At 37.4% G+C, this 57671-nt stretch carries 45 protein-coding genes, 1 tRNA gene and 1 pseudogene (1 of these 47 running past the window's edge); 24 read left to right on the top strand and 23 right to left on the bottom strand.

All coding sequences use genetic code 11. The features are described from left to right. The 4 genes from ABS766_RS11905 to ABS766_RS11890 all read right to left on the bottom strand — a co-directional run. A protein-coding gene (locus ABS766_RS11905) for a helix-turn-helix domain-containing protein (protein ID WP_408085393.1) crosses the window boundary here: on the bottom strand, window positions 1-80 show its 5' portion. It extends 193 nt beyond the left edge of the window; the window shows 80 of its 273 coding nt (coding positions 1-80); the start codon lies at window positions 78-80; its stop codon lies off the left edge, out of view. Window positions 81-273: 193 nt separating this feature from the next. Then, window positions 274-975 carry a hypothetical protein gene (locus tag ABS766_RS11900; protein WP_408085392.1) on the bottom strand — a complete coding sequence of 234 codons (702 nt, stop codon included), beginning with the start codon at window positions 973-975 and terminating at the stop codon, window positions 274-276. 12 nt (window positions 976-987) lie between these two features. Next, window positions 988-2253, bottom strand: coding sequence for a phage integrase SAM-like domain-containing protein (locus ABS766_RS11895; RefSeq protein ID WP_408085391.1), 1266 nt, complete (start codon window positions 2251-2253; stop codon window positions 988-990). A gap of 62 nt (window positions 2254-2315) precedes the next feature. Further along, on the bottom strand, window positions 2316-2543 hold the full coding sequence (locus ABS766_RS11890) for a hypothetical protein (protein ID WP_408085390.1): 228 nt from the start codon (window positions 2541-2543) through the stop codon (window positions 2316-2318). Window positions 2544-3245: 702 nt separating this feature from the next. On the opposite strand from ABS766_RS11890, the gene ABS766_RS11885 reads away from it, so the two are divergent. The 9 genes from ABS766_RS11885 (at window position 3246) to ABS766_RS11845 (ending at window position 13438) form a co-directional block, all read left to right on the top strand. Then, on the top strand, window positions 3246-4598 hold the full coding sequence (locus ABS766_RS11885) for a sigma-54-dependent transcriptional regulator (RefSeq protein WP_408085389.1): 1353 nt from the start codon (window positions 3246-3248) through the stop codon (window positions 4596-4598). A gap of 159 nt (window positions 4599-4757) precedes the next feature. Then, window positions 4758-5093, top strand: a complete 336-nt coding sequence (locus tag ABS766_RS11880; protein ID WP_408085388.1) for a DUF7674 family protein — start codon at window positions 4758-4760, stop codon at window positions 5091-5093. Window positions 5094-5095: 2 nt separating this feature from the next. Next, entirely contained in the window at window positions 5096-5173 is a 78-nt protein-coding gene (locus tag ABS766_RS11875) for a potassium-transporting ATPase subunit F (protein WP_408073297.1), read from the top strand. A gap of 3 nt (window positions 5174-5176) precedes the next feature. Beyond that, on the top strand, window positions 5177-6871 hold the full coding sequence (kdpA, locus tag ABS766_RS11870) for a potassium-transporting ATPase subunit KdpA (RefSeq protein ID WP_408085387.1): 1695 nt from the start codon (window positions 5177-5179) through the stop codon (window positions 6869-6871). A gap of 18 nt (window positions 6872-6889) precedes the next feature. Next, window positions 6890-8914, top strand: coding sequence for a potassium-transporting ATPase subunit KdpB (gene kdpB / locus ABS766_RS11865; protein WP_408085386.1), 2025 nt, complete (start codon window positions 6890-6892; stop codon window positions 8912-8914). Between the two features lie 14 nt (window positions 8915-8928). Continuing rightward, complete coding sequence (locus ABS766_RS11860; RefSeq protein ID WP_408085385.1) at window positions 8929-9489, top strand: K(+)-transporting ATPase subunit C; 561 nt, start codon at window positions 8929-8931, stop codon at window positions 9487-9489. After that, complete coding sequence (locus ABS766_RS11855; protein ID WP_408085384.1) at window positions 9486-10589, top strand: porin; 1104 nt, start codon at window positions 9486-9488, stop codon at window positions 10587-10589. Before ABS766_RS11860 ends, ABS766_RS11855 begins: the two co-directional genes overlap by 4 nt. Continuing rightward, a complete protein-coding gene (locus ABS766_RS11850; protein WP_408085383.1) occupies window positions 10589-11710 on the top strand; it encodes a sensor protein KdpD in 1122 nt (373 codons plus the stop codon). Before ABS766_RS11855 ends, ABS766_RS11850 begins: the two co-directional genes overlap by 1 nt. 159 nt (window positions 11711-11869) lie before the next feature. Next, window positions 11870-13438, top strand: a complete 1569-nt coding sequence (locus ABS766_RS11845) for an ATP-binding protein (protein WP_408085382.1) — start codon at window positions 11870-11872, stop codon at window positions 13436-13438. Between the two features lie 191 nt (window positions 13439-13629). On the opposite strand, the gene ABS766_RS11840 is transcribed toward ABS766_RS11845, so the two are convergent. Continuing rightward, window positions 13630-14058 carry a DUF1573 domain-containing protein gene (locus ABS766_RS11840; RefSeq protein WP_408085381.1) on the bottom strand — a complete coding sequence of 143 codons (429 nt, stop codon included), beginning with the start codon at window positions 14056-14058 and terminating at the stop codon, window positions 13630-13632. A gap of 152 nt (window positions 14059-14210) precedes the next feature. Between ABS766_RS11840 and ABS766_RS11835 the strand changes: the two genes are divergently transcribed. Then, window positions 14211-16841 (top strand): valine--tRNA ligase, encoded by a 2631-nt coding sequence (locus tag ABS766_RS11835; RefSeq protein WP_408085380.1) that lies wholly within the window; start codon window positions 14211-14213, stop codon window positions 16839-16841. A gap of 76 nt (window positions 16842-16917) precedes the next feature. Here ABS766_RS11835 and ABS766_RS11830 read toward each other — a convergent pair whose 3' ends face one another. Both ABS766_RS11830 and lysS read right to left on the bottom strand, forming a co-directional pair. Next, a complete protein-coding gene (locus ABS766_RS11830) occupies window positions 16918-18018 on the bottom strand; it encodes an RHS repeat domain-containing protein (RefSeq protein WP_408085379.1) in 1101 nt (366 codons plus the stop codon). Window positions 18019-18087: 69 nt separating this feature from the next. After that, window positions 18088-19782: a lysine--tRNA ligase gene (lysS, locus tag ABS766_RS11825; protein ID WP_408085378.1), complete on the bottom strand. Its 1695-nt coding sequence runs from the start codon at window positions 19780-19782 to the stop codon at window positions 18088-18090. A 165-nt stretch (window positions 19783-19947) separates the two neighbouring features. Here lysS and ABS766_RS11820 point away from each other — a divergent pair. After that, window positions 19948-20747 (top strand): annotated as a pseudogene (locus ABS766_RS11820) (TIGR00266 family protein). 78 nt (window positions 20748-20825) lie between these two features. Here ABS766_RS11820 and ABS766_RS11815 read toward each other — a convergent pair. The 6 genes from ABS766_RS11815 to ABS766_RS11790 form a co-directional block, all read right to left on the bottom strand. Further along, complete coding sequence (locus ABS766_RS11815) at window positions 20826-21515, bottom strand: fibronectin type III domain-containing protein (RefSeq protein ID WP_408085376.1); 690 nt, start codon at window positions 21513-21515, stop codon at window positions 20826-20828. Further along, the gene (locus tag ABS766_RS11810; protein WP_408085375.1) at window positions 21512-24784 is read right to left on the bottom strand and encodes a carbohydrate-binding protein; all 3273 of its coding nucleotides are present in this window, start codon (window positions 24782-24784) and stop codon (window positions 21512-21514) included. The genes ABS766_RS11815 and ABS766_RS11810 overlap by 4 nt, the downstream gene beginning before the upstream one ends. A 21-nt stretch (window positions 24785-24805) precedes the next feature. Continuing rightward, window positions 24806-26248, bottom strand: a complete 1443-nt coding sequence (locus ABS766_RS11805) for a glycoside hydrolase family 30 protein (protein ID WP_408085374.1) — start codon at window positions 26246-26248, stop codon at window positions 24806-24808. Window positions 26249-26358: 110 nt separating this feature from the next. Continuing rightward, complete coding sequence (locus ABS766_RS11800; RefSeq protein WP_408085373.1) at window positions 26359-27255, bottom strand: hypothetical protein; 897 nt, start codon at window positions 27253-27255, stop codon at window positions 26359-26361. Window positions 27256-27270: 15 nt separating this feature from the next. Continuing rightward, complete coding sequence (locus tag ABS766_RS11795; protein WP_408085372.1) at window positions 27271-28782, bottom strand: RagB/SusD family nutrient uptake outer membrane protein; 1512 nt, start codon at window positions 28780-28782, stop codon at window positions 27271-27273. A gap of 12 nt (window positions 28783-28794) precedes the next feature. Then, entirely contained in the window at window positions 28795-31875 is a 3081-nt protein-coding gene (locus ABS766_RS11790) for a SusC/RagA family TonB-linked outer membrane protein (RefSeq protein WP_408085371.1), read from the bottom strand. 537 nt (window positions 31876-32412) lie between these two features. On the opposite strand from ABS766_RS11790, the gene ABS766_RS11785 reads away from it, so the two are divergent. Next, a complete protein-coding gene (locus ABS766_RS11785; RefSeq protein ID WP_408085370.1) occupies window positions 32413-35208 on the top strand; it encodes a helix-turn-helix and ligand-binding sensor domain-containing protein in 2796 nt (931 codons plus the stop codon). A gap of 95 nt (window positions 35209-35303) precedes the next feature. Continuing rightward, window positions 35304-35376: transfer RNA gene (locus ABS766_RS11780), tRNA-Met, on the top strand. 93 nt (window positions 35377-35469) lie between these two features. On the opposite strand, the gene ABS766_RS11775 is transcribed toward ABS766_RS11780, so the two are convergent. The 3 genes from ABS766_RS11775 to ABS766_RS11765 are packed head-to-tail and all read right to left on the bottom strand — an operon-like array spanning window position 35470 to window position 37736. Further along, the gene (locus ABS766_RS11775) at window positions 35470-36786 is read right to left on the bottom strand and encodes a serine hydrolase domain-containing protein (protein WP_408085369.1); all 1317 of its coding nucleotides are present in this window, start codon (window positions 36784-36786) and stop codon (window positions 35470-35472) included. A 4-nt stretch (window positions 36787-36790) separates the two neighbouring features. After that, window positions 36791-37387, bottom strand: a complete 597-nt coding sequence (locus tag ABS766_RS11770) for a hypothetical protein (RefSeq protein WP_408085368.1) — start codon at window positions 37385-37387, stop codon at window positions 36791-36793. Then, window positions 37377-37736 (bottom strand): PadR family transcriptional regulator, encoded by a 360-nt coding sequence (locus tag ABS766_RS11765; RefSeq protein WP_408085367.1) that lies wholly within the window; start codon window positions 37734-37736, stop codon window positions 37377-37379. The genes ABS766_RS11770 and ABS766_RS11765 overlap by 11 nt, the downstream gene beginning before the upstream one ends. Window positions 37737-38008: 272 nt before the next feature. On the opposite strand from ABS766_RS11765, the gene ABS766_RS11760 reads away from it, so the two are divergent. From ABS766_RS11760 to ABS766_RS11740, 5 genes are all read left to right on the top strand, one after another. Then, on the top strand, window positions 38009-38788 hold the full coding sequence (locus ABS766_RS11760; protein ID WP_408085366.1) for a M90 family metallopeptidase: 780 nt from the start codon (window positions 38009-38011) through the stop codon (window positions 38786-38788). A 120-nt stretch (window positions 38789-38908) separates the two neighbouring features. Next, complete coding sequence (locus ABS766_RS11755; RefSeq protein WP_408085365.1) at window positions 38909-39478, top strand: hypothetical protein; 570 nt, start codon at window positions 38909-38911, stop codon at window positions 39476-39478. A 59-nt stretch (window positions 39479-39537) separates the two neighbouring features. Beyond that, the gene (era, locus tag ABS766_RS11750; RefSeq protein WP_408085364.1) at window positions 39538-40422 is read left to right on the top strand and encodes a GTPase Era; all 885 of its coding nucleotides are present in this window, start codon (window positions 39538-39540) and stop codon (window positions 40420-40422) included. 109 nt (window positions 40423-40531) lie between these two features. Beyond that, window positions 40532-41842, top strand: a complete 1311-nt coding sequence (gene der / locus ABS766_RS11745; protein ID WP_408085363.1) for a ribosome biogenesis GTPase Der — start codon at window positions 40532-40534, stop codon at window positions 41840-41842. Window positions 41843-42145: 303 nt separating this feature from the next. After that, entirely contained in the window at window positions 42146-44977 is a 2832-nt protein-coding gene (locus ABS766_RS11740) for an outer membrane beta-barrel protein (protein WP_408085362.1), read from the top strand. 91 nt (window positions 44978-45068) lie between these two features. Here ABS766_RS11740 and ABS766_RS11735 read toward each other — a convergent pair whose 3' ends face one another. From ABS766_RS11735 to ABS766_RS11715, 5 genes are read right to left on the bottom strand one after another with little or no spacing between them, the layout of a single operon-like run. Further along, complete coding sequence (locus tag ABS766_RS11735; RefSeq protein ID WP_408085361.1) at window positions 45069-45845, bottom strand: TPM domain-containing protein; 777 nt, start codon at window positions 45843-45845, stop codon at window positions 45069-45071. Further along, the gene (locus ABS766_RS11730) at window positions 45845-46282 is read right to left on the bottom strand and encodes a TPM domain-containing protein (RefSeq protein ID WP_408085360.1); all 438 of its coding nucleotides are present in this window, start codon (window positions 46280-46282) and stop codon (window positions 45845-45847) included. The genes ABS766_RS11735 and ABS766_RS11730 overlap by 1 nt, the downstream gene beginning before the upstream one ends. Before the next feature lie 7 nt (window positions 46283-46289). Further along, window positions 46290-46886, bottom strand: coding sequence for a LemA family protein (locus tag ABS766_RS11725; RefSeq protein WP_408085359.1), 597 nt, complete (start codon window positions 46884-46886; stop codon window positions 46290-46292). A 21-nt stretch (window positions 46887-46907) separates the two neighbouring features. Further along, the gene (locus ABS766_RS11720) at window positions 46908-47237 is read right to left on the bottom strand and encodes a MerR family transcriptional regulator (protein ID WP_408085358.1); all 330 of its coding nucleotides are present in this window, start codon (window positions 47235-47237) and stop codon (window positions 46908-46910) included. After that, window positions 47237-48214: a M23 family metallopeptidase gene (locus ABS766_RS11715; RefSeq protein WP_408085357.1), complete on the bottom strand. Its 978-nt coding sequence runs from the start codon at window positions 48212-48214 to the stop codon at window positions 47237-47239. The genes ABS766_RS11720 and ABS766_RS11715 overlap by 1 nt, the downstream gene beginning before the upstream one ends. Window positions 48215-48367: 153 nt before the next feature. Between ABS766_RS11715 and alaS the strand changes: the two genes are divergently transcribed. The 5 genes from alaS to ABS766_RS11690 are packed head-to-tail and all read left to right on the top strand — an operon-like array spanning window position 48368 to window position 54167. After that, window positions 48368-50995 (top strand): alanine--tRNA ligase, encoded by a 2628-nt coding sequence (gene alaS, locus ABS766_RS11710; protein ID WP_408085356.1) that lies wholly within the window; start codon window positions 48368-48370, stop codon window positions 50993-50995. 35 nt (window positions 50996-51030) lie between these two features. Beyond that, complete coding sequence (locus tag ABS766_RS11705) at window positions 51031-51789, top strand: hypothetical protein (protein ID WP_408085355.1); 759 nt, start codon at window positions 51031-51033, stop codon at window positions 51787-51789. Window positions 51790-51826: 37 nt separating this feature from the next. Beyond that, window positions 51827-52543 carry a hypothetical protein gene (locus ABS766_RS11700; protein ID WP_408085354.1) on the top strand — a complete coding sequence of 239 codons (717 nt, stop codon included), beginning with the start codon at window positions 51827-51829 and terminating at the stop codon, window positions 52541-52543. A gap of 8 nt (window positions 52544-52551) precedes the next feature. Beyond that, complete coding sequence (locus ABS766_RS11695; RefSeq protein WP_408085429.1) at window positions 52552-53508, top strand: GSCFA domain-containing protein; 957 nt, start codon at window positions 52552-52554, stop codon at window positions 53506-53508. Window positions 53509-53558: 50 nt separating this feature from the next. Then, complete coding sequence (locus tag ABS766_RS11690; RefSeq protein ID WP_408085353.1) at window positions 53559-54167, top strand: DUF4230 domain-containing protein; 609 nt, start codon at window positions 53559-53561, stop codon at window positions 54165-54167. A gap of 25 nt (window positions 54168-54192) precedes the next feature. Here the strand turns inward: ABS766_RS11690 and ABS766_RS11685 are convergent, their stop codons facing one another. Continuing rightward, complete coding sequence (locus ABS766_RS11685) at window positions 54193-55950, bottom strand: aromatic amino acid hydroxylase (protein ID WP_408085352.1); 1758 nt, start codon at window positions 55948-55950, stop codon at window positions 54193-54195. Window positions 55951-56152: 202 nt separating this feature from the next. On the opposite strand from ABS766_RS11685, the gene ABS766_RS11680 reads away from it, so the two are divergent. Beyond that, window positions 56153-57346 (top strand): pyridoxal phosphate-dependent aminotransferase, encoded by a 1194-nt coding sequence (locus ABS766_RS11680; RefSeq protein ID WP_408085351.1) that lies wholly within the window; start codon window positions 56153-56155, stop codon window positions 57344-57346. Between the two features lie 79 nt (window positions 57347-57425). Here ABS766_RS11680 and ABS766_RS11675 read toward each other — a convergent pair. Next, window positions 57426-57671, bottom strand: a 246-nt coding sequence (locus ABS766_RS11675) for a T9SS type B sorting domain-containing protein (RefSeq protein ID WP_408085350.1), incomplete at its 5' end; no start/stop codon positions are given.

The raw sequence follows: 57671 nt of genomic DNA, 5'->3' as shown, positions 1-57671 counted from the left end.
AACATCTTTTTTACACCGTCAATAATACGGTTTTCTAACTCTTGCGGTGTTACTTGAATGAATTGAATTGTATTTTCCATTTGGTTCAAAATTTATTCTGAACCAAAATTAAAAGAGGGGATAAGAGAAAAATTCCACTTAATATTCCACTCTTTAACTATAATTAATAATATTTATATGTTTGTAACTAAGGCTGGGGATTGAATGAAATGAAATTATATTAAATAGCATATTTGCGTAGCTGAAATTTAAAACTACCTATGCTTACATTTATTAATTAAAAAGTTTTTTCACATCTTCTTTATATTTATATGCTGTATATTTTGAGCTAACAGTACTATTTTCGTTAAGACTATTTCTGTTGTTTCTGATTGTATCAATTGAACCACCTATCAACAACTTAATTATTTGATTTTGATCTTTAACTTGCAGTGTTCTGAACTTTGGCAATTCATAGAAACCAATTTCATTTAATAAAGCTATTTTGTATGCCAGAGGTTTTACAATTTCTTCTAATAATGTACTTTTTTCATCAACTTTATAAAGTTTGCCTTTTAAACAGTCATCTTCATCATAATACAATTCTACTTCTAATCCAAAACTGAAAAGTTTAGATTTTAGGAATCTAATTTTTATTCCAAGATCTTCAAATTCGTTTAGTAACCACCAATGTTTTTTTTCTTTTTGAAGATTAGATAATTTGTATATTTCTTTCATTTTTTCCAAATCATCAAGATTAAATAAATTAATCTCCGGGGAATAAGTCTGTTTGAAGTAATAATCTATATGCAGTTTTTTTGCAAAGAAATATATTAAATCATCTTTAATATAATCAAGTACATTACCATTATGTAGACTCATTCTAAAATCAAACGCCTCAATATAAATATCTGCATAGTTATTTATATCGTTTTTATGCATTCCCTTATTTACACGAGTTTGCGTGTCATCAAAAATCTGATCGATATATTCCATAAATGAATTGATTTAAAACCATTCCGCAAGTTCTAAAGCCCTATCACTGGCGCTTTTTCCTATATAAGTTAAAAACATTTGTTCAGTACTGTGCCCTGTAGCAGCTATAAGTAATGAAGTGGGTATTTTTCCGTAATTGTTAGTTGCAAAGCTCCTGCGGCCAATATGTGAGGTTACTAATTCACACTTAGGAAAAATACCTGTTTCTTTCCTGAATACCTTACTACCCTCAAAAGTTTCTGTTTTCTTACTGCCTTTTACTTTTTGGGTAATTTTTGCTTTCCGGCATACTGTTTTGATATAGTCGTTATACCGCTGGTCTGATATTGCTTCCGGAAAATAACCCGCCCTTTTTTTAAGTATGCGTAACACTTCGCTATGTAGTGGTAATGTCATAACCTTACCTGTTTTTTTTTGATGAAACTCAATAAGAATAATTTCTTTCCCTGCCCGGTTCTTCTGTGTTGTTACCATATTTTTTGTAAACCTCATAAAGTCCGAAATACGCTGCCCGGTATAACAGCTTATCAACAGCCAATCCCTTACATTATCCAGGCTCTCATTTAACTTTACTTTTTTTATCAACGCTAACTCATCTTCAGTAAGGTAAATATTATCAACCTTTATAAAAGAGGTTTTTAAGCCCTCCATCTGGTAATGTGTTTCTAAGCCATTATCTTTAGCATGGCGGCATATTGTTTTGATAAAACGCATTTCCTTTGCTATGGTGTTATGGGCATATTTGTTGGCTTCGCAATACTTCTGAAAAGACTCATGAAAATTCCTATCCACATTTTTAATAAGTACCTGCCCATGCTCTTTTTCGTAACGCTCTAATTTATGTTTGACTACATTCAACTTTCTAATACTGCTCTCTGTGATAATTTTTTTCTTAATGCTTATATAGTAGTCGAAATATTTTATAAGCTCTGTAGGGTAGCCGCCTGTGCTTTCTGAGGGGTTAAGAAACTCTTTTAGCCATTCACTTGTAATTGGTGTTTGACCAACTGTTTTATTGTAGTGCTTAAGAAGCTCGTTTTTTAAATCTGAAAGGTCAGAGTTTAATTTTTTGAAGTCCGCATCATTTAAATTTTTAGGAGCCTGTTTTGCCTTACTCCAATCCGCAGGATTGATATAAAATTTAGTTCGCGCTGTAACATCCAGTTTCTTAACATTATTATGCTTAGTGACCTCGCCACGCATACGCCCCCCGGTAAGCCTTATATAAATAGCTGCTGGATTTTTAACGGATTTTATTTCAAATTTGATAGAAGCCATTATATACTTTTATGTTTACTGTAAATATTTTGCAAGTACTACATATCTTTGGCGGCTTTCCCTTAACCTAAAAAGCTTTTTCCGTTAACCTTTGACCGGTTATCAAAGTGTTTTTTTAATGCAGCCTGAGATAATCGCTTTGGTTTCTCCTGCCCTTTTGAAAATCCAGGCAGGAGGGTTGCCAAAGTTTTAATCTGCTCGCTCAAACTGATTAACTTTTTACGGTCTGAAATCAAACCGTTATATTCTTCTTTTGTAATCGTAATATTTTCAGAATCTCTTGCAGCCATACAATATTATATATTTTAAACAAATATATAATATTCCCGAAATTTTACCGACAAAAGGTTAACACTATTTAATAACATTTTATACAGGTTAACACATAAAATAATATAACTAAATGTTTTTTAATAAATTAAAAACCTAAAGTAATTTATAATAGAGTATTAAAAAAAATATATATAAAGACAATATACTCCCGGCGACTCCACAAATACCTTTTGCGATCTGTAAAAGGCATTTTTTTATTACATACTTAATAAAAAGGTAATCTTACAAAATCTCAATTTCAGCCCCTTCAAAACCTTTTTAATTAATAAACATAATGCTCTATTTCTTATTTATATAGCACCTAATTTACGCATAAACTCTCATCGTTTTCTATATTTTTATAGTTCTTGTTTTATATAATTATTCAAATAAACTATCTTTAAAATTTTATGCTTGATAATTGTGAGATCGCAAGCACTTTAAAAAGCTCAGTCAAATCCAGGTAATGTCTTTTGAATATTATTTTACTTTTTTGAAAGCCAACATAGAATTCATTTCTTTTCCCTATCTTTTGACGAGCACGCTTCCTTGGTAATCTTTAAGGTTGTCAAAGTATTGAAACATGATATTAATTTGTTTATATCGATTTCCTGTTTCGTAAAATTCAAAAATAGCGCTCACGCTCATTTTAATATATTTGCATTACAAATTTTTATGCTTTGAACAAAATCCTTATTATAGACGACGAAGAAAAGCTTAGATCGCTTATGGGCCGTATCATAAGTCTTGAAGGCTTTGAGGTAGTTGAAGCTTCAGATTGTAAATCAGGGCTAAAAAAGGCAGAGCAAAACGACTTTGATGTTATTTTATGTGATGTTAAACTGCCTGATGGCAACGGAGTTGAATTGACTTCCATACTCAAAGAAAAATTCCCTGCTACAGAAATTATCCTGCTTACCGCTTATGGTAATATACCAGATGGTGTACAGGCAATTAAGAACGGGGCATTTGACTACATCGTAAAGGGAGATGATAACAATAGGATTATCCCCTTGTTACACAAAGCTATAGCTAAAGGAAGACTTACTAAGCGTATAATAAACCTGGAGAACCGTATTGAACATAAGTATTCCTTTGACAACATTATTGGTGAATCTACAAAATTAAGAGAAGCTATTCACCTGGCTCAAAAAGTGGCCAGTGTAGACACAACGGTACTGCTAAGCGGAGAAACCGGTACTGGTAAGGAAGTTTTTGCCAATGCCATACACCAGTCAGGCAATAGGAAAGATAAAAGCTTTGTTGCTGTTAACTGTGCAGCATTTAGCCATAACCTTTTAGAAAGCGAAATGTTTGGACATAAGGCCGGGGCTTTTACAGGAGCAGTAAAAGATAAGAAAGGATTGTTTGAAGAAGCAGATAAAGGCACCATATTTCTGGATGAGATAGGAGAAATGCCATTAGATCTACAGGCAAAATTACTACGTGTTATCGAAAATGGGGAATGTATTAAAGTAGGCGACAGTAAAGTAACTAAAGTAGATGTAAGGATTATTGCAGCCACTAACAGGGATTTACTCAAAGAAATTGAGGCAGGCCATTTCAGGGAAGATTTGTATTACCGATTATCTATTTTTACTATTAAACTTCCTTCACTCAGGGAGAGGGTTTCTGATATCGAATTGCTGGCCTATAATTTCCTTAAAAACTTTAATCTTAAAATAAACAAAAGGATTACAGGAATCTCAAAAGAATTTCTGCAAATGCTTAAACTTCACAACTGGCCCGGTAATATCAGGGAGCTGAAAAACATCATGGAAAGGAGTATAATATTAGAGAACGATACTATCCTGAGCGCCGATAACCTTCCTTATGAACTACAACAACTGTCACATGGACAGGCACAAGAAGGTCAGAAAACCTTATCTGCATTTTCACTGGCATCGGCAGAAAAAATACATATACAGAAAGTATTTAATTATACCAATGGTAATAAAACCGAAACAGCCCGGCTGCTAAATATTGCGCTGACTACTCTTTACCGTAAGCTTGAAGAATATAAAATAGAATAAATCCTATCGTTTTAAAAGTACCGACCCTATCATTTTGATAGGGTTTATTTTTTTTGTCTTTCTTAAAAACAAATAAAACGCTAAAAAACAGTCATTTAAAATCAAATAGTTTTCAGGTATAGGTTTTGGCAGTAATCGGATAAATAAAAACATCCGATAATGGAAACCAAAATCAGAAAAACAATTTATGAATGGCTCCCTGAGGCCACTGAAAACTTAGACAATCCTACCGTTACTGATTATGAAATAGTACGATCGGTTTCAGACTACTCTCTGCATCTGTTTCAGGAAGACAGAAAGGACAAGGTGAATGATATTTTCAAAATCATCAATATACTATATCAGGAAGAACACGCCTATACAAAGCATTGTATAGAGAACGAGTTTATCTGCAATTTTATAGAAAAGTCCCCCGCCCTGCAACTTAAGGACTATCTTAATGATATGCCTTCACCCCTAAAAGAAGCATTTATAAAAACCCTAATAGAACTATAGTTATGACAGCACTATTTATCCTTGCACTGGCTGTATTTGCTTATATCGCCTATGTACTCATTAAACCTGAAAAATTTTAAATTATGAATAATGAAATAACAGGCATAATTGTCACTTACGGGTTGGTACTATTACTTGCCATCCCTCTCGGCAGATATATCGGTAAAGTATTCAATTATGAAAATACCTGGCTCGACAAGATTTTTAATCCTTTAGACAGGCTTTTCTTCAAAATGGGAGGAATTAACCCTGATAAAGAAATGACCTGGAAACAGCATCTTGCTACCTTACTCACCATTAACTTAGTATGGTTTGTATTATCAATCCTGGTGCTAACTAATATGGCATGGCTGCCTCTAAATCCTGATCAAAATCCATCCATGAGCCTTGACCTGGCCTTTAACACATCAATTAGCTTTGTAACCAACACCAACCTGCAACACTATTCCGGTGAAACGGCCTTATCCTATTTAGGCCAGCTTACGCTAATGCTGTGGCAATTTATAAGTGCAGCAACGGGTATAGCTATTTGCGCCGTGGTATATAAAGCAATGAAAGAAAAGACCGCTGATACCTTGGGGAATTTTTACAGCTATTTTGTACGTTCAGCTATCAGGATACTGTTACCATTAGCGGTAATTGTTGCGATACTATTAGCTTTTAACGGTACACCTATGACATTTGAAGGCAAAGATACCATTACTACCCTTGAAGGTGAACAACAGGAAATAAGCCGTGGCCCTGTAGCCGCTTTTGTTGCTATTAAACAGTTAGGCACAAACGGAGGCGGATTTTACGGTCCGAACTCGGCTAACCCTATGGAAAACCCAAACTATTTAACAAATATAGTGGAAACAGTCTCAATATTCCTGATTCCTATAGCCCTTGTTTTTGCTTTAGGCTATGTACTCAAACGTAAAAAAATGGCCTGGACTATTTACGGGGTAATGACATTAGGTTTTTTATTGTTGCTTATTCCCTCTGTAATTAGTGAAATGAATGGTAACCCTGCCATTCATGATATGGGTATCCAGCAAATGGGCAGCATGGAAGGTAAAGAAGTGCGTTTCGGGTCAGCTGCATCGGCCAACTGGGCAACTTATACTACCTGTACCAGTAACGGATCGGTCAATGCCATGCACGATAGTATGACGCCTGTAACCGGTGCAACTACTTTACTGGGAATGATGGTAAACTGCTTTTACGGCGGTGTGGGTGTAGGTATTCTTAACTTTTACATTTTTATCATACTGGCTGTGTTTATTAGCGGGCTTATGGTGGGCAGGACTCCTGAGTTTTTAGGTAAAAAGATTGAAGCCCGTGAAATGAAGATTGCCATGATGGTGGCATTGCTGCACCCTTTTTTAATTTTAGCAGGTACTGCTTTGGCCAGCCATGTGTACGCGGGGAATCCTCAGGAATATGCTGCATGGCTAAATAATCCGGGATATCATGGCTTTAGCGAAATGTTATATGAATTCAGCTCTTCCTCTGCTAATAACGGTAGCGGGTTTGAAGGTTTGGGTGATAATACACCTTTCTGGAACTATGCCTGCGGTATTGTAATGCTGTTGGCAAGGTATCTGCCAATTATAGGTCCTGTTGCCATAGCAGGGATTTTAGCCTCAAAAAAATATGTCCCTGAAAGTTCGGGCACGCTAAAAACTGACACGGCCACATTTGGGTTTATGGTATTTGCGGTAATATTTATCGTTGCTGCTCTATCCTTCTTCCCCGCCCTTACCCTTGGCCCGATTGCGGAATACTTTTCTATGTAAAATTAAAATAGACTATAAATGAAATCTCAAAATACATCATTGTTTCAGGGAGATCTGGTGAAACAGGCCTTAAAACAATCTTTTATAAAGCTTAGTCCGGTCTCACTTATAAAAAATCCGGTCATGTTTACCGTAGAGGTAGGTACTGCAGTAATGCTGTGCGTTTGCTTTTGGATTTTAGTTGGTGAACAGTCACAGGGCAGTTTTGCCTATAACTTTACAGTATTTATAATACTGCTCCTCACACTTTTGTTTGCCAACTTTGCCGAGGCCATAGCCGAGGCACGTGGCAAATCTCAGGCAGATAGCCTGAGAAAGACAAGGGAAGAAACACCTGCACACAAAATTGAATCTTCTGGTGAAATTACAATAGTACCTTCTTCTACATTAAGAAAAGGCGATCTTTTTATCTGTGAGGCAGGCGATATCATCCCCACCGATGGCGAAATTATTGAAGGGCTTGCTACTATTGACGAAAGTGCTATTACAGGAGAAAGCGCCCCTGTAATCCGTGAGGCAGGCGGTGATAAAAGTTCGGTTACAGGTGGTACTAAAGTACTGTCTGATAAAATCAAAGTACAGGTAACCACACAGCCGGGTGAAAGCTTTCTGGACAAAATGATTGCTCTGGTGGAAGGCGCTTCCCGACAAAAAACACCAAACGAAATTGCGCTTACCATACTCCTGGCCGGATTTACGCTGGTATTCATAATAGTTTGTGTTACGTTAAAGCCTTTTGCAGATTATGCCAATGTACCTATTACTATTGCGGCATTTATATCGCTATTTATATGCCTCATACCCACTACTATTGGTGGATTGCTTTCTGCTATTGGCATAGCGGGTATGGACAGGGCGTTAAGAGCCAACGTAATCACCAAATCAGGTAAGGCAGTTGAGACAGCCGGTGATATTGACGTACTGCTATTGGATAAAACAGGTACTATAACCATTGGTAACAGAAAGGCAACCCATTTTCATACTGCCCAGGGAATTGACGAAAAACTTTTTATAAAAGCCGCAGTGCTAAGTTCTCTTGCTGATGAAACTCCTGAAGGTAAATCAATAATAGAGCTATCAGGAACCGACCCTCATTCAGTAAAGATTGATAGTCCCAGATTTATAAAATTTACAGCAGAAACCAGAAGCTCAGGTATTGATTTTGGAGAAACCCGTATAAGGAAAGGGGCTTATGATTCTATTAAAAACTTAGTAGAGAAAGCGGGCAATAACTTTCCTGAATATATTACTCAGGTAGTTCATAAAATATCATCAAATGGTGGTACACCCCTTGTAGTTTGCGAAAATGAAAAAGTACTGGGTGTTGTAGAACTACAGGATATTATTAAGACCGGAATAAAGGAGCGTTTTGAAAGGCTGCGTAAAATGGGGGTTAAAACCGTTATGGTAACCGGAGATAACCCGCTTACGGCAAAATATATAGCTGAAAAAGCGGGAGTAGATGATTTTATAGCAGAGGCAAAACCCGAAGATAAAATGAACTACATAAAAAATGAGCAGCAACAGGGTAAACTGGTAGCCATGATGGGCGATGGTACTAATGATGCTCCTGCCCTTGCCCAGGCAGATGTGGGCGTAGCCATGAACAGCGGAACACAGGCTGCAAAAGAGGCCGGTAATATGGTAGATTTGGATAATGATCCCACCAAACTTATTGAAATAGTGGAAATAGGAAAGCAATTGCTTATGACGCGCGGCACACTCACCACATTTAGTATTGCTAATGATGTAGCCAAGTACTTTGCTATTATTCCTGCACTGTTTATTGCTGCCATACCTGCCTTGCAGGGCTTGAATATTATGAACCTGCACAGCCCTGAAAGCGCTATACTTTCGGCTGTAATATTTAACGCTATTATTATACCCATGCTTATCCCGTTAGCCTTAAAAGGAGTGGCATATAAACCAATAGGAGCTTCTGCCTTGTTACGAAGAAATCTGCTTATATACGGATTAGGTGGTGTTATTGTACCTTTTATTGGTATCAAATTAATTGACTTAGTTGTTGCATTGTTTATCTAAAAAAATAGAAAAAGATGAAAACTCATATTATACCCGCTATAAGGCTAACCTTATTTTGTGCAGTGTTCTTCTGCGGATTTTATACCCTGTGCATCCTTGGTATTGCACAGCTCACCCCTAATCATGGAAAAGGTAAAGTTATTACCGCTAACGGAAAAACATACCATGTGAATGTTGCCCAAAATTTTACTGAAGATAACTATTTCTGGTCCCGCCCCTCGGCTGTAGATTATAATGGTGCGGGCTCGGGAGGAAGCAATAAGGGTCCTTCCAATCCTGATTATCTGGCTGAAGTGCAGGCGCGTATCGATACCTTTATACTAAAGAATCCGGGAATACAAAGAGCGGCTATTCCATCAGAGATGGTAACCGCTTCAGGTAGTGGCCTTGACCCTCACATTTCTGTAGCTGCTGCTAAAATTCAGGTAAAACGGATTGCGAAGGCGCGTAATATCCCGGAAGAAAAAATACGTAACGTTATAACAGAAAATACTGAAAAGCCCTTGTTAGGTATACTTGGTACCGAGAAAATAAACGTATTAAAACTTAACTTAGCCTTAAATAATCTGCAATGACAACCAAACAAAAAATAACGGCCTTTTTATCAGTAATAGGATTAACTGCCTTTGCTCAGGAAGATTCCCTTAAAATCATACCTGTACAGATTAACCCGAACCTTACTATAAGCGGATATGTGGAAACCTATTATGCCTACGATTTTAACGAGCCTGAAAACAATACCCGCCCTTCGTTTTTTTATTCGCACAATCGTCACAACGAAGTAACTCTTAACCTTGGTTTTATAAAAGCCGGATATAATAATGGTTCTGTAAGAGCTAATCTGGCTCTTATGGCAGGTACATATGCCAACACCAACCTTGCGGCTGAAGAAGGTGTACTTAAAAATGTTTATGAGGCTAATGCCGGAGTCAGATTGTCTAAAAAAGCAAACCTATGGGTAGATGCCGGTATATTTGCTTCTCATATTGGTTTTGAAAGTGCAGTAGGGAAAGATTGCTGGACACTCACACGAAGTATGCTTGCCGATAATTCCCCTTATTATGAAAGCGGGGCTAAAATATCTTACACCTCTCCTTCCGGTAAGTGGTTCGTTAGCGGACTTATACTTAACGGATGGCAGCGCATACAAAGGCCGGATGGCAACAAGACTATAGCTTTCGGGCATCAGCTAACCTATAGGCCAAACAATAAAGTAACTTTAAACAGCAGCTCGTTTGTAGGAAATGACAAACCTGATATTGAAAAGCGTATGCGTTACTTTCATAACCTGTACGGGCAGTTTCAGCTTACTGATAAATTTGGTCTGATTGCAGGGTTTGATATTGGTGCCGAACAAAAATATAAAGACAGCGAAAGCTATAATGCATGGTATTCGCCAGTGGTTATTGCACAATACCGTCTGACTAATAAAATGGCAATAGCCTTCCGAGGGGAATATTATTCTGATGAAAATGGTGTTATTATATCAACGGATACAGAAAACGGATTTAAAACTTTTGGATACTCGGCTAACTTTGATTATGCTATTTATGACAATGTCGTCTGGAGGCTTGAAGTCAGGAGCCTTAACAGCAAAGATGATATTTTCCTGAAAGGAAGTGAGGTGGTTACTACTAATACTTTTATTACAACGGCACTTGCAATTTCATTTTAATGACAGAGAAAGATATAAATGCAAAGCGTTTTCTTGACCTGATACAAAAGTCACGAAAAGGAAAGTTTAAGGTCTACATCGGCATGAGTGCCGGTGTAGGCAAAACGTTTCGCATGCTGCAGGAAGCGCATACCCTGCTTCGTAATGGGATAGACGTTAAAATAGGATTTATAGAAACGCATAACCGTGCAGAAACACATGAGCTTTTACAAGGGCTGCCCATTGTGCCAAAACGATCCCTCTATTACAAAGGTAAATGCCTGGAAGAGATGGATGTACAGGCAATTATAAACCTTCGCCCTGAGGTGGTTGTAGTAGATGAACTCGCACATACTAACATTGAAGGTAGTAAAAATGAAAAGCGCTGGCAGGATGTAATGGGTATACTGGATGCCGGAATTAATGTAATCAGTGCAGTCAATATTCAGCATATAGAGAGCCTTAACGATGACATTAAGGAAATAACAGGTATAGAGGTTAAAGAAAGAATTCCCGACAGTGTTCTTAAAGCCGCCGATGAGGTAGTAAATATTGACTTAACCGCCGATGAGCTGATTACCCGCCTCAAAGAAGGGAAAATATACACTGCTGATAAAATTCAGTCGGCCCTTGGCAATTTTTTTAAGCCTCAACATATTTTACAGCTAAGAGAATTAGCCCTTAAAGAAGTAGCCAGCCAGGTAGAGCGTAAAGTAGAAACAGAAGTGACAGGAAGTAATTTAAGACAGGAACGTTTCTTAGCCTGTATAAGCAGTAATCATACTACTGCAAAAACAGTTATCCGAAAAACTGCCCGCCTCGCTAATTACTATCATAGTAAATGGTACGTACTCTATATTGAAACACCAAGAGAAAGAAGTGATAAAATTGCATTGGATAAACAAAGGCACCTTATTAATAATTTCAGGCTGGCTACAGAGCTTGGGGCTGAAATCATAAGAATAAAAAATAGTAAAATTTCTACGTCCATTACAGAGCAGGCTGAGGCCCGTAAAATTACAACCATTTGTATAGGAAAGCCACATATTACCCTATTCAAAGTAATTTTGTCTACCAACATCTTTAAGTCATTATTAAATAAGTTAACTTCGAGTAACATTGATCTTATCATTCTTTCTTAATCCATGAAGATAAAAACAAAATTAACCCTTGCAGTCGGAATACTTTTTTGTTTCATTGCACTGTTATCAGCATTGTCAATAAGGCAGATATATTTACTTTCTCAGGATACCAAGAATATCCTTGAGGCAAATTATATTTCCCTTGATTATACCCGAAACATGCATAAGTTAATGGATAAGCCGGTAATTGCTGATGAGGACATAATTGAATTTGAAAAGCTTCTCGCAAAACAAAACGCAAATATTACCGAAATTGGTGAAAAGGAATTTACCCAAGATTTACAACAGCATTTTGATCAGCTAAAATCACAGCCCGGTAGCGCTATTTTTATTTCCAATATTCGGAAAGATCTAAACGATATTATGAAATTAAACATGGATGCCATACTCCGAAAGAGTGATACAGCCGGCCAAACTGCCGATAATTCCATATTATGGATTTCCATAACCAGTGCCTTTTGTTTTATTATTGGTTTTACCTTACTCATTAACTTACCGGGATATATAGCAAACCCAATTAAAAACCTTACAGATAGTATCAAGCAAATTGCTTCAAAAAATTACTCTCAACGCTTATATTTTAAAGGGCATGACGAGTTTTCATCACTGGCAAGTTCATTTAACACTATGGCAGAAAAACTACAGGAATACAGCGATAGCAACCTTGCAAAGCTAATGATGGAGAAAAAGAGAATCGAAACCCTCATCAACAACCTGTTTGACCCCGTTTTAGGGCTTGACGAAAAAAACAGGATACTTTTTATAAATGAACAGGCTTTAAAAATATCCGGACTTAAAAAAGCGGATGTGATAGGAAAACAGGCAGAGGAAATTGCTGTAACAAATGATCTCATTCGTTCACTTCTCCAAAAAACGGTTATGGATGAAAGTAAAGATAATTCTTTAAAAATTTATGCCGATAGCAAGGAAAGCTACTTTGAAAAACAATTGGTACCAATTAATATTATCCCAACAGGAGAAGAAAAACAAAAAGATATAGGCTCGTTTATCATTCTCAGGAATATCACCCCTTACAAAGAGCTTGATTTTGCAAAAACCAACTTTATAGCTACGGTTTCACATGAGTTTAAAACACCTATAGCCTCCATGAAAATGAGCCTGCAGCTTTTAGATAACAAACATACGGGAAAGCTTAATGAGGAGCAGAAAAACCTGGTGGAAAGTATTAAGGATGATACTGACAGGTTGCTGAGAACTACTGGTGAACTACTTAATATATCGCAGGTTGAAACAGGCAATACCAAGCTTAAAATAGAAGCCATAGATGTAAAGAACATCATTAACGATGCTATTAGTAATAATCAAAAACTGGCGGGACAAAAATCTATTAGTATCAACTTTGAATCTTTAGAAAATTTGCCACTGGTTTCAGCTGATAAAGAAAAGGCAACATGGATAGTTTCCAACCTTATTTCCAATGCTATACGTTACTCTTATGATAATACGACAATTGATATAAAAGCCTTCGAAAGAGATAATAAACTGATAATTTATGTAAAAGACAGTGGTATAGGGATTGATCCGAAATATCTTCCCCGAATTTTTGATAAGTATTTTAGGGTTCCCGGAACTGAGAAAGAAGGTACTGGACTCGGCCTTGCAATAAGTAAAGAATTTATAGAAGCTATGGGAGGCAGAATTGATGTACAAAGTGAATTGGGTGAAGGGAGTACCTTTACTTTAATTTTTGATTATTTACAAAAATAATCCCCGCCCTGTTATATACAATGCTGCTAAAATTATTAAAAATATCAAAATAAAGTTGCTAAATTTAAGCGGGGAAACAGGAAATAATTAATTCGATATTTCAAGTGAGCAGATTGAAAATGATATTCCTACAATAGCAAACAGGCTACCTAAAATTTAGGCAGCCTGTTTAATTATAAGCTTTAGAAAATTTACTGGTTGACCAGGGATTTTTTCTTTTCAAGTATATTTACTTTTTCCTTTTCAATAACTTCTCCCTTAATTTTTAATGCAACTACACCGTCGGGCACATTTGCTGCATTGCTCATAACGGTAATAGTTTTTCTTATCGGGCCGGTATGCATGTTATACTTAACCTCAATAGTACCGGTTTTACCGGGCTGTATAGGATCTGTAGGCTTGCTCGGAACCGTGCAACCGCAGCTTGATTTAACATCAGTAATTATAAGTGGTGCATCGCCGGTATTGGTAAATTCAAATACCCTCAACCCGTTATCGTCGTCTTTGTTAGTAGTGCCATAATCTATGGTATCGGTTTTAAATTCAATTTTTGCGCCTGATTGCGCATTAGCGCCAAGGCTTATGAACATAACCGCTGCTAATAGTAAAAATCTTTTCATGGTATAAATGTTTGTAGTAAAAATAAAGAGTTTAATTTAAAGAACAAATTATAGCTGTCTTTTTTTTAATTGTACTTATATAGTTACTTTTGCATACATTTTTACAAAAATCAGACCAATTTTTTTGGAAATATTTTACAGCAAGATATCTTATGAGCATTCCGGCACAATTTAACGCTAAAGAAGCAGAAAGTAAATGGTACAGCTATTGGACAGAAAATAATTATTTTCATTCAGAGCCAGATAACCGCACGCCTTATACCATAGTAATACCACCACCAAACGTAACCGGGGTGTTGCATATGGGGCACATGCTTAATAATACCCTTCAGGATGTACTTATACGCCGGGCGCGCCTTAAGGGTTTTAATGCCTGCTGGGTACCCGGTACAGACCATGCCAGTATAGCTACTGAGGCCAAGGTTGTGGCTAAGCTTAAGCAGGAAGGCATTAATAAGGCCGATTTAACCCGTGAGGAGTTTTTAAAGCATGCATGGGAGTGGACAGATAAATATGGTGGTACCATACTGGAACAGTTGAAAAAACTGGGGGCTTCCTGCGATTGGGAGCGTACTAAGTTTACAATGGATGAAGATATGAGTGCTTCTGTTATAAAAACTTTTGTAGATCTTTATAATAAAGGCCTTATATATCGTGGTTACCGCATGGTAAACTGGGATCCAGAAGCAAAAACTACTTTAAGCGATGAAGAGGTAATTTATGAAGAACACCAGGGCAAACTATATTATATTAACTACCAGATAAAAGGTAGTGAGGAGAATCTTACCATTGCTACTACACGCCCCGAAACTATATTGGGTGACACCGCAATATGCATTAATCCTAATGATGAACGTTATACACATCTAAAAGGTAAAAAAGCTATTGTGCCTATAGCTAACCGTGTTATACCGATAATTTTTGATGAGTATGTAGATATGGAGTTTGGCACAGGCGCACTTAAAGTAACCCCCGCGCACGATGTTAATGATAAAGAGTTAGGTAATAAGCACAGCCTTGAGATTATTGATATTTTTAATGAAGATGCTACACTAAACAGCTTTGGCCTGCACTATGAAGGTAAAGACCGTTTTGCCGTTCGTGATGAGATAGCCAAAGAGCTTGAAACAAACGGAAGTCTTGTAAAAGTGGAGAACCATGTAAATAAGGTTGGTACTTCTGAAAGGACTAAAGCGGTTATTGAACCAAGGCTGAGCGACCAGTGGTTTCTTAAAATGGAAGAACTGGCAAAGCCTGCTATTAAAGCTGTTTTAGAAAGTGAAGAAGTAAAACTATACCCTAGCCGCTTTAATAATACGTATCGCCACTGGATGGAAAACATACGCGACTGGAATATTTCGCGCCAGTTGTGGTGGGGGCAACAAATACCTGCGTACTATTATGGTGAAGGCAAAGAAGATTTTGTAGTAGCTGAAACTGCTGAAGAAGCCCTGGCTTTAGCTAAAGAAAAAACAGGCAATAACAATCTGACACTTGCCAACCTGAAACAGGATTCGGATGCACTGGATACCTGGTTTAGCTCGTGGTTATGGCCTATGAGTGTTTTTGGTGGTATACTTAACCCCGAAAACGATGAATTTAAATATTATTATCCTACTAATGATCTGGTAACCGGCCCGGATATTCTTTTCTTCTGGGTGGCCCGTATGATTATTGCAGGGTATGAATATACAGGAGAAAAACCATTTACCAACGTATACCTTACCGGACTTGTGCGTGATAAGCAACGCAGAAAAATGAGTAAGTCTTTAGGCAACTCTCCTGACCCGCTAGACCTTATTGAAAAATTTGGCGCTGATGGTGTTAGGGTAGGCCTGTTACTTAGCGGTTCGGCCGGTAATGATATTTTATTTGATGAAGAGCTGTGTAATCAGGGTAGGTCATTCAGCAACAAGATATGGAATGCATTCCGCCTTATAAAAGGCTGGGAGGTAGCCGATGCACCTCAGCCGGATTATGCCCAAAAGGCTATTGCATGGTATGAAGCTAAATTGAACAAAACCCTGGCAGAGATAGAAGATCATTTTGAAAAATACCGTATAAGTGATGCGCTTATGGCTATTTATAAACTGGTTTGGGATGATTTCTGCTCGTGGTTCCTGGAGATGATAAAACCGGGTTACCAACAGCCTATAGACCGTGCTACATTTGAAAAGACTATAGAATTGCTGGAAAGCAACCTAAAGTTGCTGCACCCATTTATGCCATTTCTTACCGAAGAAATATGGCAACACATAAAGCAGCGTACTAATGATGAAGCGCTGATTATTGCCAAATGGCCGGAACAAAAACAATATGATGAAAACCTGTTGGCTGATTTTGAACTTGCAGCAGATGTTATTGCCGGAATACGTACCATACGGAAAGAAAAAAATATTCCGTTTAAAGACACTATTGACTTAAAAGTTGTAAATAGTGAAATTGTGTCTGCTTATTTTGACAGTATCATTATCAAACTCGGCAACGTTGTATCAGTTGAATATGTAACTGAAAATGTAAGCGGGGCATTAACCTTCCGTGTAAAAAGCAATGAGTATTTTATACCTGTAAGCGGCAGTGTTAATGTTGAAGAGGAAATAGCAAAATTAGAAGAAGAACTTACTTATAACCGTGGTTTCCTTAAATCGGTACAGGCCAAGCTAAGCAATGAGAAGTTTGTTAGCGGTGCCCCTGAGAAAGTAGTGGCTATTGAACGCCAGAAAGAAGCAGATGCTTTGGCCAAAATTGCCACACTAGAGCAGAGCCTTGCGGCTTTAAAATAATTTAAGACTTCTATATTCTATTTACAATAAAAGGCTGCAATTATGCAGCCTTTTATTATTCATTTTACTGGTTGAGTTAGTAATATACTATGTCCCTTTTAATAACAAATTTTGGAGTTTCACCAATAAAAATAGTCTTTTTTACCCAATTGCCCTTATCATCATACTCAAAAGTATATTTACGGTTTTCAATACTTGCGCCTTCACCGTTTAATGCTTTTGCAGAAGTCATGTTTTTTTCTTTATCATACTCATAAAACACATCGGCCTCTTTTTTACCGTTCTTTTCTACGCTCCATTTTGCTTTATTTCCGGCATCATCGTAAACATACGTATCGGTTAGCGTAGAATTATCAAATGAATCATAAATGGTTTGTGTTAGTACATTCCCCTTATTGTCATAGGTAAACTCCTGGCTGTACTGAATTGTACCATCTGGCGCAGTAGCTTTCTTTTCAATAACATTATCACCATCATACTTATAGCTCATATTATATACCAGGCTATCTTTGCTGTATTGAGATTCTACTATTTTTTTATTAGCCTCATCATATTTATACACCGTCTTAACCTGAACATATTCGCTGTTAAGGTATTGCTCTTCCTTAACAAGGTTGCCCTGGTTATCATAAGTATACTTTATTTTATCAGTAGGGTTATTTTGGCGGTTAAATGTGTTTTTCTCAGTCATCCTTCCGCTTTCATATTTCATTTCAATACGGCTGATAAGTTTTTGATCTATACTGCTGCGTTTGATAATCTCAATATTATTGCCTCCCTGCAAATCCCAGATATATTCAGTTTCCATCGCAGGTTTACCGTTCATAAACTGCACTTCAATTTTCTTTTTCAGCCTTCCTTCTTTATATTCTGTTTTACCAAAAGGCTGGCCCATTTTTGTCCATGACTCATCATTAACCAACATACCATTTTGGTCAAACATAAGCTTAATATCGTGCGAAGAAGGATTTTCGTGCCCTGGGCCGGTTTCATTTCCGTTAGCATCTAAAGCAAAAGATTTTTCGCTTACACTTTTCACATTACCCTTTAATCCATAAAAAACAAGATCAGCATCCCCCTTAACTTCAGCAGGCATTTCTTGTTTTGGTTCATTTTCCTCTTTTTTGCAGGATGTTAGCAGGAGCATTGCAATAAAAGCAGTACAGAAAAATTTCATAGTTACATTTTTATATTCCAAAAGTCATGTTTTTTTTCAAAACAGGCAATAGCTGTAAATCTTATTAATTTAATCAATAACCTCTGCAAATAATCCCTGTTCTGTTTTTTCTATCTTAACTACTTTGTTTTGCGTTAACCCCTTAATTCCTTTATCCCATTTTTTACCGCTTAACCCCGATGCTGATTTTAAATCATTTAAATCCATACGGTGTTCTTTTTTCAGAATCTCTAAAATTAGTTTTTCATCTTCTGTAAGCTCAGGGCCTTTTTTTTCAGGCCTCATTTGTGGAAAAAACAATACCTCCTGTATGCTTTGGTTGTTGGTTAAAAACATAATAAGCCTGTCCATACCAATACCAAGGCCCGATGTTGGCGGCATACCATATTCTAAAGAGCGCAGAAAATCAAAATCTATAAACTGGGCAGCTTCCACATCGCCTCGTTCACTAAGTTTCAACTGTGCTTCAAAGCGTTCGCGCTGGTCAATAGGATCATTAAGTTCGCTATAGGCATTAGCGATTTCCTTACCGCAAACCATAAGCTCAAAACGCTCGGTAAGTTCCGGGTTATCGCGGTGCTTTTTACAAAGCGGACTCATTTCTATAGGGTAATCGGTAATAAATGTAGGCTGAATAAAATTGCCTTCACATTTTTCACCAAATATTTCATCTATAAGTTTTCCTTTGCCCATAGTTTCATCAACAGGTATCCCCATACTTTTGGCCGCTTCAAAAAGCTCAGCTTCAGTTTTTCCGGTAATGTCAAAACCTGTAAATTGTTTAATGGCGTCCGTCATGGTTATACGTGCATAGGGCGCTTTAAAATCAACTTTATGTTCACCAAAAGTAGCCTCGGTAGTGCCATTAACGGCAGTAGCACAATACTCCAGCAGATTCTCGGTAAACTCCATCATCCAGTTGTAGTCTTTATAGGCTACATATATTTCCATTGCTGTAAATTCAGGGTTGTGGGTACGGTCCATCCCCTCATTACGAAAGTTTTTACTAAACTCATATACCCCATCAAAACCGCCAACAATAAGACGTTTAAGGTATAATTCGTTTGCAATACGCATATATAAGGGAACATCCAGCGCATTATGGTGTGTAACAAAAGGCCTTGCACTGGCACCACCTGCTATTGGCTGTAATATTGGGGTTTCTACCTCAAAATAACCTTTATCGTTAAAAAAGCTGCGCATGGCATTAAACAGCTTTGTCCTTTTAGCAAAAACCTCTTTTACCTGTGGGTTTACAACAAGGTCTACATAGCGCATACGGTAACGCAGTTCCGGATCAGTAAATCCATCAAAAACGTTGCCGTCTGCATCGGTTTTTGGCATTGGTAAGGGGCGCAGGGTTTTGCTTAAAAGTGTAAAATCAGTTACCCAAACAGACTTCTCCCCTACTTTGGTGGTAAATAATTTTCCTTCTATACCAATAAAATCACCTAAGTCCAGTAACTTTTTAAAAACCTCATTATATTTTGTTTTATCCTCTCCAGGACAAATTTCGTCACGGTTAATATAAATCTGTATACGGCCTTCACTATCCTGTAGTTCTGCAAATGAGGCTTTACCCTGTATACGGAAACTCATTACACGGCCGGCCATAACTACCTGCTTACCTTCAGCAAAATTATCTTTTACCTGCCTGGTGGTGGTATCTACTGGAAAAAGATTGGCGGGATACGGATTAATGCCGAGATTCCTCAGTGCATCTAATTTTTCCCTTCTGATAATTTCTTGTTCTGAAAGCTGCATATGGTTTTATGATTAAATATCGTTTTTAAGCTTGCAAAGATAATGAATGTTAGATAATAAGCAATTTAGCCTTTAAGTAGTTTATAACGGTATAATTTTAAATACTGTTGTAACAATATTTACAACTTTCTTACTAATTGGTATAACCAAAATGCAATTAGACAAATGACATCACACGAAATAGATTACGAGATTTTTGGCGAAGAAATGCAATATGTAGAAATTGAGCTTGACCCGCAAGAGGCTGTAGTAGCCGAAGCCGGCAGCTTTATGATGATGGATACAGGTATACAAATGCAAACCATTTTTGGCGATGGCAGTAACCAAAGCGAAGGCTTTATGGGAAAATTATTCAGCGCGGGAAAAAGGCTGCTAACAGGTGAAAGCCTGTTATGACTGTATTTTTAAATCAGTGGAACGGAAAACGGAAAGTTAGTTTTGCCTCGCCCTACCCCGGTAAAATTGTGCCTATAGACCTTACCACTTTTAACGGAAAATTTATTTGCCAGAAAGATGCCTTTTTGTGCGCCGCCAAAGGAGTATCAGTAGGTATTGAGTTTTCACGTAAACTGGGCAGGGGCCTTTTTGGCGGTGAAGGCTTTATTATGCAAAAACTGGAAGGCGATGGCCTTGCTTTTGTTCATGCTGGGGGCACCCTTGCCAAAAAAGAACTTACACCGGGTGAAGTAATTAAAGTAGACACCGGTTGTATTGTTGGGTTCTCTGCTACAGTTGATTATGATATAGAATTTATTGGTGGTATTAAAAATACCGTTTTTGGTGGCGAAGGTTTGTTTTATGCAACATTGCGAGGACCCGGGGTAGTATATATACAATCGTTACCTTTTAGCAGGCTGGCAGGCCGTATATATGCTTCTGCACCGCAAGGTGGTGGTAGCCAAAGAGGTGAGGGCAGTATTTTGGGCGGTTTAGGCAACCTGCTTGATGGTGATAACCGCTTTTAACCACAAATGAATTACCCTAAAATAAAAAAACCACCTGCTTCCGCAGGTGGTTTTCACTTTCAATAACTCCACAAAAAATCAAATTACTTTAAATTGAAATATAGGTGATGAAGAACTATTACCGGCATCATCTACCGTTATTACTTTCCAGTAATACGTATTACCGGCAGTAACAGAAACATTTTGTAATGACTGGACTGATACAGTATTAAGAAGCGTTTGTGGGTTACTGTCAGTACCCAGGTAAACCCTGTATTCATCTATATCATTATCTACATCTCCCCCACTCCATTTAAGGGTTATGGTAGGGCCGTATATAGTTTCACTCATTTGTGGTGATACAACCTCAGCCGGAAACGGAGCATAATTAGTTACCGCATCACCCGCAACATAAAATTTCCAGGTTTCACTGGCTTTAGATCCCCCGGCAGTTTTAACCGAACTTACATACCATGAGTAAGGTGTACCTTTTTCTAAGGTAGCTGTATAGTTTGTAGCAACACCCGCACTATACTGAAGCGTACTTTGCGTTTCAAGGTTTTTTATATAAACAAAATACTTTTCGGTATCCGGCGCTGCATTCCATTTAAGGTCTACATCCACTTCTGTAGTGCTAACATCTGTCCCTACGGTACATTCGGCATTGTTTTCAGGAAATAGAAGCACTGCTGCTTCGCCAGTACCTGTTGATCCACCGTTTCCATCGTCATCTTTGCTGCACCCAAGAGCAAAAACAGTTACAGCTATAGCTATCAATATCTTTTTCATTCTTTTATTATTTTTGAATTAAACACTGATGAACCACAAACAACTTTTACAATATATACACCCTGTGCAATAGATGATGTGTTTATACCCACCACCCTGTCTTGCGGGCTATACTCCTGTGCTAATATTCTTTTGCCTTGTATTGTAAATATTTCTACATATACTTTGGCGCCATCAGCTTCTGGCACTGCTGCAAATAACATATCACTGTTTACCGGATTAGGGTATAGCAAAATAGTATTATCCATAACAATGCTTTTTCTATATGTGCCCTGGCACTCTTTAGCTGTTTTAACCTCCAGGTTATTGGTACCTGGTTTTAACGGAAGTACAATAGTGTTTTGTGTAGTAGTGTAAGTAGCATTGTTAAGTGTTATAAAATACTCATCAGCTCCATAAAGGTCTACTTCTACCTCATATTCATCATTACGCACCCTGCTCAATACGGCAAGATCCTGTGGCTCCGTTATTGTCATGTCAAAGCACTGTTGGTAACCCGACTCTTCCGGAAGGGTAATACATAATTGGTAGCTACCCGCCTGTAAATTGCCAAAAGTTGTGTTTGCAGTAAAATCAGAACTCTGGTTATACCCTTCGGCTGTAAGGGTAGCTGTATAGTTATGGTTGGCTACTGCATTAATTACTACCGACCCATTATTAGAAGTACGGCAGGTTTCATTAGTTACTGCAATGCTAAAATTATTGCCCGGAAGCGTAAATATAGTACAGCCATTAAAGTCTACCACATCACCCGCAGGTGTATCAGGACACTGGTCAAGATCGTTGCTAACACCGTCATTATCATCATCCGGTGCCATAAGTGAGAACTTAACCCAATTGAGGTTAAAGCCGGGTGCTGTAATTAAAATTCTCAGGTAATAGCGCCCTTGTGGTAATTCTGCCTGTGCAGCGGTAGTAACCCACGTTTGCCATCCTCCAGTTGGAGGAAAGCTCACAGTTTGTATATCCTGCACAACATCATTATTTATTAATTGAAGGGTAACCTGGCCTGTCTGGCTCTGGCCAGATGTCCTATATTCAATTTTATAATTACCCGCTTCATTAATATTAACAAGGTAATCCAGATAATCGCCTGCATCAGTATAACCAATATTCTGCCCACCACCACTATCGGTAGTGTCTTCAAGCGCCAGGCCGTTATTAACGTAAAAGCTTTCTGCCTGTATTAAGCCTGAAATAGTCTGTATATTCCCTACCCGGTTTGCAACAGGCATATCAGTAAATACTGCCTGCACCGTTGCATCAGTTGCTATAAGGTTACTTCCTGCATAAGACATGGTAATAACATCTCCTTGGCTTACAGGTGTTGCAGGGCTAATGATGAACTTGTTACCAGTATCAGACATTACAATATCATCTATCCCTACCGGGTTACCGTTAAGTTTTAAAGTCAGGTTACTGGCATCAAAATCTATACCCGCCGCAAGGCTTTTATTAAAAGTAACTGTAATTTCATCTCCTAAAACGTTAGTTCCGGCATCAATTACACTTAAAGCAATACTTTCTGGTGCAACAGGATTTTTAAATTGAAGATAGCTAAGGTTAAAGCCTCCTGTTTCAAAATAAACTTTGATTTTATTTTCTCCCTGCTTAACAATTACATCGTTAAGTGTTATAGTAGACCATGTTGTGTAGCTACCGGTAGAGGGCAGTGATATAGTTTGCGATATCCTGCCTGTAGCGTCTTCTATATGCAGTTTACCATTAGTACCTGCATAGCGGATATCAATATCATAAGCCATAGCCTCATCAGAAGGGATGGTAAACAAAAGCCATTCGTTAGGTGCTATAAAGCTTACAATATAGCCGTTAGAACCAGCATCGTTGGTTGTCTGGATATCTACGCCATCATTACGCATAGACCAGCCCTGATTCCATGCTGTATATTCTCCCCCGCCCGAATGGTACGTGGCCACATCATTATCTTTATATGCATAATTATTTGTACCAAGGTCAAATTCTGTAGCATAAATTTTACCCGGAAGCTCATTATTTGTATAGGCTTTTGTTTCAAAAGTTTGCACCTGTCGGAACATGGCATCAATAACATTGCGGTTTACGGTAACATTTTGCATTTTATAGCTTTCTGCCATCTGCATTAATGCTGCTGTAGCAAAAGACTCTGTGGGTTGTGTTCCACCGTTATTCCAGTAATCCAGCAATTGCTGATATTCCGGTGTTTTCTGCACCGTTGTTACACCTGCAATACTACCTATTTTTTTCATAGGCCAAAATGCCCAGCCAATATTTAGAGATTCAACCAGTGAAATAGCATCTCTGAACCAAACATTAGAATTTTCACCACTTTCACCAAGCCAGAGAGGAACGTTATGTTGTGCCCTTATATCCAACAATCCCTGAATTGATCCCTGATCATTCTGGTTCCAGTATTTGTGAAAGCTCACGGTCATGTTATCATCCCAAAGCGGAAAAATACCATTGTAGTTATTACCCCAGCAATTACCCTCTATAATAATCATGTGATTATTATCTACTTCTCTAATAGACTCTGTAATATCTATCATAAGATTCCTGAGGGGTCCATTAGAATTTTCATCACAGCCGTTTTGGTTACTTCCTGTAAATGCCCAGTTGGGTTCATTTATAAGATCATATGCACCAATCCAGGGGCTGTCTTTATAGCGTACGGCCAGTTCATGCCATAATGCTACCATCTTCTGGCGATTTGCGGCGCTCTCCCATAACGATGGCTTAGAAGGGTCGTAATCTGAAATATTAGCATCTTTACCCTGCCCGCCAGGTGCGGCGTGCATATCAAGAATAAGATACATTTCATTTGCGGCACACCATTGTAATAACTGGTCGGTACGCTCAAAACCTTCGTCAAGCCAGGTATTTTGCCCGGCAACAGGTTCCTGTTCTATAGGAAGTGTGTACAGGTTATAGTGCATCGGTAAGCGTACACTATTAAAACCCCATGCTTTAAGAGAGTCTATATCTCTTTTAGTAATACCATTATCGCGGTAAGCCTGATAAAAAGCTTCCGTGTTCTCTGCTCCAATAAGTCCTTTTATTTTTGCGCGGATTTCGTGCTGCGAGCCGGCAAAGCCGTCTGTTTGCAGCATATATCCTTCCTGAACCATCCAGCCACCAAGGCCAAGGCCACGTAACAGTACATTATTTCCGTTTCCGTCAACAATATTCTGTCCGTCCTGGTGCAGGAATCCCTGTGCAAAAACGTTATAAGAAGTAACCATGAGCATAATTACAAATAGTAATTTTTTCATGAATTTATGTTTTTATGTTTGTTAATATACTAATGTTTGTATAGCATGAGGTGGTATTTCTACAACCGTCTGCTGATCTCCTACAATAAGATTATAGGTAACTTTTCCGTCAGTAGCATTCATTACCACTGTTGCCATTTTTCCATCCTTATTAAGGAAAGATGTACTAAGCAGGTTACTCCTGCTAACTGCAGTACTTACCCTTTTAGCTTCAGGCTGCACAAATTTTGAAATGTGTCCTATGTAATAGTACGATGGCGTATAGATTAATTCGCCTGTTGAACTGTCGGCATGTATGGGCGAAAAACAAAAGTTGCCTACATGGTTTGGTCCGCCATGTTCATCCAGAAGAATATTCCAGTCTGTCCAGGCTACAAGGCCATTATTAAAATCGTTAATCATATTTTCACCATAACGCTCTCCGTTAGGCCAGTATTGGTATTTAGCAGCATCAAATTTTTCGTTACAGCCTTCTGAAAACACTAACTTTTTATCGGGATAAGCTTCAGAAACTTTTTCAACGTTGGTAAACATTTCTTCTCCACCGGCCCAGGTTTCATACCAGTGAAAACCCAAACCCCATGCATACTTTGAGGCTTCAGGGTCAGAAAAAATAACATTCGCCCTTTGATTCATCAAATCCCTGTTATGATCCCAAACAATAATTTTTTTATCTCCAAGCTCTTTTTTAATAGTTGGCCCCAGGTAGTTTTTAAGAAAATCACGCTCATCTTCTGCTGTATAAATACATGACTCCCATATTTGGGTTGCCATAGGCTCATTCTGAACAGTAAGCCCCCATACCGGGATGCCTTCCTTTTCATAAGCTTTGATAAATTTTACGTAATAATCGGCCCAGGTTTGATAATATTCCGGAAGCAATTTTCCTCCATTCAGCATATCTTTATTAGATTTCATAAAAGCCGGTGGGCTCCATGGGCTTACATATAGCATAACATCTGTACCAATAGTGTTTAATGCCTGCTTAATAAGAGGAATCCTATATTTTTTATCGTGGTCTATATTAAATGATTTCAGGCTTTTATCACCTTCTTTAATATAAGTATAGCTGCCACTGCTAAAATCACAACTGTGTATGTGGGTTCGTATTAACGAATATCCAATACCATTACCTTTGCTGTAGTAGGCATTTAAAAATTCTTTTTGTTTAGCGGGAGACAAGCCTGCAAAAACCTCGGCGCTGGCATCAGTAATTGCGCCTCCAATTCCCATTATGGTTTGGAAGGTTTTATCCGGTTCCACAAAAACCGAAATCTCAGTTTCAAGCGGTTGTTTAGCATCAGAATAACTTAATGTATTTGTTTCAGAAATACGCAGGTTTGAGTCCTGCGCTGTAGTATATATAGTTACCTTTTTGCCCTTAGCCGTAAAGTTATTTTGCTGTGCTGTAGTTACAAAAGTAACGCTAAGCAACACAGAAAGTGTAATAAGTTTTTTCTTCATAATAATTAAAATTGAAGCAATAAATAAGAGTAACGCCTCAAAAAAACAGGAAAAAAAATAGCCTGTTTTCTTTACGATCACAGGCTATTCATAGCTAACCCAAAATTTATTTATAGAACTTTTTTAAGATTGACGTCTGAAATGGTAATGTTATTTACACCGTTAGCAGCGCCACTTCCTGTTTTAATTACTAAGTAATATGTACCTGCCGAAGGAATAGTAACTGGGTTACCAGTACCTACACACTGTATTTCAGCTAATTGTCCGTCAAAAGCATTATTATTAGCACAGTTAGCTTCCCATGTGCTTAGCCCTAGAACTGTCTTCTCATCTTGACTGTAATCAGAACCATCTACAGGTACTTCTGCATCAAGGTACACTCTAAACCAACTTAGGCTTGAACCATCTCCGCTTATATGCATATCAATCATATATTCGCCTTCTTCTAATTCAAATGCCTGATATATACCTGCTCCAGGATATGAATCACTGCCTCCGTTTGCTGTGGCACTATTTTCATTAATTGTCCAGTTAACATCTGTATTGGCACCGGTATGAAATATTGTCCAATCTGAAGCAGTTTCAAAATTAGGACTTTGTACAAGATTAGGCCCAAATTCAGGAAGAGGTAGGTCTACCACAATTGTTTTTTCAGATACGGCTATATTACCGCCCACATATCCGGCAACAGTATGCTTAATTTTGTAAGTACCTCCTTCATTAAAAGTAAAGGTAGCTGTTGTACCACGCTGCCCACCAGTATTGGCATACTCCCCATTAGCATTTGAAGCAATCCACATATGGTAGTGGATGTTATCATCATTAGAACTTGCTGTAGCTGTAACAGTTTGTCCTTGTTCTGTAGGTTCTGTACTAGTAGTAGTAAAAGCCGCATCAAGTTCAGGACCTGTTGTAGGATTACCACCAGACACTTCATCAGGGCTACAGGCTACTGCAAACCCTAAAGCAACAAATGCTGCAATGAATATACTATTTTTAATTTTCATGATTTATTTCTTAGATTAATTATAGTTTGGATTTTGCACAAGTTGAGTGTTTTCAAGCTCACGAAGTGGAATTGGCCAAATTTCATTCTTGCCAGCTGTAAAACCACGCGATGCTAAAACACTGGCCGCCCTACCGGTACGAACCAAATCCTGCCAACGGTGTCCTTCACCTGCAAGCTCAAGCCTGCGCTCATGCCATATTGCCTCTAATGAAACCGGTACAGAAGGTAAACCTACCCTGGCACGAACAGCATCAAGCAATGCCTGTGCACGGGCGCCTGAGCCACCAAGAGCTTCGGCTTCCATAAGGTACGTATCTGCCAAACGTATTACATACATATTTTGTCTGTAGTTAAGCACTACGGCACCACCACCATCAGTAATTTCATCATGCGTAGGCATGAATTTTTTAAGAAAATACCCCGTATCCTGATAACCAGGACTATAAAGAGCATCACCAGAAGCTACAAGAGCATTTAAATCCGCAATAGTAGCATCAAAACGGGGGTCTCCCTGCAGTTCATTAGCAAGATCTTCTGTAACAGGGTTAAAACTCCATCCTGCTTCATAGGCAGGTGCATCTCCGTCAGGAGTTACACTATAACCACGTGGGCCAACCATTACGTTAAGTGAGTTACCTTCATCAGATCCACTACCCCAGTTACCCCAGTCAGCATTACTTTCTTTGGTATGTGCAGCTTCAAAAATAGATTCAGTATTATACTTATTGTCTATTTTCCAAAGATCTGCAAAATTGTCAAGAAGCTTATAGCCATACTGGCTTGTACTACCAGGAGTACCATTAACTTCTGCAAACATAGAAGCAGCCTGGCTGTTTTTACCTTCAAATAAATATACTTTACCTAATATTGCCTGCGCAGCGCCTTTAGTAAGACGGCCTGCTTCTGTAGATAAATCTACTGTGGGCGGTAATGAAGGTATCGCTTCGCTAAGGTCTTTTTCTATCTGCTCATATACAATAGCAGGATCTACCTGTGTAAGGTTATAAAATTCACTAGTTGGTATAGGTTCTGTATAAAATACTATATTACGGAACTGTGTAACCAACTCAAAATAATAAAATCCTCTAAGCGCTTTTGCTTCTGCAGCAAACCTGGCTTTGTCAGCTTCATCCATATCAATATCAGGAAGCTCTTGTAAAAGCTTATTGGCCCTAAAGATACCCTGATAGAAATCGCTCCAGAAACTTCCTGGTAAGGTAGATGAATTTATACTGTAATTAGAGAAAGACTGTATCCCGGCACCGTCAGAAGCATTACCACCACCTGCATAAAAATCATCAGATCCAGCATTAAGCATGGCTGTCATATTTTCAAAACCGCCGGCCTGTTTTTTCATAATATCATACACGGCAACCAAAGCATGGTAAGCGTCATCGCCATCCTGATAAAAATTATTTTCAAACACCTGGCCCGAAGGCTTAGTATCAAGAAAGTCTTTGCTGCAAGAAAGTAATGTTATACCGCCTGCAAAAACCAATACCCATTTTAAATTTTTAATTTTCATTTTCATAATTTTTTAGAATTGAATTGTACATCCTAACATATATGACCTTGCTTGTGGATAATATCCACGGTCAATTCCCGAAACATCTCCCCCAATTTCTGGGTCATAACCTGTATACTTGGTAAATGTTACAAGGTTTTCACCGGATACATAAATCCTGAATTTGCTCAAACCTGCTTTACTTATTATACTATCAGGTAATGAATATCCTAATTGCATCAATTTTATCCTGAAATAGTCACCATCCTGAAGATAGAAGTTTGAAGGCCTGCTAAAGTTGCCATTAGGGTCTGTAGTAGCAAGTCTTGGGTAAGTATTAGAAGTACCCTCACCATTCCAGCGGTTTAAGGCATTGGTTTGCCAGTTGGCATAAAGCATATCCAGCCTTCTTACACCCTGAAATATCTGGTTACCCGATACACCCTGACCAAATACCATAAAGTCTATACCTTTATATTTAAGGTTTAATGTCATACCATAAGTAAAATCAGGTAGTGGCTTACCAATATACTTTCTGTCAGCTTGTGTTATCTCTCCATCACCATTAAGATCTTTAAAGCGGAAGTCTCCAGGAACAGGAGTAACACCTGTAGGAACAGCAGCGTTAGCTATTTCTTCTTCATTTTGGAAAATACCATCAGTTACAAATCCATAGAAACTATTGATTGACTGACCAACTTCGCTCCTTGTAAGCGGGTAAGCTGAAGATTGTATTGACGGGCCTGAATTATAATCACGATCCTGGCCTATACTGGTAACTTCATTTTTAAGTGTTGAAAGGTTACCGTTTAAGCTAATGTCAAAATCGCCTACTCTTTTATTGTAGCCAAGTTCAAAATCAAAACCTGTATTTTTCATCTCACCAACATTACCAAAAGGGCTGTTAGCTGCACCAACGTAGCCTGGCAATATTACAGTTTGTAAAATACCTGTAGTTTTTTTGCTATAATAATCTACTGAAAGAGAGAAATCTTTAAATACTGTTGCTTCAAAGCCTATATCAGACTGTGTAGTTTCCTCCCACTTTAAGTCAGGGTTAGATGGACGTGTAGGTGCATTACCAATTGTAACAGCGCCATTATTACCTACAGTATAATTATAACCACCACCTATAAGCGATGCATAGGCAAATTGACCTAAACCTCTGTCATTACCGGTAACACCCCAGCCATATTTAATTTTAAGGTAGTTTAATACATCATTTTGTTGCCAGAAATCTTCTTTAGTTGGCACCCAGCCTACAGAGAAAGAAGGGAAATTACCATATTTATTGTTTGAACCAAACCTTGAAGAACCATCTCGACGGATAATACCTGTAAAGAGATACTTTTCTTTATAATCATACGTTAAACGTGCAAATAATGAAGAAAGCGTAGTTACGGTATTAGTAAATGAATAACCTATAATATCATCAGAAACTGTTGGCCAGTTAAATGATGCATCATTAGCATTATTAACCGGCTGGTTATAATAGGTAACACCAACACCATTACCACCACCATCTTGATAAGCACCCTGACCTAACAATATAGTAAAGTTATGATTATCAATCAATTTAGTATATGTCAGGAAATTTTCAAAATTCCATTGTAAGCTGGTATTTTTAGACCTGAACAAACTATTACGTGAATTGTTACTGTTAGGGCTTAAGTATGAAATAGGATTGAAACTTTCATCACCATAATAAGCCAGTTTACCTGAAAGTTGTGACCTGAAAGTTAAACCTTTTAATGGGCTTATTTCAGCATAAGCGCTGGCATTAAAGTTATCTGCCCAGCTATGGTTGTTCTGCCTTATTTTAGCATATGCCAGTGGGTTAGTCATTTCCTGCTGCACTGCATCAGAAATACCATAGTAGTTACCATCTCCATCCCTAACGGCATAATCAGTAGCCGTGTAAAGATTAGGGTTTCTTGTAGTTGTAATATCTGAAACTACTGCAGGTGTAGTTGGATCAAGGTTAATAGCAGAAGCCAAAGGTCCACCATATTCACTATTAGTATTACCAATCCCAATATTTTTTTCATGGCTGTAATAGGCTTGCTCACCTACTTTTAACCAACTCGTAACTTTATGGTCTGAGTTAATCCTTATGTTATTACGCATATACCTTGAAATCTCCGGCATTACAATACCTTCCTGATCTATTGTTCCGAAAGACATGTAAAATGTAGATTTCTCACTACCACCACTTACACTAAAGTCGTGCTGGGTACGCGCCGCATTGTCACTAAAAACAATATCCTGCCAATCAGTACCCCTACCTAGAGTAGCAGCATTTGGATAAGGCAATACAGGGTTATTACCCGTATAACCGTTAAGATATTGCTCATTACGTAACGAAGCATATTGCTGTGCGTTTAATAAGTCAAGCTTGCGGGTGGTTTCAGAAAAACCAACATAACCATTATAATTAAACGTAAGCTTTCCGGCTTTACCCTTTTTTGTAGTAACAATGATTACACCACTTGCAGCCCTTGTACCGTAGATAGCAGCAGAAGCAGCATCTTTAAGCACTTCAATAGACTCAATATCAGCTTGGTTTAAATTACCAAAAGCAGAACCATCTACCATTAATCCATCAACAATTACAAGTGGATTACTTGAGCCGCCATCAAACGAAGTAACACCACGTACACGGATAGTAGCACCGGAGCCCGGCTGACCAGAGTTGGTCATAATCTGAACACCAGAAACACGGCCCTGAAGGGTTTGTTCTACCCTGGTTAATGGCAAATCTTCAATCTGTTCAGCCTTTACACTTGAAATAGCGCCGGTTACCACGCTTTTCTTCTGTGTACCATAACCTACCACAACTACTTCATCAAGAGTTTCAGCAGCTGGCGCTAAGGTTACATTAATAGTTGTTTTGTTGTTTACGGCTATTTCCTGCGTTGCATAGCCTATAAAACTAAATACTAAAGTTGCATCAGGATTTACCTGGATTGCATAATTACCATCGATATCAGTAGCGGCACTTCCAGTACCCCCTTTTACATTAATCGATGCGCCCGGAACAGGCAAACCGCTTTCATCTGTTACATTACCACTAACAGTAATATCCTGTGCCCATCCGGCGAGGGAAAAGAACATACAAATGAAGTAGAAAAATTGTAGTTTTAATAATTTCATACTTGTTAAAATTTGGGTGGGTTATTTGTTAATCACATGCAATATTATATGTTTTTTTTGTATATTCACAATAGATTCACTTTACAAAAACACATCATTTTAAAAAATATATATTACAAAAACCCATCATATTTATTACAAATACATGATAATCAACATTTTATTTAAAAAATAAATATTCATCATTATGTTAAGAAATGGAAAATTACCCCTACAAAATGTGTTTTTTTAATTACAACGTTGTAGTTATTTCAGACACAAATACTTAATTTTGTCAAAAAACGTTATATATATTCATATTTATATTTGAACTCAACTTTTATAATACATCAATCCAAATATTAGAGTATAGAATTTTTTTAGAACTTAAATGACTACTAACAAGCAATAATGATTTTTCTAACATTGGTAAGAAATTATAATTTTAAAATAAACTCAACAATTAGATTTCGTTTTTTATTTATATCATGTTTTTTTACCTGTGTAACTTTTTCACAGGTGAAAAATATAGGGCTGCCTAAAATTTTAAACTATAAAAAATCTGATTATAAGGGCGGGTCTCAAAATTGGGATATCGAACAGAGTAAAAAAGGAAATTTATATTTTGCTAACACCTCTGGCCTGATAGAATATAATGGTACATCTTGGAATAAATATATTTTACCAGGCTATACTGTGCGTGCAATTAAAATTTCTAAATCTGGCAGGATATATGCCGGGGGGTACAATGAACTTGGGTATTTTGAACCTGATGAAAAGGGAAAATTAGTTTATCATACCCTGCTTAAGCTGGCAAACCCTAACACAAAAAAAACAGTTGATTTTGTCTGGAAAATACATATTCTTAATGATGAAGTTTTTTTTCAGACGTTTTCCCGCACCTATATATATAAAGATAATAAAATAAGAGTGCTTGAAGCGCCAAACCGTTTTCAATTTTCTTTTGTCGTAAATAATAAGCTTTATTTCCAAGATATATCAAAAGGTTTAGTTGAGTATCGTAACGGAAAGTTGCTACCGCTGAAAGGAACAGAACAATTAAATGACACCGAAATCTGGGGATTACTACCTTTTAAAGGTAACCTACTCATTATTACCCTCGATAAGGGTTTATTTATTTACCGTAATAATAAGCTTGAATCATGGGATTGCGAAGCAAATGCATTTATACTAAAAAACAATTCACTTGGGGGCAGGATATTTAACAATGAATATATAGTACTAAACTCTGTTTTAGATGGTATTGTTATTTGCAACAACGAAGGTAAAATTGTACAACACATCAATAACAAAAAAGGACTACAAAACAATACAGCCCTAAGTTCCTTTATTGATAATACCGGAAATTTATGGCTGGGGCTAGATAATGGTATCAGCTATATAAATGAAAACTCTCCCTTTACATACCTTGGGTCGAGTTTTGACCTTAGTTCTGTATATGCTTCAGCAAAATATGATAACAAACTTTATGTAGCCACCAATCAAGGAGTTTTCAGCCATGTATGGGAAGGGTCGTTTAAAGAAGAATCTTTCAACTTTATTAAAGGCACTACCGGACAGGCGTGGAATGTAAATGTTATAGATGATATATTATTTTGTCCTCATAACAGAGGATTATTTATAATAAATAAAAATGGCAGCCTCACGATTGTAGATGATAAAAAAGGATATTTTGGCCTAAAAAAATTAAAGGGAACTAATTATTTTATAGCATCAAATTATCATGGATTTTCAATTATTGAAAAATCAGCAAAAGGATATAAATTCAGGAATCAGGTTACCGGTTTTAATCTTGCAGATAATAAATATGACACAGATGGTAAAAATGTATGGATAAAAAAAAATGGGGTAATATATAAGTTGACATTTAGTGATGATTATAAAAAATTCTCTAAGATAACAACTTATAATTCCATAGATAAAGAAATTGAAGGCATCACCAGTTTACAAAAAATAAGAAATACTATTTATTTTCAGACAGACAACCGCTTTTTTACTTATAATGCCTCCAAAGATACTTTTGTAGAAGATTTAAATATGAGTGCTTTATTTAAAGACCTACCTAAGATACGCTATTGTGTGGAAGACAATAAAGGTAACATTTGCTATTTTTACGGGGATTCTTCAATGGGCATGTTAATGAAAGAAGATGGCGGATATAATAACGTTATTGCCCCTTTTACAGCCCTCACCGGAAACCTGGTGTATTTTTATGAGTCAGTAAACACCATAGACAGCCGCAACATTTTTATTGGGCTTACCGAGGGGCTTGCACATTATGATCCTGAATTTAAAAGCTTACCTGCCTCATCACCTAAAGCATACATCCGTAACTTCATTTTTAATCAGGATACGCTTTTTAAAGCAAACATGCCTGCTTTAAAAAACACCAAGATTCCATATAGGGCAAACAATGTAAAATTTACATTTTCATCTCCTATATATGATAACCCTGAAAATACCGCTTTTTCATATAAGCTCAAAGGGTTTGATGAGCAATGGAGCCATCGTACAAATGTACCTGTAAAAGAGTATACCAATTTGCAGGAAGGTGATTATACCATGATGGTAAAAGTGATAAACAGCTACGGCACAGAGTCTGAACCGGCTACAGCAGCATTTACCATAACCCCGCCTTTTTACAGGCATTATATAGCTTATATAAGCTATATAGTAATTACCGTTTTTTCTGTATTTTATATACGTAGGACCATGAAGCAAAAAATAAGAAAAAAGCATTACTACCAAACCCTGGAGCAACGCAGGTTATACCTTGAAAAAGAATCAAAGATAAAACAGGAACAATATGAGCTTGAAAAGGAAATTGAACGCCTTAAAAACGAGCAACTCCGAGTTAAAATACTTACTAAAGATAAAGAGCTGGTAAACAATTCTCTACAGGTTGCCAAAAAAAATAAAATGCTTAATGGCATTATTAAAAGGCTTAAGGAAATTGATACTGAACAAATGGACGATAAGCTTAAACTACAGTTTAACAAGCTGCAAAAAACCATACAAAAAGAACTTAATACCGATAAAAGCTGGAACAATTTAGAAAAACATATAAAAAATGTACATTTTGATTTTTTAAAAAGACTTAAGGAAAAACACCCTACTATAACCCCCCGCGAAATGGATCTGGCTACCTATTTACTTATGAATATGTCTACTAAAGAAATTGCAGAAATCATGAATATATCTGACGGTGGTGTTGAGCTTGCACGTTACCGGTTAAGAAAAAAATTAAATCTCCCAAGAAAAGAAAACCTTACCGGCTTCTTAATGAGCATTTAGCAGAAATGGTATAGCTAAAAACAGTATTTAATAAATATTTTAGCGCTATAGCCCTTGCAATTATAAATATTGTTGTATATTTGCACCAGAAACAGCGCGGGATAGAGCAGTAGGTAGCTCGTCGGGCTCATAACCCGAAGGTCACTGGTTCGAGTCCAGTTCCCGCTACTAAATAAAAAAGCTTCACAGAAATGTGAAGCTTTTTTATTTACAATTGTTTTATAAAATATACAGCAGCTTTTTATAGCACATTACTCATATTTATTCTGCTTTAAATCGGAATTCTCCACCGCCCTGATATAAAATCATTGTTTTCTCAGAAGGGTTAAACACAATCTTAACCCCTGTCTGGTCAAACGTAAATACATTTTCGGCTGTAGGCTCTAAAGGAAATGCCCCCTGGCCCGATGCCTGGGCAAACAATGTGTTTTCCTGTTTGGTGATAGTAATTTTTGGTGGAATTTCTTTACTCGAATAAGTACCTAAATATTTTTCTAACTCATCTGATTTCAATTCAATTCTATTGAACGCTGGTAAGGTATAGGGTTCTTTAAAATAAGTAGCCAAAACCGCTAATAAAATTTTATTGTTATCGTAATTTACGCCGTTAGATGTTAAGGCAATAGCCAATTTATCCTTTGGAAAATAGCATGAAACAGATTCAAACCCGTCTATGCTTCCTGTATGTCCATAGCTTATTTTATCATTATATGGAAATTGAAACAAACCCATCCCATAGCCGTTATTAATTGTCTTCATTAATTCAAGACTTTTTTCAGAAACAATATTGCCTGAAAACAATTGTCCTGCAAATATGTTTAAGTCCTCTGGGTTGGAAATAATTGCTCCTGCCCCTTGTGGAATTGACATATCGGTTTCAACTTGTCTTTTCCATTTTCCCTCATATTTATAAGAGTAGCTCTCATTTTTTTCCGGGTTTGTGTTACCTCCTAAATATGTGTTGGTGAGTTTTAATGGATTGATGATATTATTAGTTAAGATTTTGCTGAAAGGTTGGTTATATATTCTTTCCAGAATAAAAGTCAGCAATACATAATTTGAATTGCTGTATTCACTTTTTACATTCGGCATAAAATCACTGCCACCATTTTCAATACGCTCAATCATTTTTTCTTTTGACTGAGGGCGAGTATTCCATTCTAAATAATCATCATCTCTGGTAAAATCATGAATCCCACTACTGTGATTAAGCAGATTGCCAATGGTTATTGTTCCTGAATTTTTAATGTTGGGAAAAAAGGCAGTAATAGTTTGGTCAAGTTTTAACTTTTTATCATCTATTGCTTTAAAAACCAAAGAAGCTGTAAACATTTTAGAGATTGAACCAATACGGTATTTTGAATCACCTGTTGCCTTTATCCCATTTTCAATATCTGTAAAGCCAATAGTGTTTTGATAGATGGTGTTTTGATTTTGGGATATGGCTATACTTCCCATAAATTTATCTTTCTTTTGCAATAGCAAAAATAAACTGTCTATCTTTTGGCTATTAAATGTTTGGGCTAAACCAATTGTAGCATAAAGCATTAATAATATAGTTAATACTGCGTTTTTCATAGTTTTATTTTTTATTGATTATTCGTTTTAATTTTAATAGAAAAGTGATAATGAAATAGCAAACTATAATTGATACTATCATGACCGGGATAAACCAGTTACCTAAAACTTCTGTAACTCCGGGATCATTTAGCTTGTTTGTTTTACCTAAAACCATAAACGCCTCATCTTCAAAAAATAATCCCATAGTATCTGGATTAACAATTTTGGCAAAAATTAAATAAACAAAACCTAAGAGAAGCAAATACAGTATAAAGAAAATAATGTACGAAATACCGTTAGTAATGTTTAATGCCAATGCTTTTATAACATGTAGTGGATTAAATGTTTTTGTTGCCTGTTCCATTTTTTTATCGGCTACTAAAGGCTTTAATATTTCTTCAGGAACCCCCAACTTGTCTAAAATATCCAATAGCCCTTCAACTTCTGCTTTATTGGTTTGACGTTGTAAACCTTCATAAATATGACTGTTAAACTCTAACAGCACCTCGTTTTGGTCTTGTACAGGCAATGGTTTAACTACTTTACTAATCCGCTTCATATAACTTTCATAAATACGTTTAGAAGCAATTTCTTTAAATTCTAGTTCTTTAATTTTCATTTGATATTTTTTTGATTGATTTTGATAATTCTTCCCAATAAAATTGCATTTGTTTTAATGTCTCATCTCCTGTTTTGGTAAGTACATAATATTTTCTGGGTATTCCTGATTCCTGTTCAACCCACTTAGACGAAACAAGGTTCTCTTTTTTAAGCCGGTTCATTAACGGGTAAAAGGTTCCTTCCGCAATTTCAATCGAGGTTAGTTTTTTTATTTCTTCAATGAACTCATATCCATAGAATTCATTTTTCTTTAGCACGTTCAAGACAATAAACGTAAGCGTTCCTTTCTTTACTTGTGATTTCCATTTGTTTACAAATATTTCATTCATGTTACAAACATAAAACAAAATACATAGTTATACAATGTATTTTGTTTAAAAATATAAAATATAATTTATTCAACGGAAGTATATTAGTTAGTCAGAGCTTATCATCGCTACTAATGAGGCATAAATGGATATGGTCTGTTTAAATTCTTAAGCCTGCATTTTATAATACAATTAATACTACTAAAAAACATTATCCATATCTTAGTCTATAATTAAAAAAAAGACTTGAAAGGCTTTTGAGATAACCCCCCGGCCAAAACTTTACAAGTCTTGTTATAAGTTATAATACCATGGAAATTTATATTATATCGGCTATATTTATCGCGTTAGCCCTATATATTTATAGTAAAACAAGGCGCCGAAAACAGGAACCATTCCCAAAAAAATGGCACAAGCTTTTATTAGATAATGTACATTTTTACAGCAGCCTTAGTAAAGAAAAGCAACTTGTTTTCCAAAACCGGATGATGCAATTTTTGAGCGAGGTGTATATTGAGTCAGTTGGTTTTACACTTACCGACCTGGACAAAGTATTTGTAGCTTGTAGCGCAGTAATACCTGTTTTTGGTTTTGATGAATGGCATTACAATAATCTGAGCGGGGTATTGTTATACCCGGATCATTTTAATAATGATATGGAATTTGACAGCAAGGCAGAATCGCGTAGCATTGGTGGCATTGTGGGTAACGGCAGGCTTGAAAACCAAATGATTTTCTCCCGAAAGGCATTGTACAGTGGTTTTTTAAACAAAACAGATAAAAACAATACCGGAATACACGAGTTTGTACACCTTATTGATAAAATGGACGGAATTGTAGACGGCATACCGGAAGCGCTGATACCCCATCAATACGCAATGCCCTGGCTAAAACTTATACATAAGGAAATTGAAGCTATAAACGATGATAAATCAGACATTAGGCAATATGGCGGTACTAACCAGGCTGAATTTTTTGCCGTAGCTTCAGAATATTTTTTTGAAAGACCGGATTTATTAAGGGTTAAGCATCCGGAACTCTATAAAATGATGAAAGAGTGTTTCAATCAAAAACCACAATCGGCAACATAAAGTACTCATCCCCCTATCCTTATCAATACTACGGGGCATTTGTTATTATGCTGGCTTATAACAGTTACATATTGAAATGTAATTATCTTAGAATTTAATAAGTAATATAATATTAATTGTATGAACAAAATTTTTACTATCACAGCATTTATCCTTTCAACTTTAGTAATGCATGCTCAGGATGTAGTATCCAATCAAAGCGCAAGCAGTAAAATATTCACTGTTTCGTTAAACGCTATGGCATCAGACCCTTCACAACTTGGTGTTTCATTAGAATATAATGAACCTGAAAAACACCGATCGGCTTTGGCAAATATATCTTATGCAGGAATGAATTATAATGTAAACCAATATGGATTTGATATAAACGGGTATGGGTTTGCCATAGAACTGGGTGTAAAACATTACCACATGGAAAACATTAAAGGGCTCTACACCGCCAATTATTTTTCTTATGGGAGCATTAAATTTGATAAAAATTTTGATTTTGGCCGGTTTGAGGGTACTTACAGCTATTTTTCATTATTCAACCCTGAATTAGGGTATAAATTTATGCTTGGCAATATTTCTGTAGATCCTTTTTTAGGTGCCATGTGGAAAATTGAAATAAAAGGCCAGGGTGATATTGACAACCGTTATACAGACGAATGGGCCGTAAGGGCTGGCTTAAAAATAGGCTATCAATTTTAAACAGCATTATTATATAATAAAGCCGTAACTTTGCCGGTTGTTGATAATTATATTATTTTATGGCACACAAAGCAGGTTTTGTAAACATTATAGGCAACCCAAATGTGGGGAAAAGTACTCTTATGAATGCGTTTGTTGGCGAGCGCCTTTCTATTATTACGTCTAAGGCACAAACCACCCGGCACCGTATTTTAGGTATTGTAAACGGTGAAGATTTTCAGGTGGTGTTATCTGATACACCCGGTATTATAAAACCGGCATATGAATTACAATCCAGCATGATGGATTTTGTTAAATCTGCCTTTGAAGATGCAGATGTACTTATTTATATGGTAGAAGTAGGTGAAAAGGAACTTAAAGACGAAGCTTTTTTCAAAAAAATTACTTTTGCAACTATACCTGTACTATTGCTCATAAATAAGATAGATACCACCACACAGCAAATTCTTGAAGAACAGGTTGACATGTGGAAAGAAAAATTACCAAGTGCCGAAATATACCCTGTTTCTGCTATTGAGAATTTTAATGTACAAACTGTTTTTAACCGCATTTTAGAGTTATTGCCGGAGTCACCGCCTTATTACCCTAAAGACACCCTTACTGATAAGCCTGAACGCTTTTTTGTTAATGAAGCAATACGCGAAAAAATATTACTGAATTACAGTAAAGAAATACCCTATGCTGTAGAAATTGAAACCGAAGAATTTCTGGAAGATGAAGACATCATACGTATAAAATCGGTTATCATGGTAGAACGCCCTACACAAAAAGGAATTATAATTGGCCATAAGGGCGCCGCATTAAAAAGAGTAGGTATACAGGCACGTGAAGAACTCGAAAAATTCTTTGGGAAAAAAATACATATAGAACTCTTTGTAAAAGTAAATAAAGACTGGCGCTCAAATCCTTACCAATTACGCAGGTTTGGGTACAATAATAAATAACACAGAGCAAAATAAGTGATACAGCAGCGTAATAGTAGCAAAAAACACTTTATAACTTTCAATCTTTGCAACTTAAAAGATTACTTTTGCAAAAAATTAAAATAAACTGATGAATAATATTGTAGCCATAGTAGGCAGGCCAAATGTGGGTAAATCAACCTTTTTTAACAGGCTGATACAGCGCAGGGAAGCTATTGTAGACGCTGTTAGCGGGGTAACTCGTGACAGGAACTATGGTAAAAGCGAATGGAATGGTAAAGAATTTTCGGTTATTGATACCGGAGGTTATATTAAAGGCAGTGAAGATGTTTTTGAAGCCGAAATACGCAGACAGGTTGAACTTGCCATAGATGAGGCAGACGTTATATTGTTTATAGTAGATGTTGAAGAAGGTATAACCCCTATGGATGACGAAGTGGCAAAGCTACTGCGCAAAGTTACCAAGCCTGTTATGCTAGTGGTTAATAAAGTTGATAACGCTATGCGTGTAAAAGATGCTGTAGAATTTTACAGCCTTGGCCTTGGCGAATATTTTACTATAGCGGGTATGAATGGCTCCGGAACGGGAGAATTGCTTGATGCATTGGTGGAAGTACTACCTGACCCCCAACCAAAGGATGAAAATGAAAAAGAACTGCCCCGCTTTGCTGTGGTAGGAAGGCCGAATGCAGGTAAATCTTCTTTTATTAATGCACTAATCGGCGAAGACCGTTATATTGTTACCGATATAGCAGGTACAACACGCGATGCTATTGACACACCTTATAACCGTTTTGGGTTTGAATTCAGCCTGGTAGATACAGCGGGTATACGCCGCAAAGCCAAGGTTAAAGAAGACCTTGAGTTTTATTCGGTTATGAGGTCTATCAGGGCTATAGAACATAGCGATATCTGTATTTTGGTAATAGATGCCACCCGCGGGTTTGAAGGCCAGGACCAGAGTATTTTCTGGCTTGCCGAAAAAAACCGTAAGGGCGTGGTAATACTGGTAAACAAATGGGACCTTGTTGAAAAGGAAACGATGACTACACGTGATTATGAAAAGAAAATACGTGAGGAGTTACAACCTTTTACCGATGTACCCATACTATTTGTTTCTGCGCTTACAAAACAAAGGCTTTTAAAAGCGCTTGAAACCGCCGTAGAAGTGTTTGAAAACCGTAAGCAGCGTATCGCAACTTCTAAATTTAATGAGGTGATGTTGCCCATTATAGAGCATAACCCACCGCCGGCGTTAAAAGGTAAATATGTAAAAATTAAGTTTTGCATGCAGTTGCCAACTCCTACTCCGCAGTTTGTGTTTTTCTGCAACATGCCACAGTATGTAAAAGATCCGTACAAACGCTTTATAGAAAATAAAATCAGGGAAAACTATAACCTCACAGGAGTTCCTATAGATGTTTATTTCAGGCAAAAATAATAACAGCCGGGGTTTTTACCCGGCTTTTTTATTTCCTATAAGTATGTAGCATATACTACACTACAACTTCATCAAAACAGTTAAATATTTGAGATACAATATCTTTAATTATATCAGAAAAAATAGTTAAACATGAGGTTAAACCTTTAGACAATCTTAATGTCAAAATATTTTTCGATGAGTGTAACAATTTTTACGTATTACGTCTTATTATTAATATTTTTAAGCAATTTACAATAAAAAATAAAGCCTTCTGTTATTAAGATATACCTTACTATTAACCAAAATTAACCACTAAAATTAATGCGCAATTTTTTTACATTCCTACTGCTTTTTGCCTGTAGCTGTCTGTGCTATAGCCAAAACATTACCCTTAAAGGAGTTATTACAGACCCTGACAATTTACCCCTTGAATCTGCAACAGTATATTTAACTTCAGCAAAAGATTCTACCGTAATTAATTATACCATAACCAACAGTAACGGTAGCTGGGAAATGAAAACATGGAAACAGGATAATCCTGTATTTCTTAAAGTGTCTTTTATAGGTTTTGCCGACCATAAACAAAAAATTGAAAACATTACCGAAGGTATGGATTTTGGCACTATTAAGCTTGAAGACCGCTCTACAGAGCTTGATGCTGTAGTGGTTGAGGGCGAAGTACCACCCATACGAATAAAATCGGATACGTTGGAGTTTAATGCATCAAGCTTTAAGGTGAGGCCAGACAGTAACGTTCAAACCCTTTTAAAGCAATTACCCGGTGTTGATATAGATGAAGACGGAAAAATTACAGTGAACGGAAAAGAAGTTAATCAGATATTGGTAAACGGCAAGCCTTTTTTTGATAAAGATGGAAAAATAGCGCTGCAAAACCTGCCTGCTGAAATAATAAACAAAATACAGGTTAGCGATACCAAAACTAAAAAAGAAGAGCTCACGGGGCAAAAAGCCAGCGGCAATAATGCAAGTATTAACTTTACTATTGACGAAGATAAAAACAAAGGTATTTTTGGTAAGGCTATGGCAGGATATGGAACTGATGACCGTTATGAAAGCAGTGCCATTTTTAACTATTTTAAAGGTGAGCGAAAGATAAGCATACTGGCATCGTCTAATAATATAAATTCCAGCGGCTTTTCAATGAATGAAATTTTTGACAGCATGGGTGGTGGACGTAATAACAGCATCTGGAGCAGTAGCGATGGCAGTTTTAGCATCAATGGTGTACGCTTTGGAGGCGGCAGTGGTATTACCACCAGTAATATGCTCGGTATTAATTACAGCGATGAACTGGTTAAAGATGTAGACCAGAATATTAGTTACTTTTATACCAGTGCCGATTCTGAAAACAATAACCGTACCGAACAAACTAACTTTTTACCAGCGACCGAAGACCCAAACAATCCTGGCACTACTATAGACCCAAGCTACAGAACCATATCCGAATCTAAAAGTGATAACCTGCAGTTTGCGCATAATTTTAATACACAGTTTGAAATTAAGCTGGACTCTACCACACAAATATATCTTCAGCCAAAATTTGTAAGGGCAAATAATAAATCTACCAATTACAGTTCAAGATATTCTACCAAGCTTTCTGACAACACTTTACTAAATGACAGTGAAGGGCACACAATGACTGAAAATAATAACAGTAATTTTACAAATGAATTTATATTTACAAAGGCCTTTGCTAAAAAAGGCAGATCTATAGATTTTTCTTTTGAAAACGGTAACCAAAAAGATGATGGTTACAACCTTAACCAAACAGTTACTAATGAATATAGTTATGACAATGGTATACAAAGTACCACAACCGATAATCGCGATCAGGTACGTTATAACAGGCAGGCTGATGATAAATATACTATTGCAGTAGAATACAGAGAACCTGTTACAGATTCTTTACAGGCTAAAATTAATTTTAATTATGATTTGCAAAAATCATTAGCAGATCGCGATGGTTTTGATTTAGACCCGGCCACAGGCGAATATACTATATACAACGATTCGCTTTCTAACTATCTTAGCAGTAAAATAAAAACATTTAGGCCTACAGCAGGTTTTAATATAAATAAAGATAAATTATGGGTTAATTTTGAAGCCGGTATACAGGCAGCCAAATTTGGCGCCCATTCATCTTATGTAGGTCAAAACTACGAAGTAAACAGAGATTATGTGCTTCCGTATTTAGAATCAGGTATTAGCTACCGCATGCAAAAAGGAAAATCTTTATGGGCGTGGTATTCTTACAACGTAAACTACCCACAGCCCACACAGGTATTACCGGTGGCAGATATAAGCAACCCACTTAATACATATACCGGTAACCCCGATCTGGATCCTCAAAAATATCACAACGTTAATATAAGCTATCGCAATTATGATTTCAGTACACGCTCAGGTTACAATGTTTATGTATGGGGTAATTATAACGATACAGACATAACTTCTTTCAGAACAATTAATGCAAGTGCCAAAACCAACACTACATATCGTAATATATCGGGCACCTACCGTGCAACTATAGGAGCGAACTGGAATAAGCAGATTAAAAAAGACGCAAATACTTACCGGGTAAGTGTAGGTATGAACGCAAATTATTCTGCCAGTAAAGGTTTTTTAAATGAGCAATTGTATGATAGCAAAACCCTTGGTATAAGCCCCAGGTTTAATTTTACCTATGAATATGGTGAGATACTCACCATAAACCCTTCATACAACTTTAACTACAACCAAACTAATTACACAAATTATGTTATAAGTGAGGCCTCTAACGTAGTACATAAGTTTAATTTACAAACTACCAGTTACTGGCCAAAAAATGTAGTATTTGGTAATGATTTTGGTTATACCTATAACTCACAGCTGGCTGATGGATTTAAAAAAGATTTCTTTTTATGGAACATGAGCTTAGGGTACAATTTCTGGAATGACCAGTTATTGTTTAAAGTTAAAGTGTATGATTTACTGAACCAGAATATAGGTACCAGCCGCACTATAGATGCCACATCAATTACTGACCAGCAAAATACGGTGCTAAAACGCTATGTAATGTTTTCCCTTACTTATACTCTTAAAAAGTTTGGAGGTAAGCAACCCGGGGGCGGTAATAGTATACGCATGTGGTAAAAAATAAACTAACCTACCAACTACCAATAAAAAACGAGGCTGTCTAATACTATTAGGCAGCCTGTTTTACTTTTTAAACTTATATATCAATCTACCAACTTCCGCCGGCTCCCCCGCCGCTAAAGCCACCACCACCAAAGCCGCCGCCGAAACCACCGCCGCCTGAACTTCCGCCTCCCCAGCCGCCGCTACTATGGCGTCCGCTACCAAGGCTGCTTAGTATCAATATATCAGCAAGATCAAGTCCGCCCCTTCGGCCACCGCGGCCACCGCCACGGCCACCACGCATAACTATAAATACAATTATAACAATAATCATAATTATAGGAAAAACAGGAAAACGGTTCCCTTTATGTTGTGATTTTGCCTTAAACTTCCCATCTAAAGCTTGAAAGATAGCAGTGGTACCGGCATCAAGCCCCGCATAATAATCACCTTTTTTAAATTCAAGGGTAATATATTCCCTAATTATGGTACCCACTGTACCGGCAGGCAGCCTGCCCTGCACGCCATAACCTGTGGCAATATACATATCATGTCCCCCAACATCTACCAGTATAAAAATGCCGTTATCCTCTTTTGCCTGGCCTATGCCCCAGGTTTGCGCCCATTCAGGCGCTACACGTGCTGCGCTTTCTCCTTTAAGGTCATATACCGTGGCAATTACAATTTGTGTAGAAGTGGTATCGCTATAATTTTCAAGCTTTTGCCTTAATTTCTGGTCCTGTGCTGTTGAAAGTACATGGGCAAAATCATATACACTTTTTTGCCGAATTGGTTTTTTGGGTATTTCAAACTGTGCAAGGCCTTTATATGGCAATAATAAAGCCATTATAAAAACTACGCTTAGTATAAATATTTTTTTCATTATGATTTAGAAATTGTATCGGGCAGTTCATTTACATCATCTTCATTGTAAGGAAAATAGGTTTTAAGGCGCTGCCCTGCCTTTAATATACCTTCTGAAAGCCCCTGTGCAAAAAGGCCTTGTTTAAAATAACCTAAAACCACATCTTTGGTACTATCCCAAAAATCATTTTCCACTACATTATTTATTCCTTCATCTCCCAATATAGCAAATGATCGGTTTTTGACTCCTACATAAAAAAGCACACCATTTTTTGCGGCAGTGGCATCCATATCTAAAAGCTTAAAAACCTCCTGTGCCCTTTCGAGCGGAGGTTTTTCTGAAGTACTTTCTATATGCACACGTATCTCGCCACTGGTATTTTTTTCTGCCTCTTTAATGGCGGCTACTACCGTTTTTTCATCTTCTTCTGAAAGAAAATTATGAGTATCGGGCATAATTATGTTATTTATCAAAGTTAAACTCTACATCCACTGGTTTATCGGCGCCTTGAACAGCATCAAAATATGGTTTCTCTTTATATTCACCCAAAAACATAGAATTCGGGAACCTTAAAATGTAATTGTTATAATCCTGAACACTTTCGTTAAAGCGGACCCTTGCCGTACGTATTTCATTTTCTGTAGATGCCAGTTCATCCTGTAATTTCAGAAAATTTTCGTTAGCTTTTAACTGAGGATAATTTTCAACACTTACCAATAGCCTTGATAATGATGAAGACACTCCGCTTTGTGCACTGTTAAAAGCCGCAAGTTGTTCTGGTGTTATGTTAGATGGGTCTATAGTTACCGAAGTAGCTTTTGCCCTGGCCTCAATCACATCAGTCAGTGTACCTCTTTCAAAATCGGCAGCACCCTGCACGGTTTTAACCAGGTTGCCAATAAGGTCGTTCCTGCGCTGGTAATCAGCCTGTACTTCTCCCCATGCGGCACTCACTGCCTGATTTTTGGTAATTGCACCATTTTTAATGCCCATAGCCCAAAAAAAGCCAATTGCTATGATAGCAACAATAATAATTACGGGTATTAGCCACTTTTTCATTTTTTTTACTATTAAATTTGGTTAAAGTTCTTTTTTAATATTAAGCAAAGCTGTCTTTACAGCTTCTAATTTACGTATAATTTCAAAGGTATCCATTGTTTTGTTTTGTCCCTCTTTTAAATGCACACGGGCGCCATCCAGTGTAAAACCTCTTTCTTTAACCAAATGGTAAATAAGTTGCAGGTTTTTTACATCTTCAGGCGTAAACATACGGTTGCCTTTAGCATTTTTTTTGGGTTTTAGTATATCAAACTCTTTATCCCAAAAACGTATAAGCGAAGCATTTACATTAAATGCCTTTGCAATTTCGCCTATGCTATAATACCTTTTTTCCGGAAGTTCTAAATGCATTAGTCAAGCGATTGGTTTTCCTGGTTAGCTAATTTACTTATCAGCACATATTCTTTAGCAGAAATATTACCATAGTAGAAGTTAATAGGGTTAATAACATCGCCTCCCTTATGTACCTCATAATGCAGGTGTGGGCCTTCGCTACGCCCGGTACTGCCTACATAGCCTATAATATCTCCTCTTTTTACTTTTTGTCCGGGTTTTACTGCATATTTACTAAGGTGTGCATACAAGGTTTCATAACCATAGCCATGCTTTATTTCTATATGGTTACCATAACCTGTTGATCGGTTATCAGCACGGGTTACTACACCGTCGCCAGTGGCATAAACCGGCGTACCGGTACGCGCACTAAAATCCATCCCGGCATGAAATTTACGTATTTTTGTAAATGGGTCGCTCCGGTATCCAAATCCAGAAGCCATATGTTTAAGGTCTTCATTTTTTATGGGCTGTATGGCCGGTATAGCTGCCAGCAGCTTTTCTTTATCTTTTGCAAGGCCAGCTATTTCATCAAGCGATTTAGACTGTATTACCAGCTCTTTAGAAAGCTTGTCTATTTGTTCTGCGGTATTTTTTACCAGTTTACTATTATCATAACCTTCAAGCGGTTCATAACGGTTTACACCCCCAAACCCTGCTTTACGCTGTTCTTCAGGTATGGGAGATGTGTTAAAGTAAGTGCGGTACAGGTTATTATCGCGTTCTTCTACATTAGCAAGCGCTTCTTCCATTAGGTCTGTTTTACGCTGTAATATTTTGTACTGCAACTTCATATATTCAATTTCACGTGCCTGTAACCTGTCTTTGGGTGTTTCAAAAAAAGGTGTGTTAAGCAGCGCTACAAAACACAAAAAACCAAAAAGCGCCGAAGCCGTGATGAACAGTAGTACAACACCTACTTTTTTACCTTTTTTAGGCTTAATTTTTTTATACGCCAGGGTTTCGGAGTCGTAATAGTATTTTACCTTCGCCATGTTGTTAATTTATTCTAATTTTGCACTTTTACACACAAAAAGTGCAGGCCGTAAATTATAAGTAGCACAAATGTACTAAATGTTACACAAACCATGCCTAAGGGGCTTTATATAGCCTGCAAAAATAACGATTAATAAAACATACATATCAATATGAAATCAAGGGATATCAGAAAGCAATTCTTGCAATTTTTTGAAGAAAGAGGCCATTTAATTGTACCCTCTGCCCCCATTGTAACCAAAGACGACCCTACGCTGATGTTTAACAACAGCGGTATGGCGCAGTTTAAAGAATATTTTCTGGGTAATGCCGTGCCTAAAAGCAAGCGTATTGCCGATACCCAAAAATGCCTGCGCGTAAGCGGCAAACATAACGACCTTGAAGATGTTGGGTTTGATACCTACCACCATACTATGTTTGAGATGCTTGGTAACTGGAGTTTTGGCGACTACTTTAAAAAAGAGGCCATTAACTGGGCCTGGGAATTGCTGACCGAAGTATATAAAATACCAAAGGATATATTGTATGTAAGCGTATTTGAAGGCAGCCCTGAAGAAGGCGTGCCTTTTGACCAGGAAGCCTGGGATATATGGAAAGAGCTTGTGCCTGAAGACCGTATACTTCTCGGTAATAAAAAAGACAACTTTTGGGAAATGGGCGACCAAGGACCATGCGGACCCTCCTCTGAAATACATGTGGATATACGCAGTGATGAAGAAAAAGCACAAAAACCGGGGCGTGAACTGGTAAATGCCGACCACCCGCAGGTTGTAGAGATATGGAATAATGTGTTTATGGAGTTTAACCGCAAGGCCGATAAAAGCCTGGAAAAACTACCGGCAAGGCATGTAGATACCGGAATGGGTTTTGAGCGCTTGTGTATGGTATTGCAAGGGGTAAAAAGTAATTATGATACCGATGTATTTACACCCCTTATACAAAAAATAGAAACTGTTACTGCCACTAAATATGTAACTGGAAATGCCACTGACGAAGAAGATAAAATAAATATTGCCATACGCGTAGTGGCAGACCACGTGCGCGCTGTGGCTTTTGCCATTGCTGACGGGCAGTTGCCAAGCAACACGGGTGCGGGCTATGTTATCCGCAGAATATTACGCAGGGCCATACGCTATGCTTTTACATTTTTAAATAAAAAAGAGCCATTTATATATGAGCTTGTTGCTGTATTATCTGCGCAAATGGGCGAGTTTTTCCCTGAGATTAAAAATCAGGAAAGCCTGGTTACTAATGTAATTAAGGAAGAAGAAAATTCTTTTTTACGCACGCTTGACCAAGGGTTACAACTTCTTGAAAATGTAGTAAACGAAACTACCGGAAAAGAAGTTGCTGGGGGTAAAGTTTTTGAGTTATATGATACCTTTGGTTTTCCCGAAGACCTTACGGCTCTTATTTTAAAAGAAAAAGGATATACCTATGACAAAACTGATTTTGATGCGGAGCTAAAAAAACAAAAGGACCGCAGCCGTGCCGCAGGCGAAGTAGCCAAAGACGACTGGGTAATTATAAAAGAAGGTGCTGAAGAACGTTTTGTAGGTTATGATCAACTTGAAAATGAGGTTAAAGTAACACGATACCGCAAAGTAGACTCTAAAAAGGATGGTATTCTTTACCAGATTGTGCTTGATGCCACCCCTTTTTATCCTGAAGGCGGCGGACAGGTTGGCGATAAAGGCATACTACAATCGGCTAATGAAAGTATAGAGGTTATTGATACCAAAAAAGAAAATAACCTGATACTACACATTACAAAGTCGCTCCCTCAAAATATTGAGGGCAATTTTACGGCTAAAGTTGATGCCGGCCTTCGTGCGGAAAGCGAAAGCAACCATACGGCTACCCACTTACTCCATCAGGCGCTACGCAGTATACTGGGTACCCATGTAGAGCAAAAAGGCTCTTTAGTAAGCCCTGGCTACCTGCGTTTTGATTTTTCTCATTTTTCTAAAGTTACCGATGAAGAACTGAAACAGGTAGAAGATTTTGTTAATGCCCGCATACAGGAGCACCTGCCGCTTGTTGAGCGCAGGAGCATTCCGTTTAAACAGGCGGTTGAAGAAGGCGCTATGGCGTTATTTGGCGAAAAGTATGGTGATAACGTTCGCGCCATTAAATTTGGCGACAGTATGGAATTATGCGGTGGCACACACGTTAAAAATACTGCTGATATATGGTACTTTAAAATTGCAGGCGAAAGTGCTGTAGCGGCTGGTATACGCCGTATAGAAGCTATCACAGGCAATGCCGTTAAAGCGTACTTTAACAATCAGGAACAAACACTTGCTGAAATTAAGGAAACACTTAAAAATCCGCAGGATACACTCAAAGCCTTAAATTCCGTTCAGGATGAAAACGCCAGGCTAAAAAAACAGGTAGAAGTTTTGCTTAAAGACAAGGCTAAAAACCTTAAAGGCGAACTGGTTTCTGAATTTAAAGAAAAAAACGGGATTAAATTTCTTGCCACACAGGTAGACCTTGATGCTACCGGAGCAAAAGACCTGGCTTATGAATTGGGCAGCACAGGTACCAACCTCTTTATAGTACTTGCTACTGTTAATGATGATAAGCCTATGCTTACCTGCTATGTATCTAAAGAAATTGTAGAAGAAAAAGGCCTGAATGCCGGTAAAATTGTACGCGAGTTAGGAAAATACATTCAGGGCGGCGGCGGCGGCCAGCCTTTCTTTGCCACAGCAGGCGGTAAAAATCCTGCAGGTATTACAGAAGCTTTAAAAGCCGCAGAAACATTTATTAGCTAATGCCTAAATTTGTATAATTGCAAATAAAATTGATTATGAAAAAGTTATGGTTATTTATTCTGGCAGGGACATTTGCTGTTGCCTGCTCTGATGACGATTATGGATATAAAGACAACAGTGGTAACGAAAACAGCGCTACACTACTTAGAAAAAAGGTAGAAACCGCCCCTGATGGCACGCAGATTACTACAAACTATCAGTATGATGGTAATAAACTAACAACAGTAACCCGTAGTAACGGTACAAGTGAGTCTTATTCATATGTAAATATGGATTATCTTTCTGAAATACGTTATTATGAAAATGGCGCACTGGTACGAAAAGATGCATTTCTATACGGCACCGGATCGTTTACAGACCATATTACGTTTAGTTATGACATTGATAATCCTGCAAATAATACAGCAATAAGATCATCTTACGCCTGGAATGGAACTACTGTGACAGTTACAGAATACAAAGGAGACGATTCGAGCCAGACAGAAAATATAGGTACGGTTACCCTTACTGTAACTTCAAACAATAATGTTGTTAAATTTCAAAGTGAGAATAAAACAATAAGTTACGGTTTTGATTACCAAAATGCGCCTTTAAAAGAAATGTCTGTATACGGACTTTTAATTTATGCCGATTACAAGGGCGGAACAAACAATATTACCTCTGTAGAAACTACACAAAACGGTACAGTTAGTCACAGCTATAACACCTATACATATAACAACAAGGACTATCCGCTTACCCAGACCCATACAGAACCCGACGGAAGTGTATATACTACTGAATATTTTTACTAAAACCCGTTTAGTTATCCCTGCAATTAAATTTCAGCCCGTGAAAAAATTATTTCTTATAGTTATTGCTGCTTTTCTTTTTGCCTGTAGCAATAATACTGATAACGATGATAATACTGATACATTGCTTCTTACCAAATTGATTGAAGTTAATGATGGTAATGAAAATGTTATTGAATATACCTATAATGGCAATCAGCTTTTAGAACTCACTAATAGTGCGGGATTAAAAACCACCTATACGTACAGCAACAATAAGCCAAGTGAAGTAAAGGTATATGATGAGGATATACTTGTATCTAAAATAATCATAACTTATAATGATGAAGGAGAGCTTTCAGAAACCTTAAACTACAGGTATTTATCCCCCTCCCCTATAACAATTAATGATATTTATACTTTTAACGGAAATACATATACCGTAGAGAATTACGTGGATGACGAATTTATAAGGTCTTATGTATATACACTTTCTGATGCCGGTAATATTCTTAAACAAGAAAGTAACCTTGGTATTATTGAATATACGTATGATGAAAAAAAATCTCCAATGAGCCAGATAGCCTCAGCAGATATATTATACTTACTTTTTATGCAGGGCGGCCCAAATAATATACTTTCTACACAGAGCAATATAACCGGCAATAATTATAGCACAAGCAGTAGTTTTACATATAATGATGAAGGGTATCCCGAAACTGAAACTTATACTAATTCCGGTACTACTACAGAAAGGTATTATACCTATAACAATTAAGTTTGACTATGCAGTTTGCCACTTCTGTTCCTATTGCTGAGGGAAGCCCTAAAATTGACCATGAGAGTAATATAGTATCATTAGGCTCCTGCTTTGCGATGAACATTGGGCAAAAACTTGATTATTTTAAATTCAGCAATACTATTAACCCTTTCGGAATATTATTCCACCCCCTGGCGCTAGAAAAAGCTATTGATTTTGCTGTAAATAATAAAACGTTTACAGAAGCTGATATCTTTTTTTATAACGAGCACTGGCATTGTTATGATGCCCACAGCGACCTGAGTGATACCAATGCCGGGGTGCTAATTAAAAAGCTAAACAAGGCAGGAAGGCTTTTAGCTGAAAAATTACGCAATGCCTCACACATTATCATTACATTAGGTACGGCATGGGTATATCGGCAAAACACAACAAGAAATTTAGTGGCTAACTGCCATAAGGTACCACAGGCAGCATTTACTAAAGAAATTCTTACTGTTGATGCCATAATGCAAAGCCTGCAGAATATAGCAGAACTGGTATACCAGCTAAATAAAAATGTACAGATAATTTTTACCATTTCACCTGTGCGGCATATTAAAGATGGTTTTACCGAAAACCAATGGAGCAAAGCCAACCTCATTTCGGCATTACATCAATTACTGAAAACTGAAAACAGCAAAACAAAGACCTGGTATTTTCCAGCTTATGAAATAATGATGGATGAATTACGTGATTACCGGTTTTATGCTGAAGATATGCTGCACCCCAGCCAAACCGCCATACATTATATTTGGGAATGTTTTACTAATGCCTGGATAAATAATGAGGCACAGCACACCATGAAAGAGATTGACAGCATACAGAAAGGCCTGCAACACCGCCCTTTTAATGCCGAAAGTGAAAGCCACAAAAAGTTCCTGCTTAATCTACAAACTAAAACACAATTACTTCAGCAAAAATATCCTTATATAAAGTTTTAAGGTTGCGCTAACATAGTTTTTGCAGTAAATGCGCTACATTTAAAATAAAAATGCTCAAAAAAATACTTACCGGCATTGTAGTAGTGGTGCTTATCATTTTAGCTTTTAGATATTGTGAGTTCAAAAAAGATGAAGAGACGGTTATAGATGAAACTGCTCTTATTCAACAGGAAATTAAAAATGTAGGCAAACTTGTAGTTACTGAAGGACATTTTAGCGAAGTGCTTACCTATAAAAACAATAAGAAATATTTCCTGAACATGCTATCGGCAGAAAAAAAAGCTATTGTAGTAGTAAATGCAGAAGCAACGGTGAGTTATGACCTAAGTAAAATTCAGTATAACATTGATGAAACTACCAAGACCATTACCATAAAAAACATTCCGAAGGAGGAAATAAAAATAAATCCCGAACTTAAATTTTATGATGTGGAGCAGAATGGCTTCAATGAATTCTCAGGAGACGATTATAACAAAATAAGTAAAACGGTAAAACAAAACCTTGCCAGGAAAATTGAAAAATCTAGCCTGAAAACGAATGCACAAAACCGGCTTTTGAGTGAATTAAGCAAAATATTAATACTTACCAATACTATGGGATGGACACTACAATATAACGGACAGCCCGTAAGCAATGAGAATGTAAATGACTTATTATAATAAAAGCGCCAAATGGCGCTTTTATCTATACTTCTTCCTCTTCAAAAATCAGTTCGAGGCCACCGGTGATCAGGTGGGCTATTTTAGGCCTGTTTTGCTTTATCTGCTCTAAATGTGACAGCACCTTTTCTAACAGGTTGTTATTATTTTGCTTATACAGTAATTCAGCTATTTCTACAGGCAGCAACCAATCATTGTAGTGGCTGGCTTTTAACTGCTCAAAAGTTTCTTCAATAGTAAATGCAGCCTCTTTGCCCTCGCGAAGGTCACGGATGTTTTGGTACAGTTTTTCCAGTTGTTCTTTTTCGGGCGACTTTTTCTGCTTAATGGTTTTTGATGAAGGCACGTGGCTAATCAGGTCAAAACTTTTTACATCTGCCGGCCCGGAAAAAGCGGAAATTATTTTTTTACCAACCGCCATATCATAAACACCCCATTCCGGCATAAAAAGTATGGTATCGTTATGGGTCACCGTACAGTTTTTAAAGCTGATGATAATAATTTTACCCTGCAAATTACGTGTCCCGGTTATAATTTCACCTTTCACTATAATATCGCCTTCAAATTCAAGCGTTACTGCCTTACCTTCGTAAATATCATACGCAATTAAATCGCGCGGACTCATATCTTCAATAGCCAGGTTAATGCCTTTCAGTTTTCCAACAGGGCTTCCAAAGCCTTCTGCATGGTACGCCGTGCCGTGCCCAACAAGTTCTTTTTCGCGGGATGAAAGCGCCGTTTTGCCTGTGGTTTGTATATATACCGGTTTACCATCGCTTTCTATAACATTGGTAAACACACCCGATATTTGCAGACCGGTGGTAAGTTCTACCGTTCCCACCGCATTGCTTTCTATTAATTTCCTCACGCCGCTAAGGCTGCCGGTACGCAAGGCCATTTTATTAGCAAACTCTTCCAGTACCAGGCTCAAATGTGCAAAGTCTGGAGTAACATAAAGTTGCGGCTGTGGTTTTGTAATATCAAAACCCTGATAGGCAGCGCTAATATCGTAAGGAAGTTTTTTTACATTATCCGTCATACACCAGGCACTTTCACCTATAGATGACAATAAGCCAGCCCCATATATTTTTGGGTCATCCAGCGTACCGATAAGCCCGTATTCAACCGTCCACCAGTGCAGGTTACGTATCAGTGCCATCTCGCTGGGTTCGGCAGGTTCGTTCTGTAACTTATCCACCTTTTCACGAATAGCCTGTAGTTCTTCCTGAGGTGTGCCTTCGGCTTCTTCTAAAATAGAAAGTAAGCGTATGGCTTCGTATATTTCATAATCCCGTGCCGATGAAATGGCTTTACAACCAATCTCGCCAAACCTGCGAAGGTACTCGGCATATTCTGGATTGGCAATAATAGGCGCATGCCCCGCCCCCTCGTGAATAATATCCGGTGCCGGGGTATATTCAATATTCTCTAACTGGCGTATATCACTGGCAATTACCAAAACATTATATGCCTGAAATTCCATAAACGCATTAGGTGGAATAAATCCATCTACTGCTACAGCGGCCCAGCCAATTTCTTTCAGAATGCGGTTCATACCATACATACTTGGAATGTTGTCTATGGCAATGCCCGTTTTTTTAAGCCCATCGAGGTATGACTCGTGCGCTACCCGGCTAAGGTAATCTACATTTTTACGCATAACATAACGCCATACTGCCTGGTTTATAGGCGTATAATCATTATAATCCTGCGGTTTTATAAATTGCTGTAAATGTTCCGGAAGCCTGTCTAAAAGCGGGTTACTCTCAAAAGATGTAGTCATATCATATTACTTTGATAAGTAGGGTAAAGTTACACAATTTAGCCATTTTTTAAAGGCCGGGTGTGAAAGAAAAAATACGATAAAAATAACAGCTGTACTTAAAAAAGATTTTTGTTAGTATTTATTTGCTCTATAGTTATTTTAGTAGTAGCCATTTATTAAAAAAAATTGCAAATTTGCGTCCAGTAAATTTTTATAAAAAATGCCGAAAATATCTCATAAAGGCAGCCAAATGCCTGAATCACCCATAAGAAAACTGGTGCCTTTTTCCGAAATGGCTAAAAAGAAAGGTAACCACGTATATCACCTTAACATCGGGCAGCCCGATATAAAAACGCCCGAGGTTGCCTTAGTGGCTATTAAAAACAACCATATTAAAATTCTGGAATACAGCCATTCTGCCGGATTTGAAAGCTACCGGAATAAACTGGCTGATTTTTATACAAAACAGCAAGTACCTGTAAATGCATCTGATATTATTATTACAACAGGCGGATCTGAGGCTTTATTATTTGCTTTGGGCAGCACTATGGATGTTGGAGATGAAATTATTATACCCGAGCCTTTTTATGCTAATTATAACGGGTTCTCTGTAGCTTCAGGTGTTAAAGTTGTTCCGGTAATATCTACTTTAGAGGAAGGTTTTGCACTGCCCCCTATTGCCGATTTTGAACAGCTTATAACGTCTAAAACTAAGGCCATATTAATTTGTAATCCGGGCAATCCTACCGGATATTTATATACACAGGAAGAAATTAACCAGCTTGCCGAACTTGTAAAAAAACATGATCTCTTTCTTATTGCTGATGAGGTGTACCGTGAATTTACTTATGATGGAGATGAGCATTTCTCTGTGATGAATGTTCCGGGGCTTGAAGAATACGCCATAATGATAGATTCGGTCTCCAAGCGATACAGTATGTGCGGTGCACGTATTGGTTGCATTGTATCTAAAAACAAATCGGTTATTGCTACTGCTATGAAGTTTGCACAGGCACGCCTGAGCCCTCCAACATTTGCACAGATAGCCAGCGAGGCTGCACTTGATACACCTCAAAGTTATTTTGATGATGTAATTGTAGAATATAAAGGCCGTCGTGATACACTTATTGCTGAACTAAATAAAATTGAAGGGGTTAAGGTAGCCGTTCCAAAAGGTGCTTTTTATTGTATAGCAAAATTACCTATAGATAATGCTGATGCATTTGCACAATGGATGTTAGAACATTTCAGCATCGATGGAGAAACGGTTATGGTAGCGCCTGCAGCAGGTTTTTACTCGTCGCCAAATGTAGGCCTGGATGAAATACGCATAGCCTATGTATTAAAAAAAGAGGATTTAATACGGTCTGTACAAATTTTAAAAGAAGCCCTTACGCAATATAATAACAGATAATTAAAATTTTCAATTTTTATATAAACTATAAAAGGCAGCCAGTTGGCTGCCTTTTATAGTTTATAGTGTTTGTATAGTATTACCTTTTTATTGCAAAATGTGACCTGAACTCTTTGCTCTGGTCTCCTTCGGTGTATTCCACAAGGAACCAGTAGTCATCCGAGGGTACCGGCTGACCGTTAAAGGTCCCATCCCAACCTATGCCGTCAGGGCTGATCTGCTTAAGCAGCTTGCCGTAACGGTCAAAAATGTAGATCCGCGCCGAGGCATCCAGCCCGGTGATGTTCCAGTAGTCGTGGTAGCCATCCCCGTTCGGGGTAAAGTA

Source organism: Flavobacterium rhizosphaerae (assembly GCF_046000445.1).
Lineage (GTDB): Bacteria > Bacteroidota > Bacteroidia > Flavobacteriales > Flavobacteriaceae > Flavobacterium > Flavobacterium rhizosphaerae.
The sequence above is the reverse complement of the archived record's forward strand: the minus strand, read 5'-3'. Positions and strand labels throughout refer to the sequence as shown.

Excerpts from the sequence above, each read along its gene's own strand:
- ABS766_RS11855 (WP_408085384.1), top strand. The coding sequence starts at position 9,486 with ATGACAACCAAACAAAAAATAACGGCCTTTTTATCAGTAATAGGATTA.
- ABS766_RS11845 (WP_408085382.1), top strand. The coding sequence starts at position 11,870 with ATGCATAAGTTAATGGATAAGCCGGTAATTGCTGATGAGGACATAATT.
- der (WP_408085363.1), top strand. The coding sequence starts at position 40,532 with ATGAATAATATTGTAGCCATAGTAGGCAGGCCAAATGTGGGTAAATCA.
- ABS766_RS11695 (WP_408085429.1), top strand. The coding sequence starts at position 52,552 with ATGCAGTTTGCCACTTCTGTTCCTATTGCTGAGGGAAGCCCTAAAATT.
- ABS766_RS11835 (WP_408085380.1), top strand. The coding sequence starts at position 14,211 with ATGAGCATTCCGGCACAATTTAACGCTAAAGAAGCAGAAAGTAAATGG.
- ABS766_RS11900 (WP_408085392.1), bottom strand. The coding sequence starts at position 975 with ATGGAATATATCGATCAGATTTTTGATGACACGCAAACTCGTGTAAAT.
- ABS766_RS11850 (WP_408085383.1), top strand. The coding sequence starts at position 10,589 with ATGACAGAGAAAGATATAAATGCAAAGCGTTTTCTTGACCTGATACAA.
- ABS766_RS11680 (WP_408085351.1), top strand. The coding sequence starts at position 56,153 with ATGCCGAAAATATCTCATAAAGGCAGCCAAATGCCTGAATCACCCATA.
- ABS766_RS11795 (WP_408085372.1), bottom strand. The coding sequence starts at position 28,782 with ATGAAAATTAAAAATTTAAAATGGGTATTGGTTTTTGCAGGCGGTATA.
- ABS766_RS11895 (WP_408085391.1), bottom strand. The coding sequence starts at position 2,253 with ATGGCTTCTATCAAATTTGAAATAAAATCCGTTAAAAATCCAGCAGCT.
- ABS766_RS11720 (WP_408085358.1), bottom strand. The coding sequence starts at position 47,237 with ATGCATTTAGAACTTCCGGAAAAAAGGTATTATAGCATAGGCGAAATT.
- ABS766_RS11830 (WP_408085379.1), bottom strand. The coding sequence starts at position 18,018 with ATGAAATTTTTCTGTACTGCTTTTATTGCAATGCTCCTGCTAACATCC.
- ABS766_RS11690 (WP_408085353.1), top strand. The coding sequence starts at position 53,559 with ATGCTCAAAAAAATACTTACCGGCATTGTAGTAGTGGTGCTTATCATT.
- ABS766_RS11875 (WP_408073297.1), top strand. The coding sequence starts at position 5,096 with ATGACAGCACTATTTATCCTTGCACTGGCTGTATTTGCTTATATCGCC.
- ABS766_RS11715 (WP_408085357.1), bottom strand. The coding sequence starts at position 48,214 with ATGGCGAAGGTAAAATACTATTACGACTCCGAAACCCTGGCGTATAAA.
- lysS (WP_408085378.1), bottom strand. The coding sequence starts at position 19,782 with ATGCAGCTTTCAGAACAAGAAATTATCAGAAGGGAAAAATTAGATGCA.
- ABS766_RS11840 (WP_408085381.1), bottom strand. The coding sequence starts at position 14,058 with ATGAAAAGATTTTTACTATTAGCAGCGGTTATGTTCATAAGCCTTGGC.
- ABS766_RS11880 (WP_408085388.1), top strand. The coding sequence starts at position 4,758 with ATGGAAACCAAAATCAGAAAAACAATTTATGAATGGCTCCCTGAGGCC.
- ABS766_RS11770 (WP_408085368.1), bottom strand. The coding sequence starts at position 37,387 with ATGAAAATTAAAGAACTAGAATTTAAAGAAATTGCTTCTAAACGTATT.
- ABS766_RS11810 (WP_408085375.1), bottom strand. The coding sequence starts at position 24,784 with ATGAAAAAATTACTATTTGTAATTATGCTCATGGTTACTTCTTATAAC.
- ABS766_RS11790 (WP_408085371.1), bottom strand. The coding sequence starts at position 31,875 with ATGTTCTTTTCCCTCGCCGGATGGGCACAGGATATTACTGTTAGTGGT.
- ABS766_RS11890 (WP_408085390.1), bottom strand. The coding sequence starts at position 2,543 with ATGGCTGCAAGAGATTCTGAAAATATTACGATTACAAAAGAAGAATAT.
- ABS766_RS11805 (WP_408085374.1), bottom strand. The coding sequence starts at position 26,248 with ATGAAGAAAAAACTTATTACACTTTCTGTGTTGCTTAGCGTTACTTTT.
- ABS766_RS11755 (WP_408085365.1), top strand. The coding sequence starts at position 38,909 with ATGAACAAAATTTTTACTATCACAGCATTTATCCTTTCAACTTTAGTA.
- ABS766_RS11705 (WP_408085355.1), top strand. The coding sequence starts at position 51,031 with ATGAAAAAGTTATGGTTATTTATTCTGGCAGGGACATTTGCTGTTGCC.
- ABS766_RS11685 (WP_408085352.1), bottom strand. The coding sequence starts at position 55,950 with ATGACTACATCTTTTGAGAGTAACCCGCTTTTAGACAGGCTTCCGGAA.
- ABS766_RS11760 (WP_408085366.1), top strand. The coding sequence starts at position 38,009 with ATGGAAATTTATATTATATCGGCTATATTTATCGCGTTAGCCCTATAT.
- alaS (WP_408085356.1), top strand. The coding sequence starts at position 48,368 with ATGAAATCAAGGGATATCAGAAAGCAATTCTTGCAATTTTTTGAAGAA.
- ABS766_RS11735 (WP_408085361.1), bottom strand. The coding sequence starts at position 45,845 with ATGAAAAAAATATTTATACTAAGCGTAGTTTTTATAATGGCTTTATTA.
- ABS766_RS11815 (WP_408085376.1), bottom strand. The coding sequence starts at position 21,515 with ATGAAAAAGATATTGATAGCTATAGCTGTAACTGTTTTTGCTCTTGGG.
- ABS766_RS11800 (WP_408085373.1), bottom strand. The coding sequence starts at position 27,255 with ATGAAAATTAAAAATAGTATATTCATTGCAGCATTTGTTGCTTTAGGG.
- ABS766_RS11775 (WP_408085369.1), bottom strand. The coding sequence starts at position 36,786 with ATGAAAAACGCAGTATTAACTATATTATTAATGCTTTATGCTACAATT.
- ABS766_RS11725 (WP_408085359.1), bottom strand. The coding sequence starts at position 46,886 with ATGAAAAAGTGGCTAATACCCGTAATTATTATTGTTGCTATCATAGCA.
- era (WP_408085364.1), top strand. The coding sequence starts at position 39,538 with ATGGCACACAAAGCAGGTTTTGTAAACATTATAGGCAACCCAAATGTG.
- ABS766_RS11730 (WP_408085360.1), bottom strand. The coding sequence starts at position 46,282 with ATGCCCGATACTCATAATTTTCTTTCAGAAGAAGATGAAAAAACGGTA.
- ABS766_RS11860 (WP_408085385.1), top strand. The coding sequence starts at position 8,929 with ATGAAAACTCATATTATACCCGCTATAAGGCTAACCTTATTTTGTGCA.
- ABS766_RS11740 (WP_408085362.1), top strand. The coding sequence starts at position 42,146 with ATGCGCAATTTTTTTACATTCCTACTGCTTTTTGCCTGTAGCTGTCTG.
- kdpB (WP_408085386.1), top strand. The coding sequence starts at position 6,890 with ATGAAATCTCAAAATACATCATTGTTTCAGGGAGATCTGGTGAAACAG.
- kdpA (WP_408085387.1), top strand. The coding sequence starts at position 5,177 with ATGAATAATGAAATAACAGGCATAATTGTCACTTACGGGTTGGTACTA.